Genomic DNA, 57,671 nt, shown 5'->3' on the forward strand with positions numbered 1-57,671 from the left:
TTGTCCTTACCAATAAAAGCTTGACTGCCATGGTGACAATTTCAGTGGAGGAAAAAGAAGCCAGCATAGGCTTATTGGCGGTGAATGAAAAGGAGAGAGAAAAAGGACTTGCCCGCCAACTCGTACAGTCAGCAGAAAATAGAGCTATTCATTTGGGAGCTGACAGGATGTTAATCAATACTCAGGAGCAGAATATCGCAGCATGTAATCTCTACAAATCCATGGGATACGAGGTTGCAGAAAGGGTATTTATTTATCATTATTATAATACAGCTTCCCTGAGATAAAGCTTCCTGCCTTCGGGAGGCAGGCGCTGAGATATTCCGCCTTTGGAAGAGAGATACAGCCTCGTCCCTCGGCTGAAATATAAGCTCCTTCGTCGCTTGAAATAGGCTTCGCTGAGATAGGCTTCTAAAATTATTCTGTTTCAATATCACGCTCCCGTAGGGAAACTATTTCTACAGTATTTCCATAGTATTTCGCTCCCACAGGGAGCCTATTTCCAACCTACAACTAACAACCTCCTAAATACCATATACCACATACTACATACTACCTACCACATACTACCTACCATATACCCATTCTTTGTACTTTGTACTTCGTACTTTGTACCTTAAATACCAGATACCACATCCCAAATACCACATACCCTAAACTTTGTACTTAATACATTGTACTTTGTACATCTCCTAAATCATACATCATAAATCCTACATCATACATCATACATCCCCCAACTCCTTTCAACAAACCCTACCAAACCGGTAAGGAACTGACATACATCCAAGACGCGATCAATCGTGGCAAAATCTCCGGAAATGGTCACTATACCCATCTCTGTCAGGATTTTTTTGAGAAACGGTATGGATTTCAAAAATGCCTTCTCACCACCTCCTGCACAGATGCCCTGGAGATGGCTGCTATTCTTTTGGATATCCAGCCAGGTGATGAGGTGATCATGCCGGCTTTTACCTATGTATCTACGGCGAATGCTTTTGTGCTCAGGGGAGCCAAAATAGTTTTTGTGGATAGTAAGTCTGATCATCCCAATATGGATGAAACTCGGATTGAAGAGCTAATTACTCCCAATACCAAAGCCATTGTTGTTGTCCATTATGCAGGAAAAGCCTGTGAAATGGATGCCATTATGGAGATTGCAGAGAGGCATGACCTATTTTTGGTGGAGGATGCAGCCCAGGCCATAGATAGCTTTGATGGAGAAAAACCTTTGGGAGGAATAGGACATCTGGGATGCTTCAGCTTCCATGAGACCAAAAATATCCAATGCGGAGAAGGAGGGATGCTAACGATCAATGATCCCCAATTCATCCAAAGGGCAGAGATAATCTGGGAAAAAGGAACGGATAGAGCAGCCTTCTTTCGTGGAGAAAAAAACAAATACGGTTGGGTAGATATAGGAAGTTCCTTTTTGCCATCCGAACTCAATGCTGCCTACCTCTGGGCTCAGCTGGAAAACCTAGATTCAATTCAGGAAAGAAGAAAGACGATTTGGGAGGATTACTATCACTTTTTTATCCATTCCGATAGAGAAGCTTCTATTCTACAGTCAACTTATCTAAATCAATTTCAGGAAGTTTTGGAACAAGAAAGTCTTTGGGATTCAATCCATGTTCCGGCAATTCAAAGCTCCTCCAATGCCCATGCATTTTATTTGGTGTTTGATAGCCAAGCATCTCGAACGCGATTTATAGAAGGTATGCTAGCAAAAGGAATTCTATGCATTTTCCATTACCAGAATCTGCAGAATTCAGAATATTATCAAAGCATCAGCTCAGATCAAAGGCCGTTGCCCAATGCAGATAAATACGCTGATTGCCTAGTACGATTGCCTTTGTTTTATGAGTTGGGAAAGTGAAGCAGATTTAGGATGTATGATATTAGATATAAGATGTAAGGACTTCCAACCTCCCACCTACCTCCGGTAGGCAGGCTTCCCACCTATCTACAATCGACAGGCTTTAAACTCTCAACTTTAAACTTCCCACCTCCAGCTTCCAACTTCCCATCTTCTAAATACCACATACGCCCTACTTTGTACTTGGTACCTCGTACTTCGTACACCCCACATACCAAATACCAAATACTATATACTTCATTCAACTGTCCTCCGTGTCGAATTCCACATCCAACTCCCTACTTCAACCTCTGCTTATATTTCAATAAACTATTTTTTAATGTAGCATACTCCAAGTCCTGAACAGCAATCCCTTCATCAATCGCCAAAGAAGCTGCAATTGCTGCAGATTGACCCAAAACCATAAAAACAGGTTCCATACGAATCGAGCCAAAAGCAATATGTGAAGCGCTGACACATACTGGGACGAATAGGTTTTCGGCCTCAGACTTTTTGGGAACAATAGATCTATAACTGATCGGGTAGGGGCCTCCTACATGCGCTTCAACATTTCCTTCATTTTGAACAAAGCCATTCGCGTCTACATAGCGCTGGATATTATGGGAATCCATTCCATAAGCAGCCAAGCCAATGGCATCTTCCACGACCTCAAGCCCTTCACAATGATGCTGAGTCATGACCAAGTCACTGATCATTCTTCTGGCTTCTCTGACGTACAACTGGTTCTGCCAACCATCTTCTCGTTCAAATTCATCTTTACTGGTTCCCCATCGGGAAACTTCATTTCGGATCTTTTCAGGAATTCTTGGGTGATATGCAAGCGTCCACATTAGCCCTTGCTGGTACTTTCTATGGGCTTCTACAATCTTCTCCCGCTCTTCATAACTAGCCTCTGGATAATCATAATTTTGACCAATGAAATCGGTGGAGAATCCCGCTCGGTTATTGGTATCTGTTTTTCTATTGGGCATAGATGAATTAATCCAAGGCACAGAGTTTTCTCCTGCCTCATAGTTTCTAAACAATAATTCATAATCTAACTCATCATAACCTTCAGGCTTCTCAAATGGAATTCTATTCTCTGGATGATCTGTCATACACATTCTAAAGCAATAAGCCTGAACTTTATTATCTCCCATACCATCAATTCCGGGACCTTTGAGAGAAATAAAGGGAAGCAATCCGCTATCGGGATTTCCTTTTTCTATATAAGGATCTACCCCTGGGACAAAATTATGATTGATGGCATTTCGGGAAACATGATTCTCTAAGGTAGGAGCATAATAATTTGCCTGAACTCCATTGAGTGATTCTTTGTACTTCTTGTTTCCTTCCCTTCCTACCGTGTAACTAACGCCAGCAGTAGCCATCAAATCCCCTTCATAGGTAGCATCCATAAACATTTTACCTTGGAATACTTTTCCACTTTCCATCTGAATGGAGGTAATTTTCCCATTGGATTTCTCCACTCCTTGATCTGTTCTTAGTAAGCGCTCACCATAGACAACTGTCACATCTTCCTGATCCAACATCTGTTGGTAAACTGTCAATGCTGCGGATGGCTCAAAGGTCCACATGGCATCCTCACCCTCAGCTGTGGTGGTTTGACCTCCATCTTTATATTCTTCTTTTTTCTGCCATTTCCAGTTTTCAGCTTGATTATAATAGGTTTTTATTCCCTGGTAAAACTCCCTGCTAACGCCACCAATGGCCTGTTTATTACCAATATCCGTTTGCCCTAGACCTCCAGTGGTCAGTCCACCCAATCGATTACTTGGTTCAATCAAAACTACTGATTTATCCATCCTTGAGGCTTGGATTGCTGCTGCCACCCCAGCAGAAGTTCCTCCATAGATTACCAGGTCATATTCCTGAGCTTTTACTCCGGTCAACTGGAATATCAACATTAAAAAACAAAGCAATATACGGATGGAATTCATAGGTTTTGGGGTTTTGTTAAGTAAGATTAATTCTGATTAAAAGTTTTAAGATAATGATTTTGAGAAATATTGCTTTGCTGATATTCACCTTCGTTTAAATATTGGCTCCTAGGTTTCCTGAGATACAGCTTCCTACCTTCGGTAGGCAGGTGCTGAGATATTCGGCCTTTGGTAGAGAGATACAGCCTCGTCCCTCGGCTGAAATATAAGCTCCTTCGTCGCTTGAAATAGGCTTCGCTGAGATAGGGTTCTAAAATTATTATGTTTCAATATCTCGCTCCCGCGGGGAGCCTATTTCAATAGTATTTCAACAGTATTTCCCACTTCCCACTTCCTAACCTCCAACCAACAACCAACAACCAACAACTTCAAACTTTAAACTTTTCACTTCTAACCTACCTTCGGTAGGCAGGCTTCCCACCTCCAACCTCGCAAATATCACCTACTTTGTACTTCGTACACCCCACCTACCCCATACTTTGTACTTAATACTTGGTACTTTGTACTTCCCAACCTCCAACCTCCAACTTCCAACCAACAACTCCCATCCCCCTCAGAGAGCCTATTTTCATTGTGCCTAAAAAGTTGAATAAATGACGAATTATTGTTTTTTCCCAAAGCCAATATTTGGAATCAATTTACTAATCCCTTCCATTACGATTCCTGCAGCACCTACTACTACTGTGGTTATAGCTTCGAGTTGTCCTAAAACACCTCGATTGAAATAACTGATAATCCCAATGACCAAAATGGCAAAACAGCTAAGCAACCAGCTGTAATTTGCTAGGGTGCCGTTTGATTTGGTATCTTTTTCAAACTCTTTGATCAACTCAACCGGACAATTATCAATTACAAAGTATCTAAAGACCACATCAAAAAATAAATACTTGAACTTATCCTCATCATAGACCAAGATGCCTTTTTGCGTCAGCCCGGATAAGACCGACAGATTTCTTGAATTTATAAATCCCTCTTTGGCCATGTAGTAACAGAATTTCTTTTCATAAAAGCTTAATTCCGCCCATAAATTCAGATAATATGCTTTTTTACACCGTAAACTTTTAATCAGTTTAAAGGTCTCCTCCTCATGTACTTTATCCTTGAGTAATGGTGATTCCTTTTCTTCCGCTTCTTGCTTCTCTGGAACCCCCTCTTTTGATTTCTTTGATTCCTCAAGAATAATTTTTGGCTTTATGGGTACATAATAAAATGAATAGTCACTCAGTAACTCCGTCATTTGAACGAGCTTAATATTAGTGGTTTGGGTAGCGATTCCATAGTGAAAAATGCTCAGTTCCCTGATAGAAAATCCTGAACCCAAAACCAATATCTCATCTTTGTGATCGGCCTCCCAACCAATCAGTTTTTCGGCGATTTTATCTTCTTTTCCCAGGCAGTGAATATTTTTTATCAAAACCACTTTTTTCTTATTTGGCTTCTTTAAAACCTCCTCTTTTACAGGTTCTTCACTCTTTTCAGTGGGGGTTTTTGGAAGTGATGCATTACAGTCAATGATTTCAATATCATCTTCCGCAATACCGGGTATCTTGTCAATAATCCAGGCTTTAAACAAATCGGAATCCAGACCTGTAAGAAATAATCTTCTTTCTTTTGTCTTAAGGATATCCAACTTCTTATTGGGGATGACATCACGCACAGTACTCGCAAAGCAAGTCTGTAATAGTTTTTGGGTGAGGGCATACATCCCGATCAACAATATTATTATCAGCAGGACGATCAAGAACAAACCATAGTTCCACTGCAGGTTGTATCCCAATTTCATGTTCTTGCTGACCCTGTTAAGCATTTTATAATCGGCAAATACCAATTCTTTCAATTGACCCTCAGAGAGGTCCACGATGGTGGAGGCAAAATTCCTTCTCGCCAATTCTAAATTCGGAGTAAAAATCCCCTGATTAAGAATTTCGAGCTCCTTTTTTTGCAATTGCAAAACCTCCTTTTTCTCGCCTTCCCAGATCTTGTTTTCTATGTTATTTACAGTGTCATAAACTCCAAATGCAGGTAAAAACCCTATGGAGAAAAAGAATAAAAATATAAACAGGGTGTAAAGACTTCGGGTAGCCAGTTTATCTTCCTTTTTTTCATCATCCTGCTGTGGCTCATCATCCTTTTCTGAGTCAGCCGATAATTGAGCCTTGATCCTATTTTTTTCTCTTTGAGGAATCCACCATACCACTAGTAATGAAAAAATCAGATTGAAAACGAGTACCCAAAATCGATTCTCCAGGCTGGTTCCAAATTGCCATAGGAAAAATATCTGTAGAACTATGATTGCAAGAAACATCATACATCCCCTCGAATAGGCATGCAGCATCTTTGGATGATACATCAAGGTTCTGAATGGAGTCTTTTTCCAATTGTGCTGGGATCTTTCAATAAACAGATAATAAATAAGACCAATCAAAAGCACCAGAAACAACAAGTAACCAAGTAAGAGACTAAGACTTTCCAGACCTACAACAGAAATAAACCGGTGGCCTAGGTTAAAATCTATAAAATATACCAACCAAAGCTTAGAATCGAGATTTTCAAATTCCAAAGGGACTAAAACAGCCCTGTATGCATTTCCATTCATCCTCAGGTCCATGAATTGTTTTTCCTCCGAACCCAACAAAAACCTCATTTCCTCCCATTTCTCTTTTTCGACCAAATCCTGAATAGTTTGAATAGGAGTTTTAATCTGAGAGGAATTGAAAATCAATTCTCCGCTTTGTTTCATGACCAGAAACCTTCTGGTATTGTCATAAGGCACTGATTCGGCTTGAATACCAAAAGTAAGAGCTTCAACCTGAGCATTTTGAAAGGAATTTTCCCTAGGTTTTGCCTGCGTGCTGAGTACTAGTTCAGGTTTCCCGGATCTACGGGAAAATACCCTGGTTAAAAAATATTCGTTGTCTTGGCTATCAAGAAAATATTTAAAATACTCCCGGTCTTTTACACTGATATAATTCGGGTTTCCCTCTGGTACCAGTTCTTTAAATTCTGCATCGGTAATACTATTATCGTCATATTCTTTAAAATTAATTATGGTACCTTCTTTGGAGACCAGGATTTTTTCATTCACTTCAATGATCTTCATCATATCCTCCTGTAGTTTTTCTCCAGTATGAAAGCCAGTTATTTCTTTTAGTTTACTGATTGTAGTTTCTATTTCAACTACTTTTTTCATCTCCTCATTTTCATAAGTAAACAGGTTGCCCAAGAGGAAGTAGGAGGCACTCCAACCTAATACCACAAAGAGGAAAAAAAGTGAAATGGTATTAGAAAAAATAGTTCTTTGTTTGATGACATCTCCTGATCTGATCCCTAGGAAAGAAAATACCGGAATGCCCACAACCAATAAAATAACAAGGATCAGAAGAAGTACCAGAAGGTTGTAATTGACCTTAAAGGAAGCCTGATCCAGATTGTCCTCTGAAATAGCACCAAGGATATAGAAATTTTCCCCCTCTATCTGCAATTCGGTCAAAACCGCCTGATAATTGGTGTTCAAAAGATCAAAATCCATACTACGGGTTCCTAACCTTTTAGGAGCACTGCTATCTGGGAGATTTAAAGTAATTCCTGCCCATTTTTTGGGATGTTGAATTACTCCTGCAGAATCCAGGAACATCAATTGATCAAAAAAAGAATTTAGGGCCCGGTCTTTTTTATAGAGATCTTCGATAGGAAATGAAGCATCAAACTGGATATTTTCATTTTGTAATATTAGAGAGTTAAAGGGGATGCCAAAGGTTTTCGAAAGTGCTCTTTGAACGCTCAGATTAAAAGGAGTTAACCATTCCGACAATCTATTTCCATTGATATTTTCAATGTGCAGTTTCCCCTGGGACACTCGAAGGGTAGACTGTTTTTCAGGCTTCTTCGAAATAGAAATCTGGTATTCAAATTGGGAATCTTTGGTAATAGTCTCGGCAAAAAGAGCCATTTTCATTAATCCCAATTCAGATTTATTGCTGATTAAAATCTGAATCTTCAATTGTTCCAATATTTCATCTTTGGAAGCGGAATAGGCATCTAAGATGTTTTTTTTAACCAAGAGCATGTTTTGCTCCACGGTGGATTCCAGTTCTTTTCTGTTTTCCTGGGATTGGTGAAATAAAAAAATCATCAAAATACCCAAGAAACACATCAGGCTCAGGCCTAATCCAAAAGTTTTGCTCTTTGTCATGCCTAAAAGCTTTTATTTAAAAATGATTACCAAAGAAGAATTTTATGCCCCAGAAATCGGATAATCCTTAAAAATCCAGTTATCTGTATTTAGTAAAAATTAATAAGAGAAATCTTATTGTACTTAAAATCAATGTATTATAAATATAAAGATTTTTTAAATCAGGCTAAAATTTGTACTTCAAAATCAAGCGAAGAGCAATGATAAATCAAATAATAGAGTCAAAGTTTGCGAATCCAACTCAACCGAGTAAATTTATTACTCAGTCAGCAATTTGTCATTTCGACTTCCTCGATAGCTATCGGGAGGAGAAATCTCAATCCTATAATTTGAGTGTAATGAAAGTCTCAAATGAGACAAAGAAATAATGGGACTGAAAAAGCGGACCTGCCTCCCGCAGCGTGAGCTATGTAATTCCTGATAATTGGGACTGAAAGGGCGAAGCCATATCCAGTAAGCAGTGATCAGTAAACAGTCTCAGTAGTCAGTCTCAGTAACCAGTTCGCTTCACGTACTAAATACCAAATACTAGATACTTGATACTAGGTACTTTGTACATCTCATAGTGATTAGTAGGCAGTCTCAGTAAGCAGTGATCAGTGTCGAGTTAACAGTTTACTAAATACTCCATCTTTCCTATTTCAGACTTCGTACTTGGTACTTTGTACTTTGTACTTTGTACCTTAAATACTACATACCAAATACCACATACCTTGTACTTAGAACCAAAACAGTAAACTTTCCCAATTAGCCTTCTGACTTAAAACCTTGCTGTTCAATTCTTTTTCTTTCCTGATATAAATTCTTTTGGCAATAAGATTTCTCTTTATTCGTAAAAGTAAGCCTTACCAATATTTAAAGGATAAATTCCTGTACGGTAGGGCTTATATCCAGTATAAATTAAATCCATATCCAGAAGAAGTAGGAGAGAATCCTATTTTTATTTTTAACCATATACCGAAATGTGGAGGGACTAGTTTGGTATTAATTTTAGGTAAATGGTTTTACTTGAGAAAGGATTATTCTCCACTTGATATTAAATATCCTAACAGGAATGATTTTTTGGACGCCTATGAAAACTTTAAAAATTCTCAACCTGAAATATTTTATTTAAAACCATGGGAAATCATAGTTGGACACTACTATATTTCTGAGATTAGATTGAGTGAAAGATTTCCAGGTATATATAACAACTTAAATGTAAATAAAATAACTTTTGTTAGAGACCCATTAAGTCATCATCTTTCCTTATTTAAATTTGGAAAAGAAAGAGGTCATAATTTTGTTAAAGGCATGGAACTTACAGATTATCTTCATGAGGACAGTAATTACATGGCAAAATCCCTTGAATGTACTCAGGAAAATTATAAATCAATTATTGATAGTTATTTTTTTGTTGGAATAGTTGAAAGATATGATGATTCTATTAAGGTACTTTCAAAATTGTTGGGAAAGGATCAGAGAATAGATATACCTAATAAAAACACAACTAATTCAAAAAGTCTCTATCAAAATCTTTCAAAAGAAGATATTGATTTATTTAAAATTAATAATTCCTTGGATTACAATATCTATAATTATTGTAATTCAATATTTAATAATAATTATTGTAATATTTTAGATTAATCAATGTAATGACCTTACTGAAAATTTTAAAAAAATGGGTATAGTTTCTTTTTCAATTCCGAAAAACTTGGTTGTTAAGTTAATTGAATTTAAAAAAATCGACTATTTCGTAGAAACAGGAACTTATAAAGGTGGTACATGTTTTTGGGCAGCTCAATATTTTGAAAAAGTACTTACTATTGAAATAGACGAGAATATTTCTATGCAAACTTCGTCAAAACATAATTGTCCAAATAATATTGAATTTTTTATTGGTAATAGTAAGGACGTTCTTCCTGATATAGTACATTCTAGAATTAAGAATAGCTCATCTTTTTTTTGGTTAGATGGACATTGGTGTAAAGGGGGAAGTGGTAAAGAAGAAGAATGCCCATTACTAGAAGAATTAGATGCTATTAAAAGCTTAAAAGATCCAGTAATATTTATTGATGATGCAAGATGCTTTCTAGGTCCTTTACCTTCTCCTCATGACTCTAATCAATGGCCTAGAGTTGATGACATATTTAATAAAGTAAGTAAAATATTCCCAAGCCATCGATTTACGATTCAGGATGATGTCATTATGGTTATTCCACAAGAATATATGTCTGTTTTTGATAGCGAATGGAAAAAGAGTTTTAATGACAGGTTTTCAAATAAGAAAAGTGTTAGCTTATTAGACAAGATTAAAAATAAGATTAAACTTTTGTGAAGCTACTAATAAATAGAATTTTAAATAAACTTGGATACTCGATTACAAAGGCTCCTTTGGTGATTAATGGTATAAAAGTTGAATACAATTTCCTTGAAAAGCATTCATGGATTGTCAAATATAATATTTCTACAATTTTAGATATAGGAGCAAATAAGGGGCAATTTGCGGCAAGATTTCGGATACTATTTCCGAAGGCAAAGATTTATTCTTTTGAGCCAATTCCAGAAATTTTCGAACATTTATGTGCTCGATTTAAATTAGATGAAAATTTTAAAGCTTTCAATTTAGGCTTGGGCAATAAATCCGGGAAAATTGATTTTTTTCAAAATGAATTTTCTGATTCGTCAAGTGCTTTTCCAATGAAAGGTCTTCATAAAAGTAATTTCCCAAAAACAATTCACGAAAAGCAAATTAGAATTGATGTTGAGCGATTGGATGATGTTATGAATGATATTTCATTTGCCCAACCTTTACTTATTAAAATTGATGTTCAAGGCTTTGAAGAGATGGTAATACTAGGAGGACTAAAAACTCTTTCTAAAGCTGAGATTGTAATAGTTGAAGTGTCATTTTTTGAACTTTATGAAAATCAAGTCTACTTCGAAACTATATATAATCACATGAAAAGCTTATTCTTCAGTTTTAAAGGAAACTTTGAACAATTAATATCACCAATTGATGGATGCGTCCTTCAAGCAGACGCTATTTTTGTTAGAGATAATGTCTGATAGAATTGATCTCTCTATTATTATTCCAAATTTTAACTCTGGTAAATTTCTAGAGAATACTTTAAGTAGTATTTTTCTTAAAAAGACTTGTTTTTCATTTGAAGTTTTGATTATTGATAATAATTCTTCTGATAATCCTTTTCAATATGTTAAAAAGTTTCCCTTAGAATCTATTCTGTTTTGTTCTGATAAGGATAATGGTGTTTATGAGGCAATGAATAAAGGAGTGAAATTAGCAAAAGGAAATTGGATTATTTTTTTGGGAGCAGGAGACGAATTAAAAGTTGAATCAGTAAATCAAATCGAATTCAACCCATTACAGAATTTGAAACTTATATATGGAAATACCTTACTTCTTAAAAACAAAAAAACGTATGATGGAGAATTTAGCCTTTTGAAATTAATGAAGCGAAATATATCGCATCAAGCTATTTTTTATCATCATTCTCTTTTTCTAGAAAATGGTAGTTTCGATACAGAATATAGAATAGCTGCAGATTATATGTATAATTTAAAAGTCTTTTTAAATACATCAATAAAAGTTCAATATGTACCCTTAGTAGTTTCTCATTTTTTAGGAGGTGGGCTTTCAGATATTAAAAGAGATGACTTATTTCAGGAAAATAAATTATTGTTAATAAATAAATTAGTTTTAAAAAGCTTAAGTTGGAATGGTTTTATTTCTCTCATTAGTTATAATCTTTATTATTTAAAGAAATTTATTCAATTTAGAATTGGTTAAGATTGATATTTCAGTTGTATTGCTAACTTATAATCAAGAAGCATATGTGAATAAATCAATAGATTCTATTCTTAACCAAAAGTTTTCTGGGTCTTTGGAAATAATAGTAGTAGACGATTGTTCTGATGATCATACTTTTGAAATAATTCAATCTAAAAAGCCTATTAATTCCGTCTTGATTCGAACCTATTCAAATAAGGTTAATCTTGGACTAGCTAAAAATTATGAAAAAGCCATCTTCAAAGCTAATGGAAAATATATTGCATACCTTGAAGGTGATGATTATTGGACCGATCCTTTTAAGCTTCAAAAACAATTTGAGTTTTTAGAGAAACACCCTGAATGTGTGCTCTCATTTCATGATTTTGTGACAATTGATAAAAATGATAAAATAATTTCTGATAAGAACCTTCTTAATAAATCTATTAAAAAAAATAGAAGTAAAAAGGAAATGGTAATGGGCTGCTTAATACATCAAAATACGATGGTTTTTAGAAATGTGGTTAGAAAATTTCCATTGGGTTTTTTTAAGGCAAGAAATCATGATACTTTTTTTATATCCTTTTTATCAAATTGGGGAACGGCAGGATATGTTGAATGCGACCCTCTTCATTATAGGATAATTGAAAATTCTTTATGGTCAAGTTTGTCAACAAGAAAGAAGCATATTAATGGATTAATCACTTATTTATGGATTTTTTCTATTGTAAAGCCAAGTTTTTATTTTGTACTACTAAATAAAATTTTACTTAAAATGAAATATATCTTATTAAGATTTTAAAATTAATTTTATGTTTCGATTTATTAATTATTTTGAGAAAAGAAGGTAATTTAAATTTAGTTCTTTAATACTTTAGCTTTTTTAAACTCCTATTAATTGTGAAAAGAGTAGTCTATAATCGATTTCGGAATCTAATATTTAGATTTATTAATGCATTGGGGAGTTTTTTTGATTTCTCAGTTACGTCAAGAGTTGAAAAAGAAAATGTTCTAAAATTAATAGAACTTCTTCATCCTAAAATATCTAATAAACCTTTAATAAGGCTTGGTCCTGCCAGAGATGGTGGGTATTTAATTCCTGACGATTTAGAAGGCATAAGTGCTTGTTTTTCTCCTGGTGTTGATTTGGAATCTGGATTTGAGTATAATTTAGCTGAACATGGAATTAATGTTTATATGTGTGACTATACAGTCGAAAAACCTAAATTATATCATCCCAATTTTCATTTTATCAAAAAACACTTGTCATCAAAAAACAATGATCAATTTATGACAATTGATACTTGGGTAAATGAAGTTCTTCCTAATGATAAGTCGTCTGACCTTATTCTTCAGATGGATATTGAAGGGTTTGAATTTGAATGTATATTTTCTTTATCTCAATCTTTACTTAATCGGTTTAGAATTATTGTGATTGAATTTCATGAAATACATCGTTTGTTTGACAAAAGTTATTTCAAATTTTTTAAAGCTGCAATTGAAAAGTTATTAGAAAATCACAGTGTTGTCCATATTCATCCTAATAACATCAAAACTCCAAAAAAAATAAATGGAATTGAATTATATCATTTTATGGAATTTACTTTTGTTAGAAATGATCATGTTAAATTAGAATCTTTTTCTAAAGAATTTCCTAACCATTTGGATAGAGATAATACATTCAATAAAGGTGTTATTTTATCTAATAATTGGTTTAGATAATTGGTACTTATTAAAATTAAATTTGTTGATCACTATAATGGATTTAATCCTGAATCGGATAGAATCTTTACTTTTCTAAAACGTCATTTTCCTGTTGTTCTTACAGAAAGTGATCCAGATTTTATTATTTATTCTTCTTGGGGTTCCGAACATTTACATTATGATTGTCCAAAGATCTTCTATACCGGTGAGAATCATCGGCCTAATTTTTTTCTTTGTGATTACGCTTTAGGTTTTGATTTCCTAAATAGAACAGATTATTTAAGAGTACCGCTATATTCGATATTATGGTATTATGATTTTTCTACATTACTATTTCCAAAGCAACAACAAATCCTAGATCAAAACCCCAAAACCAAATTTTGCTGCTTTGTCGCTTCCAATGCAGGGGCGATGGAACGAAATAATTTTTTTAAAAAGCTAAGCAACTACTTACCTGTAGATTCAGGAGGTAAGGTATTAAATAATGTCGGTGGGCCAGTTCCAGATAAAATCCAGTTTATGAAACCCTATAAATTTTGTATCGCATACGAAAACAGTTCATACCCCGGTTATGTGACTGAAAAAATCATGGATTGTTTTATAGCAGGTTGTATTCCGATTTATTGGGGGAGTACTTGCATAGAAAAGGATTTTAACCCTAAAAGGATTTTAAATAGGCTTGATTACAAATCAGATGAAGAATTGATTGCAGAAATAAAGTATTTGAATGAAAATCATTCAGCATATAATGAATTTATAGCTCAACCAATTTTCACAAACAATCAGTTTACTGAATATTTTGATGAAAGTAGATTAGTTAAATTTTTTGAAAAAATCTTTAATGGTCCAAGTGAGTCAAGATCTAAAGGCATTCGAAAATATATAGGTCTGTCACTTCGCTTTAATAAAATGATATATAGCCGAATAAAGAAAAAACTCGGATACACTGGACGTGTGTGGTACTAAGAAAAAAGTTATGAGCAATACTGTAATTCGAGTAGAAGATCTTTCGAAGAGGTATAGGTTAGGTTTGAAAGAAAAGCAAGCTGATACCTTAGCTGGCCAGGTGGCAAACCTTATTAAATCGCCTTGGCAGAATCTTAAGAGACTTCGGGCCTTGAATAAATTTGGAGTGGAAGATGAATCTGTTTTTTGGGCGCTCAAAGACATCAATTTTGAGGTAATGGAGGGAGAAGTTTTAGGGATTATCGGAAAAAATGGCGCAGGTAAATCCACCCTACTGAAAATCCTCTCCCAGATTACAGACCCTACTTCTGGGAAAATTGAAATCCGTGGAAGGGTTGCTTCCCTCTTAGAGGTGGGAACTGGATTTCATCCGGAACTTTCAGGACGAGAAAACATCTATATGAATGGAACTATTCTGGGAATGACCCGAAAAGAAATTGATAGTAAACTGGATGAAATTATTGATTTCTCAGGAGTGGAAAAGTTTATTGATACACCAGTTAAGTTTTATTCTTCAGGTATGAAAGTCCGTTTGGGGTTTTCAGTAGCTGCTCATTTGGAACCTGAAATACTTATAATTGATGAAGTACTAGCTGTGGGAGATTATGAGTTTCAAAAGAAATGCTTAGGTAAGATGGAGGATGTAGCAGGTCAAGGTAGAACAGTATTGTTTGTAAGTCATAATATGGGAGCAATTCAAAACTTAACCAAAAATTCAATATTGTTAGAAAGTGGAAAAATTAAACTGCGTGATAGTACAAGAAATGTTGTGGATGCCTACATAAGTTTAGGATTTAATTATTCAGTAAAAAATATTGAAGGTGAGAGCTTTTTTTCTAAAGTGATTCCTTTATATCTTGCCAATGACACTGCTTTTAGATTTAATTCTGAATTAAAATTTCTAATTTATTTTGATCAAATAAAACCATTACCAAGCAATTTTAGAATTGGATTTACAATTTCCTCAATTGATGATATTAATATAATTTCTGGTATTTCGAACTATTTGGAAAGAGACCAAAATGAAATGAAATATGAACTTACAATTAAAAATTCTGGATTGGTTGAAGGAAATTATAAACTTTCATTATCTGTTGGAATAGGGAGTTTATTCGAGGCAAGGAAGGAGCTCGAAGTATGTAGAGATGTATCAATTTTTTCAATAATTAATTCTCAAGTAGGAGGGTTGTCTTTATTTAATTGGCATAAATCATATGGAATGGCTGTTAAGAATGAAAACGATGTAACCTTAACTTATCGTGAAAATAATAAATAGAATAAAAACATATTACAATATTTTTAAAAATCGAAATAATGTAAATAGATTTCTTGAAATAGGGCCTGGAGAAAGTAGGTTGAAAGGATTTGAAACGATGAATATTGTAAATTCAAAAGTTACTGACTATATATTAGATGCTAGATCCAAATTACCTTTTCCAGATGAAACTTTTGATGTTATTTATGCAAGTCATATTTTGGAGCATATTCCATGGTATCAGACAAGTTATGTGTTAAATGAATGGCAACGAATATTAAAAAGAAATGGTAGATTAGAAATATGGGTTCCAAATGGATATAAAATTGCAAAAGCTTTTGTAGATGCCGAAAATGGATATAATTATATCGAAGAAGATGGGTGGTATAAATTTAATGAAATTAAAGACCCTTGTATATGGGCAAATGGAAGAATTTTTACTTATGGTGATGGAAAAGGAACTCTTGGTCACCCGAATTGGCATTTATCTTTATTTTCGTCTCGGTATTTAAAAAAATTATTAATTGAAGCGGGGTTTGATAAGGTAAGAATTATGAATTCTGATGAAGTTAGAGGGTATGACCACAAATGGATAAATTTAGGTGTATCGGGTTGCAAGTTATAAAAGATTAAATTATAGATCATTTGATGATCTACACCAAACTATAAGTCAGAATATTTCAAAAATTGATTTTGAAGTTGATTTAGTAGTTGGTGTACCTCGAAGTGGAATAATACCAGCAACTATAATATCACTTCTTCTACATAAACCATTTGTTACTCTCACGGAGTTTATAAATGAATTTGAACCCATTGGAGGAATGAGAACTTCTGGATTTCAATATCGAAAGAAGAATGTGTTATTAGTTGATGATTCGATAAACAGTGGAAATGCTATTAATCAAGTTAAAAAGTCTATTTCTCTATTTCATGATATTGATTTTAAATTTGCAGCAATTTATTCTACTCCAGATGCATCAAATAAGATTGATGTGTTTTTTGAAATAGTAAATTCACCTAGAATATTTCAATGGAATGTTTTAAATTCTTGGATTTACTCTAAATCATGTGTTGATATTGACGGAGTCCTCTGTGAAGATCCTACTGAATATGAAAATGACGATTCTTTAAATTATATTCATTTTTTATTAAATGCTAAACCTAAATATATCCCCCCTGTCCCTGTCGATATTTTAGTTACTAATAGGTTGGAAAAATATAGAAAAGAGACTGTTATTTGGTTAAATAAAAATGGTATTAAGTATAATGAATTACATATGTCTCCCCACAAGTCTAAAATTGAAAGACAGAGAGCCAAGGATTACAGTAGTTTTAAAGCTAATGTTTATTTAAAAAATAAAAGTAAATCATTATTGTTTATAGAAAGTTCATATAATCAAGCTGTTAGTATAAATTCTATCACGAAACTGCCTGTTTTTTGTATTGAATCAATGAGTTTAATAGATGAGTTTGTTAACCAAGATAAATTTCAATATTTGAAAACGAAATATTTTAATAAAATCTGGAAATTTTTTGGTGTAGATGTGTGAAAGTTTTTTAGTATCTGTACTTATTCCGAACTATAATAAAGTATTGTATCTGGAAGAGTGCTTGGACTCAGTTTTGGCTCAATCTTATTCCAATTGGGAATGTATCATTGTAGATGATCATAGTACTGATGATTCATGGAATATTATTGAATCGTTCTCAAAAAGAAATAAAAGGTTTCAAGCTTACCAAAGACCATCTTACCTACCAAAGGGAGGAAATGTTTGTAGGAAATTTGCTCTTTCTAGATCAAAAGGAACCCATATTTTATTTTTAGATTCTGATGATGTATTGATGCCCTTTTGTTTAGCTCAGCGGATTCAAAAGATTGAAGAAAATCAATACTTAGATTTTTGGGCGTTCTCTACTGCACTTTTTCAAGAAAAAGTGTCTGATGCCAAATTTCTTTGGAACATTGATCATGAAAAGGAGTCTGATCTTACTAGGTTTTTGAGAATGGATGCATTATGGCAAACTTCTGGAGCTATTTACGAGCGTACATTTCTCATTCATTTGAATGGGTTGAATTCTTCTCGAATGTTTTGGCAGGATTATGAATTGCATTTAAAAGCATTGATATCTACAGAGAACTATAGGAAATTTTTTGATTTACCGCCAGATGTTTTTATTCGAGATGGGGATAAGTCTTCCTTAAGTAGATCTACACCATTTACTGCTGATATTGATATTTTAAAAGAAAGGATTGAGTTTTTAGAGGAAATCATAAATTTTGCAACTGAAAACGGTAAGGATTTCTCTCCTAAAGAATTTCATTCCATATTTTCGTTTCAATATTTTTTAATTCTACAACTTTTTTTGAAGCACGGGGAGTTTTCACTTTTTAAAGAAAAATGGAAACTTTACGCTTATCAAAAAAAAATTTCATTTCATGCATATTTGAAGGGGTATTATATAGCTGCAAAATTGAAGCTTTCAAACAGGCTTAAAAGTGTGACTATTAGGCCTAATAGAAAACAAAAAATTGACTTTCCTGATTTCCTAATTTTGGATAAGATTGAAATAGGAAAGCATCCAATAAAGTTCCAAAGTTAAAATTAATCAATTGAACAATCCTTCGATTTACTTCACTCTTTGCTCCAATAATTACCTGCCATTTGCTTTAAGTTTGGCAAAATCTGTCAAAGGGTTTTTACCAAAATCCAGATTTATTATCGGTTTGGTTGATTATTTGGATCCTCAAATCGATTATAATTTTGATGTCGAAGTAGAAATTCTTCCCTGTTTTGAATTGGGGTATGAAGAGTTCAATTCTATGCTCCAAGGGTACAATGTGGTTGAATTTAATACAGCAGTAAAGCCTTTTTATTTTGAATATTTATTCAAGGAAAATGGTGATGTAGATAGAATCTATTATTTAGATCCAGATCTGTTTTTTTATCAATCCCCCTTAGAACTTGATGATGTTTGGAAGAAAGGAGACTCTATTCAACTAACTCCAAATTTGCTTTATCTGCCAGATCATTTAGTACGAGGAGAGTTAGCGTCTCTAAAACACGGGCATAATAATCTAGGATATTTAGGGATGCAAAGAGGGGTAGAAACTATGAAAATCATTTCTTGGTGGAAGGAAAGGTTGACGACTCATTGTCTTTTAGATAAATGCCGAGGCATATTTGTAGATCAAAAGTGGATGGATTTGGCCCCATTATTTTTTAAAGGGATCAATTCTGTCAAACATCCGGGTTGGAATATGGCTTGGTGGAATCTTACTGAAAGGAATTTAATGGAGGATGACGGTACTTATCACGTTAATTCTAAAGAATTTCCATTGGTATTCTTTCATTTTAGTGGTTATAAACCAGGCAGAGAGATTATGACTGAACGGATATTATCCAATGAATTTGATATGGAATCTGAAGGTTGTTTGAGGGATTTGTTTGAAGGATATGAACAAAGCCTTTTTGAAAATAAGTATGAACTATTAAGTCAGGTAAAGCCTTTAATCCAATTTAAGGAAGCGCCAAACAAGCTTCAACACAGGATTGGAAGAAAAATCAAATCCAAAATGACCAATGCTATTTATAGAATATTTGGCGTATAAGGATGATTGAGGGGGTAAGTATAATTGTATGTACCCATAATGGCAAAAATAGGCTTGAGCCCACTTTGTCTTCCTTCACTAAGCTTAAATCTCGATTTCCAATTGAATTAATACTTATTGATAATGGCTCTTCTGATGGTGTTGGGAACTGGGTGAAGGAATGGTGGGAAATCAATCTTGTAAAAGTTCCTATCAAGGTATTTCAGGAGCAAAATCCCGGGTTAATGAATGCGAGAATTAAAGGGATACAAGAATCAAGTTTTGATTTCCTCTTGTTTTGTGACGATGATAATGAGCTAAGTTTTGATTATTTAGAAATAGGGATTAATTTATTTCTAAATAATCCGAAAGTTGGAGTTATTGGGGGCTATGGAGAGATTCCAATCGGTTATTCTGTCCCTGATTGGTTTCATTCTTATCAAAAAAGTTTTGCATTAGGACCACAGGCTTTGGCATCTGGAGTACTAACCGAAAAGCTTTCCTATGTTTATGGGGCTGGGTCTTTCTTCCGTAGAGAACCTTTAATTCGATTAATCGAAAAAGGCTTTCAATTTCAGCTGACAGGCAGAACTCAAGGTCGTTTGATTTCAGGGGATGATTTAGAGCTTTGCTGGTTAATGCAGTTAATGGGATATCAAATTTATTATTGCGATTCCCTAAGGTTTGTTCATCATTTGGGCGAAAGTCGGATTTCTACGAATTATTTGATTCAGATGAAATCAGGTACCAGTTTTGGAAGTGCTTTGCTATTCGGTTATAAATCTTATTTCGAAAACCCAACAAAATCTTCTCTCTTATATTTCTTGCAATATTTGAAAAATTGGAGTTTAAGTGGTTTAATTTACACTAAAAATTGGATCAATTTTTTATTTCAAACTCCAGAGTGGGAAGGTAGAATGGCGGTTTTGATTTTAAAATCAAGATTTATTTCATTTTCAACTAAGTGGAAAAAATCACTATTAACCTTTAATCAACTTAAAAATTTTTCTGAAAATTGGAATCGATATTAATTAGAATATCTATCATTATTCCAACTCTGGAGCGTCCAAAAGAGCTTTTAAGGATTTTAAAAGAATTAGAAGTCTCGAAAAACGACCAAGTTGAAATTATAGTTGTTGACGATTCGGTAGTTTCACAAAATGAAGAATTAGCAATTACTTATTCGGATTTAATTTATATTCATAGAGGGGAGAAGTTAGGAGTAAGTTCAGCAAGAAATGTTGGGGCAGAGGTGGCAAAAGGGCAATATTTAATATTTTTTGATGATGACGATTCCTTCACTGATTTATGGCTTGGCAGATTTTTGAATTCCATCAAAGAAAAACCAGATTTGGTGTTTTGTAATTTTCTTTCAATTAATCCCTCAGGAAAAGAGACAATCGTTTTTGCAAAAAATGAAAAATGGAGGGCAGTCATTCCGGGAACATGGATGGTTCGGAAGGATATTTTTTTTAAAATAGGAGGCTTCGATTCCCGGTTGAAGTTTGCTGAAAATACTGAATTGTTTTTTAGACTTAATCAGTTAGACCTTAAAATATGCTATATAGATCAGGTTAATTTTATTTATAAACAATCTGTCGATGGAGGAAGTAAAAATATGCAAAACATGTTGGACTCAATAGCATTGATTCTCCAAAAGCATGAAAATTACTTGACCGACCATGTGAAGCATTTATATCACCAAAACATAGGGGTTATCCAAATGCGTTTTAAAAAGTTTAAGGAATCAAGAAGGAATTTAGCTTTGGCTATTAAATATAAACCATCTAAAATCGGGACATATTTTAGATTTGGTATAGCCTGTTTTCCAATACTTGCAAAGAAAATTTATACTCAAGAAATTAGCCCAAAATGAAATTTGGAGGCTTTATAATCACTTATAATCGTCCTGAGATCTTACTGATTACTCTGGAAAAAATTTTCCAGCAGACCATTTCACCAGAATTAATTTGGGTAATTGATAATTCAGAAGGGTTGGAAACGGATCATATTATTGCATCCCATTTAAATTCTAAAATTAAATACTATCGGATGGGCAATAACGCTGGGCCGGCAGGAGCTGCAGCAAAAGGTTTAGAACTATGCGAAGCATCGGGTATGGATTGGATTTATTGGGGAGATGATAATGATCCTCCTTTTTTTGAGAACACTTTTGAACGATTATTGGCTTTTAAAGACGTCAATCCATTTTGTGGTATATTAGGTTCTGTAGGTCATTTTTTTGATCGCAAAAAGGGCGTTATCAAAAGAATCCAATCTAAGTTATTGGAAAAGAAAGAATATGTTGAGGTAGATGTTGTAGCTGGGGGAATGTCTATGTTGGTAAATTCTAATGTGGTAAGAGATGGCATATTTCCAAATAAGGATTTGTTTTTTGGATTTGAAGAATTAGATTTTTGTTTAAAGGCTTCTAGGAGAGGCTTTTCAATTATTGTTCCATGTTCCATTTTTATAGATTTAAGAAAACTGCATAACAGAACAGATTTTGAACGACCAAAATATAAGAAAAAGGCTAGCCTAATTAGAGAGTATTATAGTTTGAGAAATTTATTCATGATATCAGATGAATTGACTCTCAGGTCAATGAGAAATCAATTGATGAAAAAATGGTCAATAAAAATGCTTTATGGATTTAGATATGGGCCTGCTTATGGTTTAGAAAATTTAAAAATGATTTCTTTAGCATTTTATCATTATTGGAAGGGAATCAAAGGTAAAACTTTTAATCTTGATTGAAATAAAACTGGAGAAAGTAGCCTTAGTTATGGTTACTTTTAATCGTGCGGAATTGCTTGATGAAATTTTAAATTCAATCAAAAAATTTCAATGGTCCTATACCAATTTTGTGATTATTGACAATGGTAGTGAACAGGAAACCCAAGAAGTCTTAGAAAGAAATAAAGGGGTTTTATCATTAGATGTTCTTACTTTGAATCATAATTTAGGTCACGGAGCAGGCCTTTTTTATGGTCTGAATTTTTTAAGACATAAGTTCCCTCATACTGAATATGTTGTGTTTCTTGAGGATGATAGTATTCCGCAAGAAGGATACTTTAATTTTTTACTTTCAAAAATTAGAAAATCACATTATTCATTAATTTCCTCTGCAGGTTCCAAGGTAAGTTTAGGAAAACGAAAAGAAATCATCCCAAATGCTAAAGAGATAAAAGAAGCAGATTTTGTTCTTTTTGATGGTGCAATAGCTAAATTTTATGAACTAGTTAAAGTTGGTTTTCCTGTTGAAAATTGGTTTATGATGTTTGATGATTATGAATACTGTTACAGATTAAGAAAGGCAAATAAAAAATTGGGTGTTGTCCAAAATCCATATGTAGATATTTTACATGAGGGTTTTGGAGGAGGAAGTTCACATTCTCATTTGTGGCGTTCTTATTACCAATCTCGTAATTTTATACTTTTTGTAAGAACTCATTTTACATGGTTTAATTTATTGGATGCAATAATTTTGAACTTTAAAAGAATTTTAGGTGGTCTATTTTCAAAAAATGGACTAAAAGTAACGAGACTAAGATTTTTAGGAATTAGAGCTGGGGTTCTAGGTAAAACTGGGAAATCATTGGATATAAATACCTTGAAGGAGGTATGAAACTCCTCTTTACACAAGATGCTTTAGTTAATTCAGGAGCAGAACGGAGTCATTTAGAAATCCTTTCCAGATTTTCCACGGAAATAGAAGTCGTTTTTGTGTACTTCTATCCGAAACATGATTTAAAAGAGGAATACGAAAAAGCCGGAATCCGGCTTATTTTTTTGCAGATTGCAGAGTCATATCACTTTCGCTTGGCGGTGACTCTATTGATAAAAGTGATTAGAGCCGAAAAGCCTGATCTCTTAATCTCTTCACTCTGGAGAGCTGATATCATCACTCGAATTGCGTCAGTGATCACTAGAGTTCCGCTTGTGGGAACACTTGTCAATGATAGCTATGCTCCCATAGCTTGGAAGGATAAGAAAGGTTTGAAATACAAGTTGGTTTATTGGCTAGATCGGTTAACAGCCAGAATTCCCAAATATTGGATTGCAAATGCTCAGGCTTTGGTAGAGTCGCATGAAAAGACGTTGGGCTTGAATGGTAAGAAAATATCTGTTGTTTATCGGGGAAGATCTGTTCCAGAAACATTTTGGACAAAAGATAAGCTTCGCGATATAGGCCTTCGGCGAGATATGCCTTCGGCGAAATATGATCAAGTTCAAAAGGGAAAAGATTGCTTCGTGCCCACAGTGTCGGGACAGGCTCTTCCTCATCGCAATGACGGATATTTTAACTTTATTTCTTACGGGAGACTGTTGGAAAGAAAGGGCTTTCAGGATGCCATCCAAGCTTTTTCAAAGGTTCTTCAAAAATACCCCAATTGTACATTGACCATTTATGGAGAGGGGCCTTTTAGAACAGAACTTGAAAAACTAGTTCAGGATTTAGATTTGCAAGAATCTGTTTTTCTTCCAGGAAAGATCTCCAACCCTATTGATTTATTAATATCTAACTATAATTCAACAGTAGTTAATCGAAACTTCCAATCACATCATAAATCATATATCCTACATCCTACATCCTACAACTGTTTTCTTTTTCCCAGTTGGTACGAAGGATTCTCCGGTGCTTTGGTAGAAGCCATGATGTCGGGGATTCCAATTATCGCATCCAATATTTCTATGAATTTGGAGGCAGTCAGCCCCAAAACTGCTTTGATTTTTGAGGTTCAAAATAGAGATCAATTAGCTAATCAAATGATTTTTGCCATCGATCACCCGGGTCTAATGGCTGGTTTGGGGAAAGCGGCCCGAGAAGAAGCGATTGCTAGATTTGATATAGAAAAGATTGCTAAAGACTATGAAGCTTTACTTTTTGAGATAAAAAATGGAATAAAGAATAATTGAGGTTTCTCAGTTGTTCCTCCTTCGAAATGACTTTCAAAAATTACAATTCCCCTCAATTGTATAGAATAGGAATTTTAACGGATTCTGATACGCTTCAGGCCTGGGAATGGGAATGCTTGAATGCATTGATCCAGCAGGTTAATGCTGAGCTAGTTTTGGAGATCAGGAATCTTTCCCCAAAACCATCTGGTAAAAAATCCCCTTTTCTATACCGGGTCTATCGGGCTTTGGATCGGAAGATTTTTAAATCTGAGTTTGATGCATTTAAAAGAACTCCAATAGACAGCTTATCTCAGAGTAATTTCACCCAGATTCAGGTGAAGCCAATTCAGACTACTTACCGAGATGATTTTTTGAAAGAAGATCTTGAAAAAATCAAAGCCTTTAAATTGGACCTGATTTTACGATTTGGATTCCGCATCCTTACAGGTGAAATACTTAAAATTCCCCGCTTGGGAGTTTGGTCTTTTCATCATGGAGATCCTTCCGTTTATCGAGGAGGTCCCCCAGCATTTTGGGAAGTAATGCTGGGATGGGAAACCACTGGGACTGTTTTACAAAAGTTAACCGAGCAATTAGATCAGGGAGAAATACTTTATCAATCGTATGCTCAGACCAACCCACTTTCAGTGGATCGGAATGCAAATGCAATATTTTGGAAGTCCTCGTGTTTTGTGGCCAGAATTCTTTCTAGAATTAATACCCTTGGAGAAGAGGCCTGGTTGGAGGAACTGAGTGAATCAAAGCGAGATCAAAAACCAAAGGTGGAATTAAAGAGGCCTCCAGAGACATTCGAGATGATTGCTTTGTTCTGGAAACTGCTCCGAAGAAATATAAATCGGAAGATTCAAGAAATTAAAAAGCCGGCTCATTGGGAAATAGCAGTAGTAAATCATTCCCAATCTGATGCAATTCAAAGTTCAGAAATTGAATTGCTAAGGCAAGAAGATATCTCATCAAACTATCTGGCGGATCCCTTTCCTGTCTTTTATCAGGGTAAATCTTATGTGTTTGCTGAAGAATTTGATCAGCAAACCAAAAAAGGAAGGATTGTTTGCTTGGTACCTGAAACCGAGAAGCAAACGATTTTAAAACCTGTGATTCAGGAAGCCTGGCACGTATCTTATCCCTTTATTTGGGAAGAAAATGGCAGTTACTACCTGATTCCAGAATCGGCGGAGGCTGGTAAGCTGTTTATTTATAAAGGGTTGGATTTTCCATTTCAATGGGGAATGAAGGAAGTTTTTTTTGATGGGGAAGGTTATGACCCAACACTTTATGTTGCAAATGGGAAGTATTGGCTGTTCCTTAATCAAAAACCCCACCCGGCATCTTCACCTTTTGATGAATTGAATTTATACTACTCTGACTCTTTGCATTCTTCAGAATGGAAAGCACATCCAATGAATCCCATCGTATCTGATGTGAGATGCTCTAGACCAGCGGGAAAATTATTTGAAAAAGAAGGAAAACTGTTTCGGCCAGCACAGGATTCTGGAAGGAGATATGGACATAGGATTGCTGTTCGGGAAATTCTGGAAATGACAGAGAACAGCTATGAAGAACAAACAGCCTATTTTATAGAACCGGAGCTTGTACCACCTGCTTTGGGAGTTCACACACTCAATTTTTGTGGAGATCAGATGTATTTGGATTTTTACTTTCGAAAATGAGGATTATTCAACTGGTTCAAAAACCACAGGCAAGAGGAGCAGAAATTTTCACTACCTGGCTATGTGAAGAGCTAAAGGATCTGGGCCATCAAGTATTGTTAGTTTCATTGTTTGAAGGAAATTTTGAGTTGCCATTTTCAGGAAAGCTGATCCGACTCAATCGAAAAAAAGAAAATAGATTTTGTGATTATACAGGTTGGAAAAAATTCAATGAAATCGTCCAAGACTTTAAACCGGACCTGGTCCAGGCAAATGGGGGAGATACTTTAAAATTTGCTGTATTCAGTAGAAAATTATTTCTAGGAAGTTACAGACTGGTATTCAATAATGGGGGACTTGTAAGTACCTATTTGACTTCCCTAGGTCATCGAGTATTCAATCGATTCCTTTTCAGAAATACGGATGCATTTGTTTCTGTTTCTAATTATACCAAACAAGATTTGGATCAGTTTTTAGAAGCTAATAAAAAGCATAAGATGATTCCTATTGGGATACAAATTCCCTTTTTTGATCATTTGGCAAGCATGAGTCCTTTTCCCGTGATCGTTCAGATTTCTGGCTTTACCCATGAAAAAAATCATCAAGGTACACTTAGGATTTTTAGATGTTTCCAAGAAAAACACCCAACATCCCAACTCTGGTTTATCGGAGATGGACCTGAAAAAGCAACAATTGAAGCAGAAGTAGAAAAGTTGGGATTTAATAGTCAGATAAAATTTCTTGGATCATTATCCCAGCCATTCAATTGGATCCCGGATAATGCCATTTTGATTTTGCCAAGCATTTCTGAAGGGCTGCCCGCAGTTCTTCTGGAAGCTTTTTTTGCTCGAATTCCAGTGGTTGCTTATGGTATTGGGGGGATTCCCGAAGTATTAGTGGACCGGAAAAATGGGTTTTTGGTCAACCCAAAAGATGAAGACCAATTTTATGAGTCATTGGAGCAGTGTTTACATATGGACGAAGTCACTAAAAAATCTCTACTTGACAGGGCTCAAAAGACAGTAGAAGAAAATTATACCATAGCTCAAGTAGCTAAAAAGTATTTGGATTTTTACTCGGAACTATGCGGATAATTCAATTAATCACCAGACCTCAAAGGAGAGGTGCTGAGATTTTTGCAGTTCAATTGGCCGAATGTTTAAAAATCAGGGGACATGAGCTTTGGGTGATCTCTTTATTGGAGGGACCGGGTGGGCTAAGTTTTTCGGAAGGTTTAATCAAAATGGATTTTAAAAACAGACCAAAACTGGATTATGAGGGGTATAAGGAACTAGCCGCAACCATCAAAAAAATTAAACCGGATATCATTCAGGCCAATGCGTCTGATACACTTCGATATGCTGTGGGAGCAAAATATTTATGTTCATCAAAGTTTAAGCTTGTGTATAGAAATGCAAATATGATTTCAAGTTTTATTCGAGGAAAATCCCAATTGTATTTTAATAAAATTCTTCATTCAAATGTGGATGCAGTTATTTCAGTTTCAGAAAATTCAAGGCTTGATTATCAAAAATTATTTAAGCCTAATATGATTACATCAATCCCCATCGGAATTGATCCCAAAGAGATTGATAAGAAACTATTGCAAGAGATGTTTCAAATTGATAAAGACTATTTACTTTTTGTGGGGTCTCTAGTACCGGAAAAAGATCCATTAGGTTTACTCAAAATCTATAGTGAAGTATTAAAGACATATCCGAAAATTAATTTGGTTTATCTTGGTTCTGGACCATTAAGAAAGCATTTGGAGAGTGAAATTGCAGTTTTAGGTTTAACTAAATCAGTCCAGATAATTCCCAATCAGAAAAATATTTTCCCAATTCTCTCAAAAGCAAAAGCTTTAGTAATGGCTTCTAAAATAGAAGGTTTACCCAGTGTGATTTTGGAGGCCATGTATTGTGAAATTCCAGTGATAGCATATCGTGTTGGAGGAATTCCTGAGGTGCTGAAAAATGGGGGAACAGGCTGGTCTGTTAATGTTGGAGATCAAACTTCTTTTGAAAACTCGATTTTAGATGTGATGAATCTTAACAAAGATGCTTTAGAAACTATTACTCAAAAAGCAAAAGATCAAGTTCTAGAAAATTATCAAAATATTGATCTCTTTAAAAAATTTGAAGTGTTTTATGAAAATTTGCTTCAATGATTAAATACTTGTTTTCTATTAACCCTGGACGCTCAGGTTCCCATTATTTATCGAATGTTCTCAGTCATGTAAAAGGAATAAGTTCTAATCATGAACCTTCTCCAAGAATGAATGGTAAAGAGATGATGGAATTTTTAAAAGGGAAAAATGAGGGTTTGGTAAAACTAATGCCTCAAAAGATAAAGTCAATTCACGAAAATCTTGGTGTAAATGAATGTTATGTTGAGACAAGTCATCTGTTTATCAAAGGGTTTGGCTGGATGATTCCAGAGTACATTCCCCAAGAGGAAATTGGGGTTATAGTTTTAAAAAGAGAGAAGCAAAAAGTCATTGAAAGTTTATATAGAATTCATACTACTCCATTGAGTTATCATGGAAGGATGTGGGTTATGTTTCCTTCTATGAAAAATGCTATCAATAAGATAAACAACTTAAATCTTATTAAATATCGATTTTTGTACTTATTAAATAGGCTCATCCGAACTGGGTATAATCCTTTTCGGAAATTAAGAATCGAGAAAAAGCTCTTCCCAAAGTATGAAAAAGAGCTAACAGAATGGTATATAAATGAAACTTATGCTCAAGGAGAATTATTTATTAAAAAGTTTCCAAAAATCAAAGTTTATAATACAAATGTGGAAAATTTAAATAAAGTGGAAGAATTCGAAAAAATGTTTGATTTTTTTAATTTAAACTTCAGACCGAAGCCCTCATTCTTTGAAGTAATTAATAAAAAAACTAATCTTAAAAGATAAGTTTTTTTAATTCTGGTGATTGCTAAAATAAATTCTCTTAAACCCGCTTTTTCTTAATTCAGTTTTAAAATTTCAAGTTTGCTAAAGATCAAAGTCTTACATCTTATTAAGTCCCTTGGAAGAGGAGGAGCGGAAAAACTGATACCAGAAACTGCCATGGTTCATCATCAGGATAAATTTGAGTTTCATTGCCTCTACTTTTACCATCAGGAAAAGAACATTGTAGATGAATTAAAGGCTGCGGGTATTCAGGTGCATTTAATTCCCTCTGGGAATTTGGGCTTGTTTTTTCAGGTGAATAAAGTAAGAGATTTTGCAAAAGAAAAAGGTATAGATATCATCCATGCACACCTTCCTTGGGCTGGGATTTTGGCAAGATTTGTTGGTAAAAAATTAAATATCCCCATTGTCTACACAGAGCATAATACATGGGAGCGATATAATAAGCTTTCCTATTGGGGTAATCGGATGACCTTTAAGCAACAGGACATTGCCATTGCAGTGTCCAATGAAGTGGCACTTTCCATGCAGCTTAACTCCATGGTAGATCCCTATCGCCGTGGAGGAAGAATGAAGATAAAAGTGATACAGAATGGGGTGAATACGGATGTTTTTAGAAGGCAGCTAATTGACCCCTCACTTATTGAAGAACCTTCACCAACTCCCCCTTTTCAAAGGGGGGCAGGGGGGATTAATTTGAAAAACCAACTGCAAATTCCACTATCATCCATAATCATAGGCATCGTTGCCGTCTTTCGAGACCAAAAGCGCCTTTGGATCTGGATTGAATTGGCCTTGAAAATTCTGGAAAAATGCCCGAATACTCATTTCCTGTTGGTTGGCGATGGGGAATGGAGGGAAAGATTGGAAAAGCAGATAAAAGATTCTGGAAAAGAAAACCATTTCCATTTGGTGGGAGTGCAGACTCAGGTGATTCCATACCTTTCTATCATGGAAATTTATCTCAGTACTTCCGAGTTCGAGGGTTTACCCATTGCCATGCTGGAAGCCATGTCCTGTGAAGTACCAGTAGTAGCTACAAGAGCTGGGGGAATAGGAGAGGTCGTGCAACATGGAGTGCAGGGTTATTTATCCGAGATCGAAGAATATGAAGAGTTGGTTGATTATTGCATCCAACTAATTCAAAAACCAGAACTTCATCAAATGATGTCTCTAGCCGCCAGAGAAAGGGTTGTCAAACAATTTAGCATGACCAGGATGGTTGAGGAGTTGGAAGGAGTCTATGAGTCGGTTATTGGTAAATCAGTGGAGCAGTAAATCAGTGGAGCAGTAAATTAGTATATTAGTTTACCAATTAACCATTTAACCGATTTACTAATTAACCAATTTTCCATTTTACTCTAAAACCAACCATGCCACCGATATCAGATTTTAGAACATTAGAATGTTGGATGAAGTGTAAAGAACTTAGGGAGGTTATTAAAACTGAAGTAATCAGTAAGCTTCCAAACGAAGAAAAATATAGATTAGCAGATCAATTGATCCGTGCTGCTAGGTCAACCACAAATAATATTGCAGAAGGCTGGGGGAAATTTCACTACAAAGATCAAATTAAATATTGTTATCAAGCAAGAGGTTCTTGTGCTGAGATAATTGATCACATGGTAATTGCGTTTGAAGAAAAATATTGCTCTAAAGAAACATTTGAATCTATAGAAAAGCTTGCTCAAGAGTCTATGAAACTGATAAATGGTTATATTAATTATTTGAACAAAAGTTCTAAAGAATAACTTTATCAACTGACTCACTAATCTACGATTCAACTGATTTACAAATTTACCAATAAACTGATTTACTGATCTACCATTCTACTGATCAACAATTCAACTTGTTTACCAATTTACCGATTTACTAATTAACCAATTTACCAATTTACCGATTTACCGACTTACTAATCAACCAACTTACTAATTAACCAATTTACCGACTTACTAATTAACCAATTAACCGATTTACCAATTAACTGACATACATTGTTAGGCGCCGTCATCCTCATACTCCTTCTCTTCGGCATAAGCCAACCCATTCTGGGTAATCTCCAGAGAGAGCATAAATGGGTAAAAGCAGGTTTGCTGAACCAGATGTTCTGGTACCATATGTTCTTTGGCTTGGTGTATTGGACCTATGCACAATTCAACCGATCAGATTCAGTGAATTATTTTAATAAAGCTAAGTATTCTTGGAGAAACTGGTCTGATTCCTTTGCGGAAGGGGCCGATTTCGTGGAGTGGATGGCTTTCCCATTTGTCCGATGGTTTGGTTTTAATTACGATATGATGATGTTCCTTACTACCTGGTTGGGGTTTTGGGGCTTTGTCTATTTTTATTTGTTTTTTAAAGAAAACCTTCGCTTCAATCCCAAATTTGAGGGCTGGGATGCTATTACGATTTTTATGTTTTTACCCAATATGCATTTTTGGACAGCTTCTCTAGGGAAAGGTGCAGTGATTTTTGCCGGCATTGGGTTTTTGGTATATGGTCTTTCCTGGCCGGCCAAAAGACCTTGGCATATCGCATTTGGTAGCTTCTTGACCTATATGGTTCGTCCCCATATTTTATTTGCAATTCTGATAGGGATGGGAGTGGGATTTGTCTTAGGTAGAGAAAAAGTACCCATTTATCAAAAGTATTTGGTCGTGTTTTTTGCTATAGGAATGAGTGTTTTTGTTTATGAAGATTTGATCACTTACCTAGGCTATGATCCAAATAATTTGATTGATTCATTTGAAGAAGAATCTGCTCTAAATGCTCAAAGACTTTCTTCAGCAGGTTCTGGGGTAGATATGAACTCTTATAGTATGCCGATGAAGTTGTTTACTTTTTGGTTCAGACCACTTTTTGTGGATTCTCCCAATGCTTTGGGAATTGCAATCTCCTTCGAAAATGCCTTGTATATCTATATGTTTAGTAAGGTGGTCAGGAAGGATTTTATTACCTATATCAAGCAAGCTCCAGCGATGGTAAAGATGTCGGCAGTGGTGTTTATATCTATCTCTATATCCATGACTTTTGTAATGTCGAATCTGGGAATAATCATTCGACAAAAATCCCAGATCATGTACTTTATGCTCTTTGTGGTGGTCGCATTTATGGATTGGCAAAAAACCAACCGCATCAAAAAACGAGGGGAGATTTTTAATAGAATCGTAGAGGAGGAGAGACGAAATAGGGAGTTGGCAGAGGCGGAGAGTGGATGAAATGTTGGATGCCTTCGGCGTTGTCCTGCTTCTCCAGAAGCTGTATTAACCATCATTCATCGACATCTTACTGGCGTAACGTTTACGTCTCCGAATGACGATCTCGAGCCAGCGCTGGTGGAATACTATGCCTTTTCACCCAGGGTTTCGTCGTTCCTCCTTACCCCGGGTTATAAATATTTGACCCCGTTGGGGTCTGTCCATTAACCTTCTCGTTGTTCTGCTTCTCCAGAAGCTGGACCATTATACTTTGCTGCTTCTCCAGAAGCTGTAATAACCATCATTCATCGACATCTTGCTGGCGAAATGTTCGAGTCTCCGAATGACGATCTCGAGCCAGCGCCGGCGAAAATACGATATCATTTTACCTAGGGTTAACCCCGATAGCTATCGGGGCCTAGGCTATTAAGCTTTGACCCCCCATAGGGGTCTGTCCAAAAAACGTCACTTTGCCTGTGCGAGGGGCTGTCGCAGCCGCGGGACAGGCTGTTGGCCTTGTGCGGGAGAAGCTTTGCTGCGACGAAGGCTTTTGTCAACTTTTGCTTGTCCGCCGGAGGAGGAGCCTTCAAAAGTTGGATTAAATTGAATTTTGCCATTCAAAAGTACCGAAAAGTTAGTTTCTTTCTTGCTGGCGTAACGTTTACGTCTCCGGTAGACGATCCCGGGCCAGCTCTTTTGAAAAACTATATCTTTTAACAAGTAAACTTTGACCCCGATGGGCTCTAAATCTTTAATAAAATGACGCCCATTAAAAAATCTATTTTTGAGTACTAAAGAGTTTAGAACAATTATTTAAATTATAAAATAAAAATGAATCCTGGTACCCTAACTATCTCACTCGATTTCGAACTCCTCTGGGGAATATTTGATAAGGTAGGAACGAGCTATCAGCCTTCTTACTTTAGAAATACCCGAGACCTGGTCCCTATTATGCTGGAGAAATTTGCGGAATCAGGCATTCAGGTAACCTGGGCCACGGTAGGGATGCTTTTTGCAGAAAATGAGGAAGAATGGAAAGCTTACTCTCCCAACTTTTTGCCTTCTTATAGAGATAGGAAATACTCTGCCTATGAGTGGATCAAAAAACATGGAATACGCCCCGAAGTACACTTTGCTCCTGAACTGATACAAAAGATCATTGAAACACCTGGGCAGGAATTAGGTTCCCATTCTTTTGCACACTATTACACCTTGATGCGTGGTCAAAGTCCCGAGCAGTTTGGAGAAGATTTAATAGCCACCCAAAAGATTGCAAAAGATAAGTTTGGAGTAAAATTAGATTCTCTGGTCTTTCCACGTAACCATATCAATGAATTATACCTAGGAATCTGCGTGGAGAACGGTTATCGCTATGTCCGTGGAAATCCGAAGAATTGGTTCTGGCAGGAAACCCAGCATGAGAATTTAAGCAAGAAGTTTTTTAGGTCTGCGGATTGCTTTTTTCAGGTAGGGGCTAGGACTAGTTATCCCTTGGATGAAATACAGACTTTCGAAAATGAACCTCTTATTATTCCGGCATCCAGAATTTTAAGACCTATTGTTAAAGGGAACCCTTTGATGAATTCCAGTAGACTTTCCAGGATTTTGGAGGAGATGGAGTTTGCAGCCAAAAATGGAGAAGTATACCATCTCTGGTGGCATCCACATAATTTTGGGAAGGATCCTATTGCCTCCTTAAAGGAACTAGGTCAGATCCTGGGCCAGTTTATAAAATTGAAAGATGCTTATGGCATGCAATCCCTTCATATGAAAGGAATTGGAGAACTCGTGGAGCAAAAAAGTATTATTACTTCAGAATAGCTTTAAAATAAGAACTAAATAAAAGCCCCGAATTACACTAATTCGGGGCTTTTCTATTTTATAAGCTTCCAAAGAAATCACTGATGAAAAGCTATTCTTGGTTTTTCAAATATGATCAGGTCTGGTTTCTGGATGTTTCTCCCAATATTGAACAATGGAGGGCATATATTCAGCACTTTCTATAGTACCCTGCAGATCTTCTTTTTGGCCTATGTAAAGGTATATTTTATTATCCTCCACCTTTTCCACTGTCAGCGCATCTTTTTCTATAATGCTTTGTACTTTTTTCCATTCCTTAGGATCGGTAATATAAGTTTCAAAACGGATGTAAAACTCTTCTCCAATGGGCGGAATGGGATAATCGCTAGGGATTTCTGCACGAATGGGAGGTTCGGTTGGTATTATGATTTTCATGATTTTGGCATGTTTTAGGTTTATTCAATCTATTCATGAGTACGTAGAAAGACCATCAAAGGGTTTTTTAGAACGGTAAGTAAGCTTGGTATTTTAAAATCAGCCGTTGCTATTTTCTTTGATTAACACCAATTCACTTTCGCCTTTCCACTGTGGCGGGTTATATATTCTTCTTTCGTTGTCCTGCTTCTCCAGAAGCCGGGCTACCATACTTTGCTGCTTCTCCAGAAGCTGGACTATCCATCATTCATCCACATCTTGCTGGCGTAACGTTCTTGTCTCCGAAAGACGATTTCGGGCCAGCGCTGGGGAATTGATGTTCTTTTAATACCTAGGGTTAAAACCCTAGGTTAATGAAATCTTTGACCCCGTTGGGGTCTGTCCAAAACACGCCACTTGGACTACTCGCCATTGGGGATATGCGGTTTTTGGTGTGCCGTTTGGACCGTTAAAAAAATCGGCTAGCTCACGAGCTTCGAGTGAGATCCGTCGATTTTTAGGTACAGACAAGCTCCAAAAATCAAATCGGTCGAGAATCGATTTGTATTCTCATAATAAAGACCGATTTGAAGCATAGACTCTGGCAAGAGGTTTTGCCTGCCTTCCGGTAGGCAGGGGTACTTTTACCTTTCAAAAGTACCAAGAAGATATTGTTGATTTCATCTTGCTGGCGTAACGTTTACGTCTCCGAATAACGATCCCGGGCCAGCGCTGTGGGAAATCAAGGACCCCTTGAGGGGCTCATACCCCATACCTCAGTAATTCATCCATGGTCTTTACCAAAAGGCTAGTTTCTGTGATTTTACAGCAATAGAAGAAAATTTGGTAGAATTCTTAAAAACCATGGGGTTGTTTTAAGAAAAAACTCCTCTTGTTAATAGAATTTGGGTTTCATTAATTAAAAGAATCATCTTTTATCTTCGTAAGAAGTATTAGGTGATTTTTTTTGAATTCAATAGTTTAGGTTTCGAGAATAGATTTAAACCAAATAAATAAGATATGGGCATTGGTAAATTCAGAATATCAATTCATTCAATTCTTTACTTTTTTTTAGTTTGCCCAATTACAATCTTGATTAGCTGCGATTCGGATAATGATAAACATGATTCTTATCCTGAATCCTTTGATGATAGAATTACTATTTCATTGATTGCTTCAAGCCCCGATATTGTCACACCAATAGGTATTACCATAGACAAAGAGGATCAAATTTATTTTTTGGAATCACATACCCATACGCCATTAAGTGAATACCAAGGGCCAAAATTTGATAGGATTATGAAGGGTGTCGACTCCAATGGAGATGGTATCCCCGAAAGTTGGAAGATTTATGCCGATAGCATCATGGATGGTATGAATTTATTTTCTGGTCCAAACAATCATATTTTTCTAACTACAAAAGATGGAGTTTTTAGCTTTTCTGATACTGACCAAGATGGTGTTGCTGATGTAAAAAACACATTGCTTCGGATGGTAGAGCCAGACAATGTTTATGACCATGCAGGAATTTTGGGATTGACAATCCAGAATGAGTGGATTTATATAAGTCGTGGAAATACAGGAGGCTTGAAGTGGAAAATTCAAGGATCCGATGGAAGAGAGTTGAATGGGTATGGTGATGGAGGTAATGTTTTCCGCTGCAAGCTCGATGGTTCAGGATTAGAAGAAGTAGCCACCGGGTTTTGGAATCCTTTTGATTTGAAATTTGATCATTTAGGTAAATTAATGCTGATAGACAATGATCCTGATAGTAGAGGACCAAACCGGCTCCTTGAAATCGTAAAAGGAGGGGATTATGGATATCAGTCTATTTATGGAGGAAGCGGAATTCATCCTTTTTTGGCATGGAATGGAGAATTGCCAGGCACTTTACCTTATTCGGCGGGTTTGGGCGAAGCTCCATCTGGATTGCTTGATGCGGCTTTTTCTAATTTACCGAAAGATTATGCTAGGAGCTTATTGGTGAGTATTTGGGAAGAGAATAGTATCGTAACTGTTCCTCTGCTTGAGGATGAAAATAGGATATATGGAGAGCCAAAAATTCTTTTCAAGGGCGATAGTACTTTTCACCCGGTAGCTTTTGCCACAAATTCCAAAGGTGATATTTATTTAACTGATTGGGTAAAGAGGGCGTATCCAAATCATGGCCTGGGTAAAATTTGGAAAATATCCGGTTCCCAGAAAGAACCAATTCAAGAAGATAGGGTCCTTTACAAGAATGGATTTGATCAGAGGATTGAAAATTTGGATAGTCCTGATAAAATGAAGGCTCTATTGAAAAATGGAGACCCATTTGAGCAGGCGGTTGCCAGAGATCAGTTGTTGAAATTGATTTCAAAGGAAGATCTTATTTCTATGTTGGAAGGTTCGGACAAAGAATTGCAAATGCAAGCATTATTGATGCTTCAAAAAACTGATTTTGAAGTTTCAGATACTATATTAAAATCATTGCTGAGGGATCAAGACCCTAAAATACAGCAAATGACCATGATCTACATCGCAACCAAGGGAAGAATGGATCTAAAAGGTGATTTGGAGAAAGCACTTCGTGAGAATAAAATCCCAACTAAATTATTTGATACTTACTTGGCCACAATAGGCCATCTAGATCCCGAATATGTCAAAAATTATGCTTCAAAAGAGGAAGTCTATAGTAGAGGATTGAAAAGGGAATTGCCCAAAGATTATGTGCTTAATCTGGTAAAAGATCCTGCTATCCCTGCCGAAGTGAAGAGTATTGCAATTCCTCATATTAAGCAACCTTATGAACACGTCCAGGATTTATTGGTACTCCTACAAAATGAGCCAATTGTTGTAAAAGCTGCCTTACTTCAGACTTTTAAGAAAATACCCAACAAGGAAGCTGAGGCAGTGATGTTAAGTTTGGTAGAAAATGAACAGGTTTTGGATGAAATCCGATCTGATGCTATTATAGCATTAAGCTACCAAGGCAATTCATATTGCCAAGAGATGACAGCTTTATTGAAAGATGATTCGGAATTGATACAGGAAACAGCGCTCAATTATTTATGCTCATGTAGAGATGACCAAGGGATAGCTGCTTTGGTAAAATCTACAATTAACAAGAATGAAAGATTAGAGGCCATTTGGAATAACTGCGGAGGAGAAACCCCATCCACTGTAAATGGAACAGAGAATTTATCTGAATTAATTACTTCGGGAGATCCTGGACGAGGCAAAATGATTTTTCAATTGCAGAAATCTCAATGTACAAATTGTCATCAGGTGGACGGCTGGGGAGGTATATTGGGTCCCGACTTATCGAACATAGGTAGCAGTAAAAATGAAAAACTTTTGGTTAGTGCTATTCTAGAGCCATCGGCAGAAATTTCACCGGAATGGCAAGGTTGGTATCTAGTTACTGAAGAAGGAAAAACTGTTTATGGAAGGCAGATTGATGTAGGTTCAAATGAAGTTGAAATCATGATGCAGAATGGAGAATTCGAAACATTTAAAAATGTCAAAGAATTCGGCCCCTCAGAAAAGTCTTTAATGCCTGAAAATCTAATGAATCAATTTACTACAGCAGAGTTTATTGATTTGATTGCCTATTTAAAAACGTTGAACTAAGATTATGAAGAATTCACCTAGAAGGAATTTCCTTAAGAAAACTACATCGTTGATGGCTGTGGCCTCAGGTATTCCAATCTTGGGAAAGGCACGCAATCTACCTCAAGAAGCTTCTAATTATGTATCATCAAACATAGAAATACCAGATAATCCACTTGTATTGTTTGATAATTTTCACACAGGAAACAGGAGAAGTTATTCCATAAAAGCCAGATTTGAATCAGCCAAAAAGGCTGGATTTGATGGGTTTGAATTTGTTTCGATTGATCCTGATTCCGATTTGTGGAAGGAGGCTATGGAATTGAAGGAAGCGAGCGACTTTAAGGTTTTTGGATTGCATTGGACTACCAATACCGTAGTAGACAAAAATGCGAATCAGATTGATTCTGCGATAGAAGGAATTGTAAATGCTGTGGAAGCCTGCGCTAACAATAGCATTGATTACATGAGCCTTTCCCTAAGCGGAACTGATGAACTTGGTGGGCCTACTATTCAGGAAAGTGGTTCTGCCAAAGCGGAAGAGAGGCATTGGGAACGGGCATTTAAGATTATTGCAGCTTTTGATGCCGCCTGTAAAAGTTTTGGTGTTACCGGATCATTATACCCTCATACCCATTGGCTTTGTGATACACCGGAGTCCCAAGTCAAAATTCTGGAAGGGGCTAATGCCCATTCAATCGGGCCGGCTTTTTGTTCACATCACTGGTATGCAAATAAAGCTGCTGCCGGTTTGGAGGAAGTTTTGGATTATCCCATCATGGAAAAATTAAATTATGTGGTGTTCACAAATGGAAAGTTCAGCGGTACCAATTTTCCAGCTGTGAGATTTGACGAAGGTGAAATTGATATGGCTTGGGTCTACGCCAATATTATAAAATTCGGCTATAAAGGTCCAATTTCCTCCCAAGGTTGGGCAATAGGAGGAGATCCTTTTCAATCAAGTAAATTATTTGTTGATACGATGCGTGATTTAAAGAAACGCTTTAGAGAACAGCCTGATCTATGGCCACTCATTTAAGGAACACGAAATTTTGAAAAGGCTTCGATTGAATAAAAAGATATTTTAGACTTAACCTTCAAAGTTAATTGTGTCCTGGTACTGGCACTTTCTGTAATTTCTCAGGGATGTTTTGTTTCACTATTCTGAAGTCATTGTTTTGAAAATCCTGAAATATTTCCGGCCCAACAATGGGTTCATTTACCTTGAAAAGTGGTCCATAGCTGGATGATTCTTCGACAACCATGTTTTTTCCTACCCAATTATTTATCAAGCTCAATTGCTTTTCTTCAAGATTTTCCTGGTTGTATGGAAATGGAATAGCCAAGTCAAACCCATAATTTCCCAAAGAAATATTGTCTTTGATTAGTACATCATGAAAGTTTGGTGACCTTAAATCTATCCCTCCTGTGGGTGCTGACCAATGGTTTGCACTGCCATTTCTTACCACGGTATTATTTGAGATCTCTATATTCTTTCGCATCAGGTTATTTCCCCAGATGCCAAAGTAGATTCCTGATCCTCTATTGTCTCGGATTAGATTGTGATGAAATTTAATGTCGTCTACGATGGAGTTTTCACCTTCTACCGAGATTACAAAACCCCATTCATTTTCATAAGCCACATTTTCATACAATTCTATATTCTTCAACTCACCAAACCAAGCATCCACATAGAATGCTTGCCTTTTCAGGTGGTGTACCACATTATGATGAACCTTTCCATTTTGGCTGACTTCCTTCACGTCGATTCCTTCTTTGTCGCAATGATGAATCTCATTTTGATAGATTTCAAAATTAGTTGCTCCTGCTACCGTCAAAGCTTCATGAGGAGCTTCAGAACCTACTTTTCGCCCCGGCGTGGCCATTTCCATTCTATTTGCACCTGTTATTTCACAGTCAAAAACTTTCGTATGGTCTGAATACCATAAGCCAATGCCCGAGCCAAACGTATTGTCAATTTTGCAGTTTGAAATTTCGATATGAGCAGTTTCTGGACCCCGGACAATGATCCCTTGAGAGTGACTATTTCTTACTTGAATCCCGTGAATCCTGAAATATTGGCTATCTGAAATGAATACCACCGCATGATGATCTGTGCTTAAATGCTTTCCCTCGGAATCAAAGAGATAATCTTTGCCTTCTAATATTACAGGTTGGTTTTTATAGTTGCTTAAAGTAATCCACTGGTTTTCCTCACCTGATTTTTCAATTACAAGCCCTTTCTCCAATTCATATACACCTGCCAACAAATAAACAGTATCTCCTGGGGTTGCTTCTGATAATCCACGTTCTATGGTATTAAAAGGCTGATCTAATGTTCCATTTCCTTGCTGCTCCTGATCTGGTGAAACAAACCAAGACCTCGGGTTTGCCTTTAGACTATTAGAGTGAAATAAAAGGATTGTTAGAGAAGAAAGTAAAATTAGTAGGTATGATTTTGGGGTCATTTTAGCTTAAGTATGATTCTTTAAAATAGAAGTGTCTCAAGAATAAGAGAATGATTTTCCTTTATTAACCCCATTGCTTTAAGCTTTTCTTGTTTGATTTTAGTTACTTAACTCACTCAAACAGGTTTTTCAAACCATATTATGAAATCAACAAGCCTCCTATATTTTAATGAAGCCATTTTCTAATTCTAAGTACTGGCTTGTTGTATATATTCTCATTTTTTCATGTCAGGAGAAAGATCAGGGAAACGTAATTTCACTTTCGGAAGGCGATTTGATTGAGAAAGGGAGGGTCCTTTCGGAATCTAAATGTGGATCATGTCATCTATATCCTGAACCTGGTATTCTTGACAAAAAGACTTGGCTTACAAGTGTATTGCCGGCAATGAAACCGTATCTCATTTCTGAAGAACAGGAAGATCAATGGAAATTCTGGCTACCTAAAAATAACTCTGAAAGTTCAGAGAAGGAATACGAGGCAATCGTTGCCTTTTATGAAGCAAATGCACCTTCATCCCTAACTGTTCCACCTTTAGATATTCCCTCACCAGGGATTCCTGGCTTCGAAGTAGAAACTCCAATACTTGATGAAAAAAGACCTAGCCTCAGCACATTTGTCTTATTTGATTCCTTAACAAACCGTATTTGGATAGGGGATAGATTAAATAGAATCTATGGACTTAATACTCAGAATTTTATTGTAGAAGAAGAAGTAGATGTGGGAAGCACCCCTGTTCAGTTAACTGGGATTGATTCTACTACTATTCAAGTGCTAACCATGGGGGAGATGGACCCTTCGGACTATTATAAAGGGGAATTGATTAGCTACGACCTTTCTTCAAAAACTTCAAGCCTACTACTGGATAGCTTAAATAGACCCGTTGATTTTAGGCCTTACGTTCAAAATGCTTTAGAAAATAAAAAGTGGCTTGTATCAGAATTTGGGAATCTTGAAGGGGCATTAAGCATACAATCACCTGATAGTAATGAGCTGTTGGTCAATTTACCAGGTTGTAGGAAATCCATCCAAATTGATTGGGATCTTGATGGAGATCTGGATATCCTAGCTGGTTTTGGACAAGCTAAAGAATCTCTTTATTGGATTGAAAATAAAGGGGAGGGAAGGTTTGAAAATCATTTGTTAGAAGAGTTTCATCCTGCATTTGGTTTAAGTGATTTGACGGTGAAAGATGTTAATAAAGACGGATACCCAGATATCATTTTAGTAAATGGAGACAATGCAGATTTGTCGCCAATTGTTAAACCGTATCATGGTGTCAGGATTTATTTTGGAAGTGGAGATAGCCAACTTGAATTAAATTGGTTTTACCCAATCCCGGGAGCCATGAGTCTTGTGGCTGAAGATTTTGATGAAGATGGAAGCTTAGAAATGGCTGTAGTATCTTTCTTTCCTGATTTTAGAAATAATGAAAGGGTGGATTGGTTATATTTTGATTCTTTGGAACTTGAAAATAAGGCAGTTTTCAGATTGCCTATCCCCTTGCTGGGAAAATGGTTGACCATATCCTCTGGTGATATTGATCAAGACGGAGATTTAGATATTCTTACTGGTTCATTTATGTTCCAGCCTGGAGTCAATTATTCCAAAGAGCAGGAGCTATGGTCTGAAGACTGGTCCCCATTTTTTGTTTTGAGAAACCAATTGAAATAAAATTCCAGAGCCACCTTTCTGCGTAGAACAATATTTTAATTTGTAATCCCTTCAATTGATTATGAAAATAGAATTTTATTCTATTATAAGGTGATAAAAAATAATTTATATTGAATTCTGTATTTGTTTCAAAATTTAATGGGTGATATTCTAAAAAAAATAAAATAATTTGGGGTCATTTTTTTATTAATTGTCTCTTACTATAAAAGGAAGCTAAATACTTTCCAATGCCCAATAACCCCAAAAAGACCATTTCTTCGGCCAGAATTTCTTTGTACAACAAAGAAGTTGTAAAAATATTTGAAAGTAAATCTGATTTAGAAGTTTGGAATTCTTTCAATAAAGGAGATGAAATGGCTTTCAATTATCTCTATAGGACTTATGCAGGGGTATTGTTTCAATTTGGCTGTCAATTTTCTAAAGATCAAATGTTGGTTCAGGACAGCATTCAAAACCTCTTTATTTCTCTGAGGAAAAAGAGAGGGAGTCTGAGTGAAGTTTCTAACATCAAAGGGTATTTACTTAGGTCTATTCAAAGGGAGGTTCTTAGAAACGGAAAAAATGCAAGTTCAAAGATGCTTGTAGATGATTCCCAGATGGATTCATTTTTCCAAATAGAATTATCACCTGAAACTTCTTTTATCCAAAGAGAATCTGAGAACCAAAGAAAAATCCAATTACAAGAAGCTTTAAAAAAATTGACAACAAAGCAAAGGCAGGCAATTCTCTTATTCTATGAAGAGGAATTGAGTTATAAAGAAATCGCACAAGTAATGGATTTCAATGAGGTAAAGTCAGCTAGAAAATTGATTTATAGGGCTTTATCCAGTTTAAAAGAATTTATTAAACCTACTATTTAGATTCCTATGGAATTTGAGAGGAACCATATGAAATACGAGGATTATAAACTTGAACACTTTCTATGCGATGAGTTTTTTGTCCAGTGGGTAAAAAACCCTGATGAAAATACCAAACACTTTTGGGAAAAGTGGCTTGTAGCTAATCCTCATAAAAGAGAAATAGTAATAGAAGCTGCTCAATTTATAAAAAGCATCACTTACCAAGAAAGACCAGAATTATCAAATGAAGCATACCTCGAATTGTTTGAGAATATCATCAGATTTGAGGAGAGTGAAGTAAGTACAAATAAGAAGGCAACACGAGAGGGGAGATGGTTCTCTTTTTTTTCTCTTCGAAAAGTAGCCGCTGTATTACTATGCTGTTTTTGCACTTGGGTGATTTGGGATATTTTCAATAGTTCTGGGGACGAGGCGAAAACAGAAATTCAGTGGATAACCAAATCGATTCCAAAAGGTACTAAATCAAGCATTGGTTTATCTGATGGAACTATCATCCACTTAAACTCAGGTTCTGAATTGATCTATCCGAATGAGTTTTCTGACAGTTTAAGAGTGGTTACACTGAAAGGAGAAGCATTTTTTGAAGTCAACAAAGAAAGTAGACCATTTAAAGTTCAAATGGATCAGGCAGTAATAGAGGTCTTAGGGACTGAATTTAATGTCAATCAATCCTCCAACAATCAATTTGCTGTAGCATTGGTTTCAGGCAAAGTAAAGGTGAATGATAATTTGGGGAATCAAGTTGTTCTAGACCCTTCGGAAATGCTTGTCATGGAGAAAGACGGCAATTTTTACAAGTCCACATTTGACTCTCTGGAAATTGTGGGCTGGAAAGATAAAAATTTGATTTTCAATGAAGATGATTTCTCAGAGGTGAAATCAAAACTTGAAAACTGGTATGGGATAGAGATTTCCGTACGGGGTAAAGTAAGTAAGAAATGGGCCTACACCGGTCAATATCACGATGAAATATTGAAAAACGTTTTGGAAGGGATTAAACAAACCTCCAGAATTCAATACCATATAGATGGAAAGAAAGTCGAAATAACATTATAACCCAAAACCTAAAATCTATGAAATATCTTAATAGCACCTAAAAAAAGGCAGTAGAAGTTCAAAAAGAACTTCCAACTGCCTAATTCTTTTGCCTGAAGGAGCGCTAACCATTCCAGGCAAATGTTCAAGTTTTTGACCACTTAAACCATAACAATTATATGAAAAAATATATACGGGGACAACTCATCATGCTATCTAAGAGACTACTCTACGGATTCATTTTTCAATTGATTTTTTGTACGGTTCTATTAGCAAGTAATGGGAATGCACAAAGAAAAACGATTGAGCAAGTAAATGTAACACTGAGTGTAAATGAATCCTCATTGTTGCAACTGTTTAGAAAAATAGAAAATCAGTCAGGATTTGAATTTTCTTATAATTCAGAAAAAATCGATTTAAACCAAAAGGTGACATCAAATGCAAGGAAACAAAGCGTTTATGATGTTTTGGAGGATTTAGCGAAGAAAACAGGACTTAGCTTTATTCAAATCAATAATAATATCCATGTTAAGCAGAACAAAAATGGAACCCGGGTTACCATTCAAGAAAAGGAACGGATATTAATAAGTGGGGTTGTTAGGGATTCTAATGGAGAACCACTCCCCGGTGTTACTATCTTAAAAGAAGGTACAACCCAAGGAACAGTGACTGACTTGGAGGGACGTTATGAAATCAACGCTGACGAGGGGGATTTCTTGGTTTTTTCATTTATAGGATTTGATGACCGACGGATTGAAGTGGGGAATCAGACTTCTATTAATGTGACATTGAATGAAAATGCACAAAACCTAGAAGAGGTTATCGTCATAGGTTACGGCGAGAAAAGTAGGAAATTAATGACAGAATCTATTGGAACAATAAATTCTGCCGAAATCACCAAAGTCCCTATTGCTTCTGCAGACCAATCATTACAAGGAAGAATTTCTGGAGTTCAGGTAACTTCTGTTGATGGAACTCCAGGTGCGCCTGTTTCCGTGCGGATAAGAGGAGTTGGAACCGTAGGAAATACCCAGCCTTTATTTGTGGTAGACGGTGTTCCTGTTGGAAACAATTCAGATGGGGTTACTAATCCATTGACTACAATAAACCCATCTGACATTGAAAGTATTTCAGTTTTAAAGGATGCTTCTGCAGCCGCAGTCTATGGAGTTAGAGCAGCAAATGGTGTAGTCTTAATCACAACAAAAAGAGGAAAAAAAGGCAAGCCAACAGTTAATTTTGACGCGTATTATGGCATTCAGAACATTGCCAAATTCAATGAATATAACTCTACTGATGAATGGATTGCTTTGACACAGGATGCATTTGATGCTGCCAATGTTCAAAATGGATTTAGTCCTGGAGATCCAAGTTATCAGGAACTTCATCCTGATTTAGCCTCTGGAAGTCCTGTAAGAAATAGGAGCAATGAGACAAATTGGAAAGATGAGGCATTAAATAAAAGTGCCCCAATTCAGAATTACAACCTGAGTATATCAGGAGGTAATGATGACTATAATTATTTTGTTTCCGGTGGATATTTTGCCCAAGAGGCGACGGTTCAAAAGTGGGACTTGAAACGATATAATTTTAGAGCAAATTCTGATTTTAAAATCAATAAGCGCTTAAAAATGGGTCAAACATTTACTGTTTCCCATCAGGAAATTGAGAGAGGTATGAATGGCAGAGGTGATGGTTTCTTACTTCAAAATTCACTCACAATGCCACCTTTTTTCAATATTTATGAGGATCCAGCTAATCCGATTCCGGGAAACCGTTACGGGTATGATGGGAATTCTGATTTGGCAGGTCTTACGATCGCTAACCAAATTGGAATTAATCAGATTGTTCAGAACAATGACAGGTTGACAAGAATGCTGGGAAGCATCTATGGTGAGTTGGAGATTTTTGAAGGACTTACCTATAAATCTATGGTTTCAGTTGATTACTTGACTACTAGAAATGATTCATGGAGACCAGAGTATCTTGTTTCTGAGGTGGGTTTAAATAGACCAGGTAATGAATACAATGATTCCCGAGGAGAATCAGTTTCCCAGGTTTTTACCAATACTTTGAATTATTTCAAAGTTTTTGGAGATCATTCTATTGATATTTTGGCAGGTATAGAATATCAAAAAAACACCAATACCTCTCTCGCAGTAAGAGGAAGTGATTTCATTAGTAATGCTCCTGACTTTTATCAAGTAGTTAAAAACGGTCGTGGAGATCCTAATGTAGGAGGTGGAGCAGGTCAAGGTTCTTTTGTAGGTTATTTAGGTAGAGCTTCTTATAATTTTAAAGATAAATACCTTTTAACCGGTACAATTAGAAGAGATGGAACTAGTGCCTTTTCACCTGAAAATAACAGAAGATGGGGTACTTTCCCTTCCTTTTCAGCTGCTTGGCGGGTAAGTCAGGAGGACTTTTTCTCTGAGTCAGGATTGATTTCAGAAATGAAAATCAGAGCGAGTTGGGGACAACTTGGAAATTCAAATACTACATCCTATCCTCATATTTTCAGAGTATCTACGACTCCGGATTATGGAAGCGGAAATACAACCATTCAGGCGCCAACACCAATTAATTTTGTAAACAAGGATGTGGTTTGGGAAACAGTGGAAACCATCGATTTTGGAGTTGATTTAGGCTTATTTGATAATAAAGTAGATCTATTGGTTACTTATTATGATAGAACAACCAAAGACTTCTTGTACTCATTGCCTTTACCAAATATTACTGGATTTGGAAGTACTCCAGTAAACCTTGGAAGCGTAAGCAACAAAGGGATAGAAATAGAAATTGGTTATGGTAAGACCTTTTCAAACGGACTTCAATTAACATTGAATGGTAATTTTACCACCATCAAGAATAGATTGGAGGAATTGGCACCAGGGATTGAGGAGTTTTCCTCAAATGCAGCTTATAGAACTGCTGTTGGGCAACCGATCGGATATTTCTTTGGTTATAAAACCGATGGAATTTATCAAACACAAGAAGAAATCGATGGTATTTTCACAGGAGGATTTGAGGATAAAAATGCTCCACAAGGACCTAGACCAGGAGATGTGAAATTTCTTGATGTTAACGGACCTGGAGAAGAAGGCGCTCAGTTTTCTGGAGAACCTGATGGATTGATCGATTTTAATGACAGAACTTACCTGGGTAAAACTATTCCTACCTATTTCTATGGTTTGAATATTGGCCTAAACTATAAATCTTTTGATTTCTCCATGTTATGGCAAGGGGTAGGAGATGTTCAGGTTTACAATCAGGTAAGACAAAGTAATTTGAATCTTACCGGTGGCGGTAGAAATATGTTAGTGGAATCTCAGGAAAGATGGACAGGACCAGGCACGAGCAATTCGATTCCAAGAGCTATTAGTGGTGATCCAAATCAAAATGGCCGTTTTTCTGATAGGTTTGTGGAAGATGCAGGCTTTTTAAGACTTCGAAATGTACAGTTAGGGTTTAGTCTACCAAGAACAGTGTTGGACAAAATGAACGGTTTCAATATTGGCCGAATCTATTTGGCAGCATCTAATCTGTTGACCTTCACAAAATATACTGGTATGGATCCTGAAGTAATGACTTACGGATCGAATTCAAACCAAATAGGAGCAGGAACGGATGGAGGAAATATGCCTCAACCTAGGATTATTCAAATGGGTGTCCAACTTCAATTTTAATCTCTAACTCCAATAACATGAAAACTAGAAAAATTACTTTAGCAATATTTCTCTCTATTGGAATATCGATGGGCTGTGAGAATAAACTTGACCTACAGCCTTTGGGAGAATTAAATTCAGAAACATTTTATAAAACATTTGAAGATTTTGAGGCAGCATCTTTGTCTCCATATAGCACCATTCTAAACCTCTTTTATGAGCAAAATGGTAGAGGATTCTATAATGGAATAGAGTATCCATCAGATGACAGTAGGCACGGCGGGCAGGGAATTAATAGTAATAACGATTTTAATTGGCTGCCAAATAATGGTGATTTTGGATGGATTTTCTCAGAAAGCTATAAAGGGGTGATGAGATCCAATGTGATTTTAAATTCACTTCCTTCTTCTGAGCTATCTGATGAAGATAAATCCCGATTTGAAGCTGAAGCAAAGTTTATTCGCTCTTATTTCTATTTTATCCTGGCTACTAATTGGGGATCTCCTCCATTGATTTCTGAGTTAATTACTACCATTGCAGACTCTCAAGTAGGGAATAGCCAACCTGGTGAAGTTCTTGATTTGGTAGAAGCAGATTTGACCTTTGCAAAAGAAAACCTTCCAAGTTCTTGGTCGGGAACCGATGTGGGAAGAGCAACTTCCGGTGCTGCACAGGCATTTTTAGGAAAAGTGTACTTATATCGACAAAAGTATAGTTTGGCTGCAACAGAATTAAACGCAGTAATCAATAGTGGTACCTATTCACTTCAGGATAATTTCGGAGATAATTTCAGTGAAAGTCTTGAAAATAATTCGGAATCAATCTTTGAAATTCAATTTACAAGAGGTGATTTTAACCCATGGTTACCAACGGATCAAGGATTGGCAGGAAATGAAAATATCGGTCATGCCGGAACAGGGAGAACTATTGTATTCAGAGCCTCCTGTTTTCTGGGGAATTGTGCTCCAGGAGCCAACGGCCAAGGCTATGGAAGGATGCACGTTACTGAAGACCTTCAGAATGAGTTTGAAGAAAATGATCCAAGAATTCCTTTTACTTTCTATAGAGAAGGAGATGATTATTTCGGCACTCCATATAGTCCAACTTGGTCCATTACCGGCGCAACTCCCTCAAAATATCTTTTAGATTATGTAGCTTACGCGCAACCAAATGCAGGATCGAATAATGAACGAGTAATTCGTTTGGCAGACGTGTATTTGATGGCTGCAGAAGCGGAATTGCTTGGAAATAACAATGTTCAACAAGCGATGGATTATGTAAATATGGTCAGAAGGAGAGCGGATCCTACTGGTGAGATTTTGCAAGAACGTTCTGGAAGTTCATCTTTAGACGAAGCAATGGAATTTATCATGCATGAAAGAAGAGTTGAGCTGGCATTTGAAGGACATAGATACGCTGACCTAGTGAGATGGCATCAAGCTGGTGTAATCAATATACCTCAAGATGTTGATTTTGGTGACCCTGCAAATGAAAATTGGTCTGAGACCAATTTATTAAAGCCATATCCTCAGAGAGAACTTGATTTGATAAGCTCTTTGGTGCAAAATCCAGGTTATTGATTAATACAACAAACTCAAGCAGAAGGGAAGCCAGCTTTCCTTCTGCTTTTAACTAAAGCCATTTAGTTGATTAAACCCAAGTAATGAAATAATTGAGATGATCCGACGGAATCTTTTTATTGCCCTTTTTATTTTTCTTTCCGCCTGTCAATCCTCAGATCTCCAAGTTTTTGAGCAATTAGATTCTCAATCCTCTGGAATTTCATTTTCAAACACCATTTCAATTTCTGATTCCTTGAATGCCTTAGTATATGAGTATGTGTACAATGGGGCAGGAGTAGGTATAGCAGATTTTGATAAGGATGGATTGATGGACGTGATTTTTACTGGAAATCAGGTTTCAAGTGAAGTATATCGAAATCTTGGAAACTTGAAATTTCAAAATGTCACAGAAAGTACTGGGATCAATACCTCAGGAAATTGGTGTACCGGAGTAAGCATAGTTGATATCAACCAAGATTCTTTTCCAGACATTTATATAAGTGTTGCAGGTTTTGACAAAGCTGAAATGAGAAATCTGCTTTACATAAACCAAGGTGATTTCACTTTCACAGAGGAAGGAGCAAAGTATGGGATTGATGATCCTGGATATGGCACCCAAGCTGTATTTTTTGATTATGATTTAGATGGAGACTTGGATCTATATGTCTTAAATAATGCATTAGAATCTTTCAACAGAGGAAATATTAAACAGAAGGTTTTAGATGGTTCAGCAAAAAGTAATGATAGGCTTTACCGAAATGATGGAAACACAAATTACACAGATGTAACAAAATCGGCAGGTATTTTAAAAGAGGGCTGGGGACTGGGAGTAACAATCTCCGATTTAAATGGGGATGGCTGGCCTGATATATATGTTTCAAATGATTTTTTATCCAATGACCTGATGTATATCAATCAGCAGAATGGGACATTTTTGGATGAAATTAATACCCGTGTGGCACATCAGACTTTTAACGGGATGGGCAACGATGTAGCAGATTATAACAATGACGGCTGGACTGATATAGTGGTCATGGATATGTTGCCAATGGATAATTATAGGGAGAAAATGATGCTTATGCCTGCTAGTTATAATCAGTTTCAGATGTCCCTACAACAAGGTTATCAACCACAATATGTCAGAAATACACTGCAGTTAAATCAGGGGGGTGTTTTTAGTGAAATAGGGCAACTAGCGGGTATTGCGAGAACCGATTGGAGCTGGGCTAGTTTGTTTGTAGATGTTGATTTAGATGGGAAAAAAGATCTTTTTATTACCAATGGCTATCGCAAGGATGTCACAAACCTTGATTACATAGTTTATACTCAATCAGAATCTGCTTTCGGAACCAAAGAATCGAATAAAAGAGATATTATTTCTGAAATGGAGAGTTTAGAAGGTGTGAAACTTCATAATTTTTTATTCCAAAATCAGGGAGACCTCTCATTCAAGGATCAAAGTTTAAACTGGGGCTTAGAGGAAGAGACTTTTTCCAATGGAGCAGTCTATGTCGATCTGGATAATGATGGGGATATGGACTTAATTACTAACAATATTGACCAACCTGCCTCTGTTTTTGTTAATCAAACCATCGAGAAGTCTCCCAATAAGGCCTCGTACCTAAGAGTCAAGCTTCATGGTAAAGAAGGGAATATTGATGCAATTGGTGCTAAGGTCTGGGTTGAAAGTAAAAATGGAATTCAGTTTTTAGAGAACTCTCCAGTCCGCGGTTATAAATCATCTATTGACCCTAGGTTGTTGTTTGGTTTTACACAGACAGATTCTGTTTTCTCAATTTATGTGCAATGGCCAGATCGAAGTTTCCAGTCTGTAGATATTCAAGGACTGAATTCTGAGATAGACATCAAGTATGATCCTAACAGTCCTGATTTGCCATCATTCGTCACCCATTCGATAGATCCTTTATTTCAAAGTGCTTCTGTAGAAGGATTAAACTATGATCATCAGGAGCAGGATTTTAATGATTTCCAGAATCAAACTGCAATACCACGTAAGTACTCCCAAGATGGCCCCGTGACAGCAGCAGGAGATTTAAATGGAGATGGTCTGATGGATTTGTTTGTTGGAGGTTCGAAAGGATTCCCAGCAAGTATTTTTTATCAAAATAGGAATTCTTCATTTCAACCTATGGAATTTGAAGAATCAATTCCTTTCCATGATGCAAGCGCATTGATATTTGATGCAAATGGTGACGGAATTCCGGATTTGCTTGTGGGCAGTGGAGGCAGTCAATCTGAAATTGGAAGCTCGGAATATTGGGACAGATTGTATTTGGGTAAAGGGAATGGAGAATTTCATTTGGATAGCACTGCTATTCCTATGCACCCTAATAATACTTCCATGATCAAAGTAGGTGATATTGATTTAGATGGTGATTTAGATTTAATTATAGGAGGAGGAGTTCTCCCTGGTTACTTTCCTCTAGCTTCAGAAACTTACTTATTGATCAATCAGTCAGGGAAATTTAGTAGGAAAGACTTGCAAATGGAGTCTTGGAGTGAAAAAATCGGAATAGTCCGAGACTTGGAATTTTCAGATTTAAACCAAGATGGTTACTTGGATTTAATTCTTGCAGAAGACTGGGGGAATGTTAGAATCTTTATTAACAACAAGGGACAGCTAAAAGAAAGCAGATTGGGTAACTCCAAATTAGTTTCTTCTGGCTGGTGGTGCAGTATTATTCCCGGAGATTTTGACCAGGATGGAGATGAGGATTTTATTATAGGGAATATGGGAGAGAACCAACTTTATAAGCCAGATAGTAACCAAGCCACAAAAATTTATTATTACGATTTCGATAATAATGGAACAGCTGAAGCAATTACAACCTATTTTAATCAAGGAAATGAGGTAGTTAAATTACCTCGAGACCTTTTGATCAATCAAATTCCAGTAATAAAAAAGCGATTTCCGAATTATGAAAGTTATGCCAAAGCAACTTTAACGGAAACTTTCAGAGAGGATGAACTTGCCCAAGCTCTTCAAAAGGAGGTGTTGACAGCCAAATCAATTTATCTTGAAAATTTGGGAGACTTAAATTTTAAATCCCACCCACTACCTGTTGAGGCTCAATTTTCTCCTATTTTAGACGGAGAAGTCATTGATGTAAACCAAGATGGCTTTTTAGATCTGGTCTACGTGGGAAATGATTATGGAATGGAAGTTCAATCAGGAAGACAGGATGCATCCTTAGGTGGCGTTTTGATTTTTAATCCAGAAACTGGCTTCAAAAACATACCCAACTATCAAAGTGGATTTCTGGTAAATGGCGACGCCAAAAGCATAGAAAAAATTAAACTTGCTTCCGGCAGTGAGATCCTCTTTAGTTCAGTAAACAGGGGTAAAGCGCAGATATTTAGTAAATCCAACAAACCTGTAATAAACAATCAATAGGAATGGCATTTTTAGGAACACCATATATAAAAGGTCAAGGATGTATAAAGGTTCTTTTTACTTGTCTTCTTGTTTATTCTGCAAGTCTGGGATTTGTATCTGCCCAAACAAAAGACTTGAAGCCCAATATCATCTGGCTAATAGCCGAGGATATAAGTCCAGCTTTAGGGGCTTATGGAGACCCTTTAGCATATACTCCCAATATTGACAAATTAGCCTCCCTTGGTGTCGTTTATACGAATGCCTGGACAGTTGCTCCAATTTGTGCTCCCTCAAGGTCCAGTTTGATAACGGGGATTTATCCCACTTCACTAGGTACACAGCACTTAAGGTCAGAAATTGAATTTCCTTCTAAACTCAATACCCTTCCAGAACTCCTGAAAGCAGAAGGTTATTTTGTTACTAACAGAGATAAAACAGACTATAATTTTTCAGCAGAGGGAATTTATGATTATTGGTCTTCCCAAATCACCCCTTGGAGAAATAGAACTTCAAACGAGCCGTTTTTCAGTTTTATCAATATTGGGCCATCCCATGAAGGATCTGTAAACAATCCAGAAAATTATAAAAGGTTTACTCAAGATTTAGACCCTTCCTTAATTCATGATCCCAATGATGTACCACTCCCTCCATATTATCCCGATAGTAAAGAAACCAGAGAAGTTTGGGCTCATTATTATGATATACTGACGGTTTTGGATAGAAATATAGGGGAGGTGTTGGATTCCCTAAAAAAGGATGGTTTGATGGAGGAAACCATAATCTTTTTTATTGCGGATCATGGTTTTGGTATGCCACGATACAAAAGATGGTTAAACAAAACCGGAATGCATGTACCATTCATTCTGTCTGTTCCAGAAAAATTTCAAGATTGGGCGGGTTTGGATAGCTTAATAGGAAAAAAGGATGAATTGGTAAGTTTCATTGATTTGGCACCTACAGTTCTCTCCCTGGCCGGAGCAGAAATTCCAGCCTATTTTGAGGGCTCTCCCTTTTTAGGTCCGCAAGCAATTGGTAAAAGCCAAAGAGAATTTGCTTTTGGAGCTAGAGATAGGGCCGATGATATGGTAGAAATGTCTCGATCTGTAACAGATGGGGATTATATCTATATCAGACACTTTATGCCCCATCTGCCATATATTCAGGAAGGGTTTATTTTTTCCGATGTGAAAGTGGCTTTCAAAGCACTGAGAGATCTTGAGAAAGCCGGTAAAACCAATGCCGAACAGCAGAAGTTATGGGAACCTAAACCTATTGAGGAATTATATGATTTAAGAAGTGATCCCTTTGAAACAAAGAACCTGGCCAATTCCCCAGAATATGATCAAATTAAAGCAAAGCTTCAAGCAAGACTTCACACCTGGATATTGGAATCCCGTGATTTAGGGCTTTTGGCAGAAGCTGAATATATGACTAGAAGTAGCAGCTCAACTCCTTATGAATATGGAAAAAGTCAAGATTATGCTGTTGAAAAGATTCTCTTGGAAGCCGAAAAAGTAGGGGTTGCGACTGAAGAGGAGCTCATTTCGGGGTTAGAAGATCAAGAGAGCGGGGTACGATATTGGGCGGTCATGGGAATTAGACAATTGGAAAGTATCAATGAGGAAACTGCAGTTCTTTTGGAGAAACTTTTAAGGGATGAGTCGGCCTCTGTACAAATTGTTGCAGCTGAGACCTTATCACATTTTGGATATCAGGAAGGAGTTGTAGAAGTGTTGGAAAAATGGGTTCAGGATGATAGGCCTTGGTTAGCGTTGATGGCTGCAAGGAACTTGTTATTAATTGGTCCATATGCCCGTCCTGCTATCCCAGTAATGTATCAGGTGCTTGATAAAAATTTAAGTCAACCTGGTTCTCAAAGAAAGTATAAGGATGCCAATTTCGCCTCTTTTACAAGCTGGGCTTTGGAATGGGCGCTTCAGGAGTTAGGGGAACCAATTCAAGTGAATTGACATGTTGAATTTTAGTTTTTCTGAATAAACCAATTAACACACGCTATGGAATCGGATTATTAGTCCTTCCAAATCAGATAAAACCCATAATGATGAAAAAATATTTAATCATACTTCTGCTGTTATTGAGTCCACTTTTGGTTCAGGCTCAAACCAAAAAAAATGCTCCGTGGATTTCTTATCCTTCTGCAAATGTGACGGATTACGGGGTTTATCATTTTAGAAAAACATTTGACTTAAAAGAGATTCCTGAAAATCTGCTTGTCCACGTTTCTGCGGATAATAGGTATAACCTATTCGTCAACGGACAACGGGTGTCATATGGACCTGCAAAAGGAGATTTCAAGACTTACAATTATGATGTTTTGGATATAGCCCCTTATTTAACTAGTGGGGATAATGTAATTGCTGCACTAGTTTACAATGGGGGAAAAGATAAACCTTTGGCATTTTTCTCCGCTCAAACTGCTTTTATGCTAGATGTGGAAGAAGAAGATTTTGACTTTTTGAGGACAAATGGAAGTTGGAAAGTATTTGAAAATCCTGCCTATTCCGTCATTTCTTATCAAGAAATGCTATTTGATGAACGATGGTTTTATGGGTTTTATGCTTGTGGAGGTGGAGACCAAGTCGATGGAAACAAATACCCTTGGGGATGGGAAGAATTACAGTTCGATGAAAGTTGCTGGCTCAATGCTGAACCCCTACATTTTGATGGAAATGCTCCCTGGAATCTAGTCCCAAGAAAGATTCCTTTTATGGCATCCCATTCGGTTTATCCTCAAAGAATCAAGGAAATAACCGGTTTTGATGAAAAATCAGGCGCTTGGAATGGTCGAAGTAAAATTACCATTCCTTCCAATACTGAGGCTACTGTTTTGATTGATTTTGAAGTTTTGACCATGGGATATCCTGAGCTTACTACTTCAGGAGGAGAAAACAGCTCCATTAAAATTAAATATGCGGAGGCGCTATACGAGGAGGTAAACCTCAAAGCACATAGGGATTCGGTGGCTAATTTGACCATGTATGGTGTTTGGGATATTTTCCAGACAGATGGAAAAGCATCCAGAACGTTTAGACCTTTATGGAAAAGGACTTTTCGGTACGTCAAATTGGAAATAGAAACTCAAGATACACCCCTTGAAATTTTATCATTTATAAATGAATATTCTGGTTATCCTTACCCAGATATGGCAACATTTGTAAGCGATGATTCAAAACTAAATGAGGTTTTTACGATCAGTCAGCGAACATTACAAATGTGTTCAGGGGAAACATACTACGATACACCCTATTACGAGCAATTAAGTTATGGTGGTGATAATAGACCCATTGCAAATATCTCTACCTATAATTCAACAGATGATCGACTCTTAAGAGAGGTACTTCGACTATACACGCAATCTGAGAATAATGAAACGGGGCTTTTTAAGTCTGCCTACCCCTCACGATTTGATTTTGATCAAGGCACTTGGTCAATGGCCTGGATTCAAACTTTGTTGGATTATTATGAAATGCGAGGGGATATGGATTTTATACTTCCTTTTGTTCCCAATATGGAGAAAATTCTAGGGTTTTATGAAAGGCATCTCGATGAAGAAACAGGGCTTATTGGAACTGTTAGAAACAAGAATTTCATTGACTGGAGTATCACAAAAGGCTCAATACCTAGAGCGAATGATCAAATGGAAATGGTCCAGTCCACCATGCTTACTATGTATTACGTCCATACCCTAGATTGTGCGGTGAAACTTTATAATTATATGGGTGATGGAGAAAAATCTAAGCAATGGGCCAGAATTTCGGAAGAAATCAAATCTGCTGTTCGGGAAAACAGCTGGGATGAAGAAAAAGGACTTTTTAGTGACTACCCCAACAGCCAGGTTTTTTCTCAGCATACCAATATTTTGGCAATACTTTCTGATGTAGTTCCAGAAAATGAACAAAAAGACTTATTAAAAAGAGTGTTATCCTTCAAGGATTTTGATGAAATGGCAAGTTCATATTTTTCATTCTTTTTATTTAAGGCTATGCAGAAAACTGACCAAGAGGAATTGTACCTGGAAAACCTGGATTTCTGGTATGATTTCTTGGACAGGGGCTTGACAACCTGTGGTGAAACGGGCTTTCCTTCTCATGATAGATCGGATAGTCATGCTTGGAGTGCTCATCCAGCTTATTATTTATTAAACTCAGTGGCAGGGATTAAATCAGCTGAAGTAGGGTTTAAATCAGTTTTGATTTCACCTCATTTGGGTTCCCTGACAGATTTAAAAGCTTCTATGCCGCATCCCAATGGTGCTATTTCAATAGAATACCAGGTGATTGGTAAAGAGCTTGTCGCACAAATTGAATTGCCCGAAGGATTACTTGGAATTTGGGAATTTAATGAGGAAGAAATTGCTTTGAAACCAGGTGTAAACCGAATTAGACAAAAGTTATAAAAGAACGAGATTAAAGGATTTCTTTTGGAATCTTATGTCTCTTAGAAATTCAGACAGGTATAAATATTTGACTCCGTTAGCTTCTGTTCAATAAACTATCCTTGTCCTGCTTCTCCAGATGCCGGATTATCATACTTTGCCGCTTTTCCAAAAGCTGTACAAACCATCGTTCATCTACATCTTGCTGGCGTAACTTTCCTTTCTCTGAATGACGATCCCGGGCCAGCGCTGGGGAATACTATGACTTTTTACCCAGGGTTTCGTCGTTCCTCCTTACCCTGGGCTATAAATCTTTGACCCCTATGGGGTCTTTCCAAAACACGCCACTTGGATTGCGGGTTGGGCTGTCGCAGCCGCGGGGCTGGCTGTTGGCTTTGTGCGGAAGAAGCTTTGCTGCGACGAAGGCTTTTGGGTACTTTTGCCTGCCTGCGGTAGGCAGGGCCTTCAAAAGCACCAAGAAGATATTATTGTTTCCATCTTGCTGGCGTAATGTTTACGTCTCTGAATGACGATCCCGGGCCAGCGCTGGGGGACCACGCTTTTTCTTTTTCCCAGGGTTAACCCGCGATAGCTATCGGGGCCTGGGCTAAAAATATCTGACCCTGATGGGATCTTTTAATTTCATCATTCTTCAAATACTAAATCCCCCTAACCCCTTTTAAAATCGACTTTCATCCAATCGAAATTGCTTCTCCAAGGGGGATTTAGATTCGTTTCCAACAATCAAGACTTGTCTGTCGCGGCAGAACTAACAACCTCAAACTCTTCACCTACCTTCGGTAGACAGGCTTTAAACTCACTATAT

General features: G+C 36.4%; 42 protein-coding genes (1 of these 42 running past the window's edge). 37 read left to right on the plus strand and 5 right to left on the minus strand.

Going from position 1 to position 57,671, the window contains the following annotated elements; translation table 11 throughout:
- Together ALPR1_RS09000 and rffA are read left to right on the plus strand one after the other, a co-directional pair.
- Positions 1–287, plus strand: partial view of a GNAT family N-acetyltransferase gene (locus ALPR1_RS09000; protein WP_008200101.1) — the 3' portion only. Its footprint begins 292 nt before the window's first position; 287 of the gene's 579 nt are visible here — the last part of the coding sequence; the start codon falls outside the window, past its left edge; the stop codon is at positions 285–287.
- 497 nt (positions 288–784) lie between these two features.
- Positions 785–1,879, plus strand: coding sequence for a dTDP-4-amino-4,6-dideoxygalactose transaminase (gene rffA / locus ALPR1_RS09005; RefSeq protein WP_237701654.1), 1,095 nt, complete (start codon positions 785–787; stop codon positions 1,877–1,879).
- Positions 1,880–1,962: 83 nt separating this feature from the next.
- On the opposite strand, the gene ALPR1_RS20805 is transcribed toward rffA, so the two are convergent.
- The 3 genes from ALPR1_RS20805 to ALPR1_RS09015 all read right to left on the minus strand — a co-directional run bounded on the left by ALPR1_RS20805 (position 1,963) and on the right by ALPR1_RS09015 (position 8,011).
- The gene (locus tag ALPR1_RS20805) at positions 1,963–2,124 is read right to left on the minus strand and encodes a hypothetical protein (RefSeq protein ID WP_153231787.1); all 162 of its coding nucleotides are present in this window, start codon (positions 2,122–2,124) and stop codon (positions 1,963–1,965) included.
- Positions 2,125–2,157: 33 nt separating this feature from the next.
- A complete protein-coding gene (locus tag ALPR1_RS09010) occupies positions 2,158–3,819 on the minus strand; it encodes an FAD-dependent oxidoreductase (protein ID WP_008200104.1) in 1,662 nt (553 codons plus the stop codon).
- A gap of 601 nt (positions 3,820–4,420) precedes the next feature.
- The gene (locus ALPR1_RS09015) at positions 4,421–8,011 is read right to left on the minus strand and encodes a hypothetical protein (RefSeq protein ID WP_008200106.1); all 3,591 of its coding nucleotides are present in this window, start codon (positions 8,009–8,011) and stop codon (positions 4,421–4,423) included.
- Positions 8,012–8,818: 807 nt separating this feature from the next.
- On the opposite strand from ALPR1_RS09015, the gene ALPR1_RS09020 reads away from it, so the two are divergent.
- The 25 genes from ALPR1_RS09020 to ALPR1_RS09145 all read left to right on the plus strand — a co-directional run bounded on the left by ALPR1_RS09020 (position 8,819) and on the right by ALPR1_RS09145 (position 33,806).
- Complete coding sequence (locus ALPR1_RS09020; RefSeq protein WP_008200108.1) at positions 8,819–9,637, plus strand: sulfotransferase family 2 domain-containing protein; 819 nt, start codon at positions 8,819–8,821, stop codon at positions 9,635–9,637.
- Positions 9,638–9,671: 34 nt separating this feature from the next.
- The gene (locus ALPR1_RS09025; protein ID WP_008200109.1) at positions 9,672–10,328 is read left to right on the plus strand and encodes a class I SAM-dependent methyltransferase; all 657 of its coding nucleotides are present in this window, start codon (positions 9,672–9,674) and stop codon (positions 10,326–10,328) included.
- Positions 10,325–11,059, plus strand: a complete 735-nt coding sequence (locus ALPR1_RS09030) for an FkbM family methyltransferase (protein WP_008200110.1) — start codon at positions 10,325–10,327, stop codon at positions 11,057–11,059. The genes ALPR1_RS09025 and ALPR1_RS09030 overlap by 4 nt, the downstream gene beginning before the upstream one ends.
- Complete coding sequence (locus tag ALPR1_RS09035) at positions 11,052–11,801, plus strand: glycosyltransferase (RefSeq protein WP_008200111.1); 750 nt, start codon at positions 11,052–11,054, stop codon at positions 11,799–11,801. The genes ALPR1_RS09030 and ALPR1_RS09035 overlap by 8 nt, the downstream gene beginning before the upstream one ends.
- Positions 11,794–12,582, plus strand: a complete 789-nt coding sequence (locus ALPR1_RS20290; RefSeq protein WP_008200112.1) for a glycosyltransferase — start codon at positions 11,794–11,796, stop codon at positions 12,580–12,582. The genes ALPR1_RS09035 and ALPR1_RS20290 overlap by 8 nt, the downstream gene beginning before the upstream one ends.
- Before the next feature lie 98 nt (positions 12,583–12,680).
- Positions 12,681–13,502, plus strand: a complete 822-nt coding sequence (locus ALPR1_RS09045; protein WP_153231789.1) for an FkbM family methyltransferase — start codon at positions 12,681–12,683, stop codon at positions 13,500–13,502.
- Positions 13,503–14,450 carry a glycosyltransferase family 10 domain-containing protein gene (locus ALPR1_RS09050; protein WP_008200114.1) on the plus strand — a complete coding sequence of 316 codons (948 nt, stop codon included), beginning with the start codon at positions 13,503–13,505 and terminating at the stop codon, positions 14,448–14,450.
- A gap of 10 nt (positions 14,451–14,460) precedes the next feature.
- Positions 14,461–15,726 (plus strand): ABC transporter ATP-binding protein, encoded by a 1,266-nt coding sequence (locus ALPR1_RS20995; RefSeq protein WP_008200116.1) that lies wholly within the window; start codon positions 14,461–14,463, stop codon positions 15,724–15,726.
- The gene (locus ALPR1_RS09060; protein WP_008200117.1) at positions 15,710–16,330 is read left to right on the plus strand and encodes a class I SAM-dependent methyltransferase; all 621 of its coding nucleotides are present in this window, start codon (positions 15,710–15,712) and stop codon (positions 16,328–16,330) included. Before ALPR1_RS20995 ends, ALPR1_RS09060 begins: the two co-directional genes overlap by 17 nt.
- Positions 16,308–17,255, plus strand: a complete 948-nt coding sequence (locus ALPR1_RS09065; protein WP_008200118.1) for a phosphoribosyltransferase family protein — start codon at positions 16,308–16,310, stop codon at positions 17,253–17,255. Before ALPR1_RS09060 ends, ALPR1_RS09065 begins: the two co-directional genes overlap by 23 nt.
- Positions 17,248–18,306, plus strand: a complete 1,059-nt coding sequence (locus ALPR1_RS20295; protein WP_050776383.1) for a glycosyltransferase family 2 protein — start codon at positions 17,248–17,250, stop codon at positions 18,304–18,306. Before ALPR1_RS09065 ends, ALPR1_RS20295 begins: the two co-directional genes overlap by 8 nt.
- Positions 18,307–18,316: 10 nt before the next feature.
- Positions 18,317–19,315 (plus strand): hypothetical protein, encoded by a 999-nt coding sequence (locus tag ALPR1_RS09075; protein WP_008200120.1) that lies wholly within the window; start codon positions 18,317–18,319, stop codon positions 19,313–19,315.
- 2 nt (positions 19,316–19,317) lie between these two features.
- Positions 19,318–20,325, plus strand: a complete 1,008-nt coding sequence (locus tag ALPR1_RS09080; RefSeq protein WP_008200122.1) for a glycosyltransferase family 2 protein — start codon at positions 19,318–19,320, stop codon at positions 20,323–20,325.
- Entirely contained in the window at positions 20,310–21,170 is an 861-nt protein-coding gene (locus tag ALPR1_RS09085; RefSeq protein WP_008200124.1) for a glycosyltransferase family 2 protein, read from the plus strand. The genes ALPR1_RS09080 and ALPR1_RS09085 overlap by 16 nt, the downstream gene beginning before the upstream one ends.
- Positions 21,167–22,051 carry a glycosyltransferase gene (locus ALPR1_RS09090; protein ID WP_008200126.1) on the plus strand — a complete coding sequence of 295 codons (885 nt, stop codon included), beginning with the start codon at positions 21,167–21,169 and terminating at the stop codon, positions 22,049–22,051. Before ALPR1_RS09085 ends, ALPR1_RS09090 begins: the two co-directional genes overlap by 4 nt.
- Positions 22,044–22,922: a glycosyltransferase family 2 protein gene (locus ALPR1_RS09095; RefSeq protein ID WP_008200127.1), complete on the plus strand. Its 879-nt coding sequence runs from the start codon at positions 22,044–22,046 to the stop codon at positions 22,920–22,922. The genes ALPR1_RS09090 and ALPR1_RS09095 overlap by 8 nt, the downstream gene beginning before the upstream one ends.
- The gene (locus ALPR1_RS09100; protein WP_008200130.1) at positions 22,919–24,214 is read left to right on the plus strand and encodes a glycosyltransferase family 4 protein; all 1,296 of its coding nucleotides are present in this window, start codon (positions 22,919–22,921) and stop codon (positions 24,212–24,214) included. The genes ALPR1_RS09095 and ALPR1_RS09100 overlap by 4 nt, the downstream gene beginning before the upstream one ends.
- 26 nt (positions 24,215–24,240) lie before the next feature.
- A complete protein-coding gene (locus tag ALPR1_RS20300) occupies positions 24,241–25,887 on the plus strand; it encodes a glucosamine inositolphosphorylceramide transferase family protein (protein WP_008200132.1) in 1,647 nt (548 codons plus the stop codon).
- The gene (locus tag ALPR1_RS09110; RefSeq protein WP_008200134.1) at positions 25,884–26,960 is read left to right on the plus strand and encodes a glycosyltransferase family 4 protein; all 1,077 of its coding nucleotides are present in this window, start codon (positions 25,884–25,886) and stop codon (positions 26,958–26,960) included. Before ALPR1_RS20300 ends, ALPR1_RS09110 begins: the two co-directional genes overlap by 4 nt.
- Positions 26,951–28,033: a glycosyltransferase gene (locus tag ALPR1_RS09115; RefSeq protein ID WP_008200135.1), complete on the plus strand. Its 1,083-nt coding sequence runs from the start codon at positions 26,951–26,953 to the stop codon at positions 28,031–28,033. Before ALPR1_RS09110 ends, ALPR1_RS09115 begins: the two co-directional genes overlap by 10 nt.
- A 107-nt stretch (positions 28,034–28,140) precedes the next feature.
- Positions 28,141–28,788 (plus strand): hypothetical protein, encoded by a 648-nt coding sequence (locus ALPR1_RS09120; protein WP_153231790.1) that lies wholly within the window; start codon positions 28,141–28,143, stop codon positions 28,786–28,788.
- Positions 28,789–28,866: 78 nt separating this feature from the next.
- On the plus strand, positions 28,867–30,066 hold the full coding sequence (locus tag ALPR1_RS09125) for a glycosyltransferase (RefSeq protein WP_008200137.1): 1,200 nt from the start codon (positions 28,867–28,869) through the stop codon (positions 30,064–30,066).
- A 95-nt stretch (positions 30,067–30,161) separates the two neighbouring features.
- A complete protein-coding gene (locus ALPR1_RS09130; protein WP_008200138.1) occupies positions 30,162–30,539 on the plus strand; it encodes a four helix bundle protein in 378 nt (125 codons plus the stop codon).
- A gap of 351 nt (positions 30,540–30,890) precedes the next feature.
- Positions 30,891–32,006: a hypothetical protein gene (locus ALPR1_RS09135; protein ID WP_008200139.1), complete on the plus strand. Its 1,116-nt coding sequence runs from the start codon at positions 30,891–30,893 to the stop codon at positions 32,004–32,006.
- 810 nt (positions 32,007–32,816) lie between these two features.
- Positions 32,817–33,806, plus strand: a complete 990-nt coding sequence (locus ALPR1_RS09145; RefSeq protein WP_008200140.1) for a polysaccharide deacetylase family protein — start codon at positions 32,817–32,819, stop codon at positions 33,804–33,806.
- Between the two features lie 105 nt (positions 33,807–33,911).
- Here the strand turns inward: ALPR1_RS09145 and ALPR1_RS09150 are convergent, their stop codons facing one another.
- Positions 33,912–34,220: a hypothetical protein gene (locus ALPR1_RS09150; RefSeq protein WP_008200142.1), complete on the minus strand. Its 309-nt coding sequence runs from the start codon at positions 34,218–34,220 to the stop codon at positions 33,912–33,914.
- A 1,071-nt stretch (positions 34,221–35,291) separates the two neighbouring features.
- On the opposite strand from ALPR1_RS09150, the gene ALPR1_RS09155 reads away from it, so the two are divergent.
- Both ALPR1_RS09155 and ALPR1_RS09160 read left to right on the plus strand, forming a co-directional pair.
- Positions 35,292–37,811 (plus strand): PVC-type heme-binding CxxCH protein, encoded by a 2,520-nt coding sequence (locus ALPR1_RS09155; RefSeq protein ID WP_161599225.1) that lies wholly within the window; start codon positions 35,292–35,294, stop codon positions 37,809–37,811.
- A 4-nt stretch (positions 37,812–37,815) separates the two neighbouring features.
- Positions 37,816–38,829, plus strand: a complete 1,014-nt coding sequence (locus tag ALPR1_RS09160) for a sugar phosphate isomerase/epimerase family protein (protein ID WP_008200146.1) — start codon at positions 37,816–37,818, stop codon at positions 38,827–38,829.
- Positions 38,830–38,893: 64 nt separating this feature from the next.
- Here the strand turns inward: ALPR1_RS09160 and ALPR1_RS09165 are convergent, their stop codons facing one another.
- Complete coding sequence (locus tag ALPR1_RS09165) at positions 38,894–40,258, minus strand: right-handed parallel beta-helix repeat-containing protein (RefSeq protein WP_008200147.1); 1,365 nt, start codon at positions 40,256–40,258, stop codon at positions 38,894–38,896.
- A 169-nt stretch (positions 40,259–40,427) separates the two neighbouring features.
- Here ALPR1_RS09165 and ALPR1_RS09170 point away from each other — a divergent pair, with 169 nt between their 5' ends.
- The 8 genes from ALPR1_RS09170 to ALPR1_RS09205 all read left to right on the plus strand — a co-directional run bounded on the left by ALPR1_RS09170 (position 40,428) and on the right by ALPR1_RS09205 (position 56,866).
- A complete protein-coding gene (locus tag ALPR1_RS09170; protein ID WP_008200149.1) occupies positions 40,428–41,930 on the plus strand; it encodes an FG-GAP repeat domain-containing protein in 1,503 nt (500 codons plus the stop codon).
- Between the two features lie 227 nt (positions 41,931–42,157).
- The gene (locus ALPR1_RS09175; protein WP_008200150.1) at positions 42,158–42,790 is read left to right on the plus strand and encodes an RNA polymerase sigma factor; all 633 of its coding nucleotides are present in this window, start codon (positions 42,158–42,160) and stop codon (positions 42,788–42,790) included.
- Between the two features lie 27 nt (positions 42,791–42,817).
- Positions 42,818–43,846 (plus strand): FecR family protein, encoded by a 1,029-nt coding sequence (locus ALPR1_RS09180; RefSeq protein WP_008200151.1) that lies wholly within the window; start codon positions 42,818–42,820, stop codon positions 43,844–43,846.
- A gap of 158 nt (positions 43,847–44,004) precedes the next feature.
- Positions 44,005–47,511 carry a TonB-dependent receptor gene (locus ALPR1_RS09185; protein WP_008200152.1) on the plus strand — a complete coding sequence of 1,169 codons (3,507 nt, stop codon included), beginning with the start codon at positions 44,005–44,007 and terminating at the stop codon, positions 47,509–47,511.
- 17 nt (positions 47,512–47,528) lie between these two features.
- Positions 47,529–49,070, plus strand: a complete 1,542-nt coding sequence (locus tag ALPR1_RS09190) for a RagB/SusD family nutrient uptake outer membrane protein (RefSeq protein WP_008200153.1) — start codon at positions 47,529–47,531, stop codon at positions 49,068–49,070.
- Positions 49,071–49,167: 97 nt separating this feature from the next.
- On the plus strand, positions 49,168–52,467 hold the full coding sequence (locus tag ALPR1_RS09195; protein WP_008200154.1) for a VCBS repeat-containing protein: 3,300 nt from the start codon (positions 49,168–49,170) through the stop codon (positions 52,465–52,467).
- Positions 52,468–52,469: 2 nt separating this feature from the next.
- The gene (locus ALPR1_RS09200) at positions 52,470–54,419 is read left to right on the plus strand and encodes a sulfatase-like hydrolase/transferase (protein WP_008200155.1); all 1,950 of its coding nucleotides are present in this window, start codon (positions 52,470–52,472) and stop codon (positions 54,417–54,419) included.
- Positions 54,420–54,511: 92 nt separating this feature from the next.
- Positions 54,512–56,866, plus strand: a complete 2,355-nt coding sequence (locus tag ALPR1_RS09205) for a family 78 glycoside hydrolase catalytic domain (RefSeq protein ID WP_237701643.1) — start codon at positions 54,512–54,514, stop codon at positions 56,864–56,866.
- Positions 56,867–57,671: the final 805 nt, after the last annotated feature.

The sequence above is a fragment of the Algoriphagus machipongonensis genome (assembly GCF_000166275.1).
Lineage (GTDB): Bacteria > Bacteroidota > Bacteroidia > Cytophagales > Cyclobacteriaceae > Algoriphagus > Algoriphagus machipongonensis.

Excerpts from the sequence above, each read along its gene's own strand:
- ALPR1_RS09120 (WP_153231790.1), top strand. The coding sequence starts at position 28,141 with ATGAATGGTAAAGAGATGATGGAATTTTTAAAAGGGAAAAATGAGGGT.
- ALPR1_RS09100 (WP_008200130.1), top strand. The coding sequence starts at position 22,919 with ATGAAACTCCTCTTTACACAAGATGCTTTAGTTAATTCAGGAGCAGAA.
- ALPR1_RS09185 (WP_008200152.1), top strand. The coding sequence starts at position 44,005 with ATGAAAAAATATATACGGGGACAACTCATCATGCTATCTAAGAGACTA.
- ALPR1_RS09035 (WP_008200111.1), top strand. The coding sequence starts at position 11,052 with ATGTCTGATAGAATTGATCTCTCTATTATTATTCCAAATTTTAACTCT.
- ALPR1_RS09150 (WP_008200142.1), bottom strand. The coding sequence starts at position 34,220 with ATGAAAATCATAATACCAACCGAACCTCCCATTCGTGCAGAAATCCCT.
- ALPR1_RS20995 (WP_008200116.1), top strand. The coding sequence starts at position 14,461 with ATGAGCAATACTGTAATTCGAGTAGAAGATCTTTCGAAGAGGTATAGG.
- ALPR1_RS09110 (WP_008200134.1), top strand. The coding sequence starts at position 25,884 with ATGAGGATTATTCAACTGGTTCAAAAACCACAGGCAAGAGGAGCAGAA.
- ALPR1_RS09115 (WP_008200135.1), top strand. The coding sequence starts at position 26,951 with ATGCGGATAATTCAATTAATCACCAGACCTCAAAGGAGAGGTGCTGAG.
- ALPR1_RS09195 (WP_008200154.1), top strand. The coding sequence starts at position 49,168 with ATGATCCGACGGAATCTTTTTATTGCCCTTTTTATTTTTCTTTCCGCC.
- ALPR1_RS09080 (WP_008200122.1), top strand. The coding sequence starts at position 19,318 with ATGATTGAGGGGGTAAGTATAATTGTATGTACCCATAATGGCAAAAAT.
- ALPR1_RS09130 (WP_008200138.1), top strand. The coding sequence starts at position 30,162 with ATGCCACCGATATCAGATTTTAGAACATTAGAATGTTGGATGAAGTGT.
- ALPR1_RS09025 (WP_008200109.1), top strand. The coding sequence starts at position 9,672 with ATGGGTATAGTTTCTTTTTCAATTCCGAAAAACTTGGTTGTTAAGTTA.
- ALPR1_RS09165 (WP_008200147.1), bottom strand. The coding sequence starts at position 40,258 with ATGACCCCAAAATCATACCTACTAATTTTACTTTCTTCTCTAACAATC.
- ALPR1_RS09015 (WP_008200106.1), bottom strand. The coding sequence starts at position 8,011 with ATGACAAAGAGCAAAACTTTTGGATTAGGCCTGAGCCTGATGTGTTTC.
- ALPR1_RS09190 (WP_008200153.1), top strand. The coding sequence starts at position 47,529 with ATGAAAACTAGAAAAATTACTTTAGCAATATTTCTCTCTATTGGAATA.
- ALPR1_RS09200 (WP_008200155.1), top strand. The coding sequence starts at position 52,470 with ATGGCATTTTTAGGAACACCATATATAAAAGGTCAAGGATGTATAAAG.
- ALPR1_RS09135 (WP_008200139.1), top strand. The coding sequence starts at position 30,891 with ATGTTCTGGTACCATATGTTCTTTGGCTTGGTGTATTGGACCTATGCA.
- ALPR1_RS09090 (WP_008200126.1), top strand. The coding sequence starts at position 21,167 with ATGAAATTTGGAGGCTTTATAATCACTTATAATCGTCCTGAGATCTTA.
- ALPR1_RS09160 (WP_008200146.1), top strand. The coding sequence starts at position 37,816 with ATGAAGAATTCACCTAGAAGGAATTTCCTTAAGAAAACTACATCGTTG.
- ALPR1_RS09010 (WP_008200104.1), bottom strand. The coding sequence starts at position 3,819 with ATGAATTCCATCCGTATATTGCTTTGTTTTTTAATGTTGATATTCCAG.
- ALPR1_RS20295 (WP_050776383.1), top strand. The coding sequence starts at position 17,248 with ATGTGTGAAAGTTTTTTAGTATCTGTACTTATTCCGAACTATAATAAA.
- ALPR1_RS09205 (WP_237701643.1), top strand. The coding sequence starts at position 54,512 with ATGAAAAAATATTTAATCATACTTCTGCTGTTATTGAGTCCACTTTTG.
- ALPR1_RS09145 (WP_008200140.1), top strand. The coding sequence starts at position 32,817 with ATGAATCCTGGTACCCTAACTATCTCACTCGATTTCGAACTCCTCTGG.
- ALPR1_RS09170 (WP_008200149.1), top strand. The coding sequence starts at position 40,428 with ATGAAGCCATTTTCTAATTCTAAGTACTGGCTTGTTGTATATATTCTC.
- ALPR1_RS09175 (WP_008200150.1), top strand. The coding sequence starts at position 42,158 with ATGCCCAATAACCCCAAAAAGACCATTTCTTCGGCCAGAATTTCTTTG.
- ALPR1_RS09180 (WP_008200151.1), top strand. The coding sequence starts at position 42,818 with ATGAAATACGAGGATTATAAACTTGAACACTTTCTATGCGATGAGTTT.
- ALPR1_RS20300 (WP_008200132.1), top strand. The coding sequence starts at position 24,241 with ATGACTTTCAAAAATTACAATTCCCCTCAATTGTATAGAATAGGAATT.